60 protein-coding genes (2 of these 60 cut by a window edge) are annotated in these 57671 nt (G+C 47.8%); 43 read left to right on the top strand and 17 right to left on the bottom strand.

What is annotated here, in order from left to right; genetic code table 11:
- Both RF007C_RS17420 and RF007C_RS03650 read left to right on the top strand, forming a co-directional pair.
- Positions 1-2063: the 3' portion of a cellulose-binding protein CttA-related protein gene (locus tag RF007C_RS17420; RefSeq protein ID WP_037297321.1), read on the top strand. It extends 133 nt beyond the left edge of the window; 2063 of the gene's 2196 nt are visible here — the last part of the coding sequence; its start codon lies beyond the left edge, outside the window; it ends in the stop codon at positions 2061-2063.
- Positions 2064-2153: 90 nt separating this feature from the next.
- Positions 2154-3068, top strand: a complete 915-nt coding sequence (locus RF007C_RS03650) for an NPXTG-anchored protein (protein ID WP_037297319.1) — start codon at positions 2154-2156, stop codon at positions 3066-3068.
- A gap of 60 nt (positions 3069-3128) precedes the next feature.
- Here the strand turns inward: RF007C_RS03650 and RF007C_RS03645 are convergent, their stop codons facing one another.
- Positions 3129-3875 (bottom strand): tRNA 2-thiocytidine biosynthesis TtcA family protein, encoded by a 747-nt coding sequence (locus RF007C_RS03645; protein WP_037297316.1) that lies wholly within the window; start codon positions 3873-3875, stop codon positions 3129-3131.
- 248 nt (positions 3876-4123) lie between these two features.
- Between RF007C_RS03645 and RF007C_RS03640 the strand changes: the two genes are divergently transcribed.
- From RF007C_RS03640 to RF007C_RS03615, 6 genes are all read left to right on the top strand, one after another.
- Complete coding sequence (locus tag RF007C_RS03640) at positions 4124-4621, top strand: DUF2500 family protein (RefSeq protein WP_152537137.1); 498 nt, start codon at positions 4124-4126, stop codon at positions 4619-4621.
- A gap of 52 nt (positions 4622-4673) precedes the next feature.
- Positions 4674-5345 (top strand): uracil-DNA glycosylase, encoded by a 672-nt coding sequence (locus tag RF007C_RS03635; RefSeq protein WP_019678987.1) that lies wholly within the window; start codon positions 4674-4676, stop codon positions 5343-5345.
- A gap of 13 nt (positions 5346-5358) precedes the next feature.
- Positions 5359-6219 (top strand): methylenetetrahydrofolate reductase [NAD(P)H], encoded by an 861-nt coding sequence (gene metF / locus RF007C_RS03630; RefSeq protein WP_037297312.1) that lies wholly within the window; start codon positions 5359-5361, stop codon positions 6217-6219.
- Positions 6219-6884 (top strand): vitamin B12 dependent-methionine synthase activation domain-containing protein, encoded by a 666-nt coding sequence (locus RF007C_RS03625; RefSeq protein WP_037297311.1) that lies wholly within the window; start codon positions 6219-6221, stop codon positions 6882-6884. Before metF ends, RF007C_RS03625 begins: the two co-directional genes overlap by 1 nt.
- Before the next feature lie 184 nt (positions 6885-7068).
- Positions 7069-8475 (top strand): ABC transporter substrate-binding protein, encoded by a 1407-nt coding sequence (locus RF007C_RS03620; protein WP_037297309.1) that lies wholly within the window; start codon positions 7069-7071, stop codon positions 8473-8475.
- Positions 8476-8613: 138 nt separating this feature from the next.
- On the top strand, positions 8614-9567 hold the full coding sequence (locus RF007C_RS03615) for an NAD-dependent epimerase/dehydratase family protein (RefSeq protein WP_019678991.1): 954 nt from the start codon (positions 8614-8616) through the stop codon (positions 9565-9567).
- Positions 9568-9621: 54 nt separating this feature from the next.
- On the opposite strand, the gene RF007C_RS03610 is transcribed toward RF007C_RS03615, so the two are convergent.
- The 6 genes from RF007C_RS03610 to RF007C_RS03585 all read right to left on the bottom strand — a co-directional run bounded on the left by RF007C_RS03610 (position 9622) and on the right by RF007C_RS03585 (position 13998).
- The gene (locus tag RF007C_RS03610) at positions 9622-9864 is read right to left on the bottom strand and encodes an RNA-binding S4 domain-containing protein (protein ID WP_019678992.1); all 243 of its coding nucleotides are present in this window, start codon (positions 9862-9864) and stop codon (positions 9622-9624) included.
- 62 nt (positions 9865-9926) lie between these two features.
- A complete protein-coding gene (locus tag RF007C_RS03605; protein WP_019678993.1) occupies positions 9927-10226 on the bottom strand; it encodes an HU family DNA-binding protein in 300 nt (99 codons plus the stop codon).
- Positions 10219-11043 carry a nucleoside triphosphate pyrophosphohydrolase gene (mazG, locus tag RF007C_RS03600; protein ID WP_019678994.1) on the bottom strand — a complete coding sequence of 275 codons (825 nt, stop codon included), beginning with the start codon at positions 11041-11043 and terminating at the stop codon, positions 10219-10221. The genes RF007C_RS03605 and mazG overlap by 8 nt, the downstream gene beginning before the upstream one ends.
- 189 nt (positions 11044-11232) lie before the next feature.
- Positions 11233-12228 (bottom strand): tryptophan--tRNA ligase, encoded by a 996-nt coding sequence (trpS, locus tag RF007C_RS03595; RefSeq protein WP_037297307.1) that lies wholly within the window; start codon positions 12226-12228, stop codon positions 11233-11235.
- 13 nt (positions 12229-12241) lie between these two features.
- Positions 12242-12769, bottom strand: a complete 528-nt coding sequence (locus RF007C_RS03590) for a hypothetical protein (protein ID WP_019678995.1) — start codon at positions 12767-12769, stop codon at positions 12242-12244.
- 35 nt (positions 12770-12804) lie between these two features.
- On the bottom strand, positions 12805-13998 hold the full coding sequence (locus tag RF007C_RS03585) for a PLP-dependent aminotransferase family protein (protein ID WP_037297305.1): 1194 nt from the start codon (positions 13996-13998) through the stop codon (positions 12805-12807).
- A 170-nt stretch (positions 13999-14168) separates the two neighbouring features.
- Between RF007C_RS03585 and RF007C_RS03580 the strand changes: the two genes are divergently transcribed.
- Both RF007C_RS03580 and RF007C_RS03575 read left to right on the top strand, forming a co-directional pair.
- Positions 14169-15794, top strand: coding sequence for a polysaccharide biosynthesis C-terminal domain-containing protein (locus RF007C_RS03580; RefSeq protein WP_275450836.1), 1626 nt, complete (start codon positions 14169-14171; stop codon positions 15792-15794).
- A gap of 85 nt (positions 15795-15879) precedes the next feature.
- On the top strand, positions 15880-16644 hold the full coding sequence (locus RF007C_RS03575) for a dockerin type I domain-containing protein (protein WP_037297301.1): 765 nt from the start codon (positions 15880-15882) through the stop codon (positions 16642-16644).
- Positions 16645-16703: 59 nt separating this feature from the next.
- Here RF007C_RS03575 and RF007C_RS03570 read toward each other — a convergent pair whose 3' ends face one another.
- The gene (locus RF007C_RS03570; RefSeq protein ID WP_037297297.1) at positions 16704-17345 is read right to left on the bottom strand and encodes a DUF4352 domain-containing protein; all 642 of its coding nucleotides are present in this window, start codon (positions 17343-17345) and stop codon (positions 16704-16706) included.
- 262 nt (positions 17346-17607) lie between these two features.
- On the opposite strand from RF007C_RS03570, the gene RF007C_RS03565 reads away from it, so the two are divergent.
- Positions 17608-18042: an RrF2 family transcriptional regulator gene (locus RF007C_RS03565; RefSeq protein ID WP_019679000.1), complete on the top strand. Its 435-nt coding sequence runs from the start codon at positions 17608-17610 to the stop codon at positions 18040-18042.
- Between the two features lie 68 nt (positions 18043-18110).
- Here RF007C_RS03565 and cysK read toward each other — a convergent pair whose 3' ends face one another.
- Positions 18111-19037, bottom strand: coding sequence for a cysteine synthase A (gene cysK, locus RF007C_RS03560; RefSeq protein ID WP_019679001.1), 927 nt, complete (start codon positions 19035-19037; stop codon positions 18111-18113).
- 295 nt (positions 19038-19332) lie between these two features.
- Entirely contained in the window at positions 19333-20226 is an 894-nt protein-coding gene (locus RF007C_RS03555; RefSeq protein WP_019679002.1) for a hypothetical protein, read from the bottom strand.
- 351 nt (positions 20227-20577) lie between these two features.
- On the opposite strand from RF007C_RS03555, the gene RF007C_RS16280 reads away from it, so the two are divergent.
- The 21 genes from RF007C_RS16280 to RF007C_RS17960 all read left to right on the top strand — a co-directional run bounded on the left by RF007C_RS16280 (position 20578) and on the right by RF007C_RS17960 (position 39957).
- On the top strand, positions 20578-22629 hold the full coding sequence (locus tag RF007C_RS16280; RefSeq protein WP_051456500.1) for a cellulase family glycosylhydrolase: 2052 nt from the start codon (positions 20578-20580) through the stop codon (positions 22627-22629).
- A gap of 162 nt (positions 22630-22791) precedes the next feature.
- Positions 22792-24354: a GDSL-type esterase/lipase family protein gene (locus RF007C_RS17970; protein ID WP_161634866.1), complete on the top strand. Its 1563-nt coding sequence runs from the start codon at positions 22792-22794 to the stop codon at positions 24352-24354.
- 55 nt (positions 24355-24409) lie between these two features.
- Positions 24410-25327: a diacylglycerol/lipid kinase family protein gene (locus tag RF007C_RS03535; RefSeq protein ID WP_037297294.1), complete on the top strand. Its 918-nt coding sequence runs from the start codon at positions 24410-24412 to the stop codon at positions 25325-25327.
- Positions 25328-25329: 2 nt separating this feature from the next.
- Positions 25330-26313, top strand: coding sequence for an ATP-binding protein (locus RF007C_RS03530; protein WP_037297291.1), 984 nt, complete (start codon positions 25330-25332; stop codon positions 26311-26313).
- 20 nt (positions 26314-26333) lie between these two features.
- Positions 26334-27200, top strand: a complete 867-nt coding sequence (locus RF007C_RS03525) for a PSP1 domain-containing protein (RefSeq protein ID WP_019679006.1) — start codon at positions 26334-26336, stop codon at positions 27198-27200.
- Positions 27200-27823, top strand: coding sequence for an epoxyqueuosine reductase QueH (locus RF007C_RS03520; protein WP_037297288.1), 624 nt, complete (start codon positions 27200-27202; stop codon positions 27821-27823). Before RF007C_RS03525 ends, RF007C_RS03520 begins: the two co-directional genes overlap by 1 nt.
- Positions 27824-27972: 149 nt before the next feature.
- A complete protein-coding gene (locus tag RF007C_RS03515; protein WP_037297285.1) occupies positions 27973-28536 on the top strand; it encodes a metalloprotease family protein in 564 nt (187 codons plus the stop codon).
- 35 nt (positions 28537-28571) lie between these two features.
- Positions 28572-29048, top strand: a complete 477-nt coding sequence (ybaK, locus tag RF007C_RS03510; protein ID WP_037297282.1) for a Cys-tRNA(Pro) deacylase — start codon at positions 28572-28574, stop codon at positions 29046-29048.
- Between the two features lie 35 nt (positions 29049-29083).
- Complete coding sequence (locus RF007C_RS03505; protein WP_037297279.1) at positions 29084-30868, top strand: sensor domain-containing diguanylate cyclase; 1785 nt, start codon at positions 29084-29086, stop codon at positions 30866-30868.
- A gap of 142 nt (positions 30869-31010) precedes the next feature.
- Positions 31011-31550, top strand: coding sequence for a hypothetical protein (locus RF007C_RS03500; protein WP_037297277.1), 540 nt, complete (start codon positions 31011-31013; stop codon positions 31548-31550).
- 193 nt (positions 31551-31743) lie between these two features.
- Complete coding sequence (locus tag RF007C_RS03495) at positions 31744-32172, top strand: Hsp20/alpha crystallin family protein (protein WP_173907571.1); 429 nt, start codon at positions 31744-31746, stop codon at positions 32170-32172.
- Between the two features lie 218 nt (positions 32173-32390).
- Positions 32391-33230 (top strand): Cof-type HAD-IIB family hydrolase, encoded by an 840-nt coding sequence (locus RF007C_RS03490; protein WP_037297275.1) that lies wholly within the window; start codon positions 32391-32393, stop codon positions 33228-33230.
- Between the two features lie 69 nt (positions 33231-33299).
- Positions 33300-35030 (top strand): indolepyruvate ferredoxin oxidoreductase subunit alpha, encoded by a 1731-nt coding sequence (iorA, locus tag RF007C_RS03485; RefSeq protein WP_037297271.1) that lies wholly within the window; start codon positions 33300-33302, stop codon positions 35028-35030.
- A gap of 92 nt (positions 35031-35122) precedes the next feature.
- Positions 35123-35518 (top strand): hypothetical protein, encoded by a 396-nt coding sequence (locus RF007C_RS03480; protein WP_051456499.1) that lies wholly within the window; start codon positions 35123-35125, stop codon positions 35516-35518.
- A gap of 17 nt (positions 35519-35535) precedes the next feature.
- On the top strand, positions 35536-36624 hold the full coding sequence (locus tag RF007C_RS17685; protein WP_037297267.1) for a hypothetical protein: 1089 nt from the start codon (positions 35536-35538) through the stop codon (positions 36622-36624).
- A gap of 27 nt (positions 36625-36651) precedes the next feature.
- A complete protein-coding gene (locus RF007C_RS03470) occupies positions 36652-37227 on the top strand; it encodes an indolepyruvate oxidoreductase subunit beta (protein ID WP_019679016.1) in 576 nt (191 codons plus the stop codon).
- Between the two features lie 107 nt (positions 37228-37334).
- Complete coding sequence (locus RF007C_RS03465; RefSeq protein WP_037297265.1) at positions 37335-38642, top strand: phenylacetate--CoA ligase family protein; 1308 nt, start codon at positions 37335-37337, stop codon at positions 38640-38642.
- Between the two features lie 58 nt (positions 38643-38700).
- Positions 38701-38925: a hypothetical protein gene (locus tag RF007C_RS03460; protein WP_019679018.1), complete on the top strand. Its 225-nt coding sequence runs from the start codon at positions 38701-38703 to the stop codon at positions 38923-38925.
- Between the two features lie 39 nt (positions 38926-38964).
- Positions 38965-39399, top strand: a complete 435-nt coding sequence (locus RF007C_RS03455) for a hypothetical protein (protein ID WP_019679019.1) — start codon at positions 38965-38967, stop codon at positions 39397-39399.
- A gap of 124 nt (positions 39400-39523) precedes the next feature.
- On the top strand, positions 39524-39754 hold the full coding sequence (locus RF007C_RS17965) for a hypothetical protein (protein ID WP_242836266.1): 231 nt from the start codon (positions 39524-39526) through the stop codon (positions 39752-39754).
- Complete coding sequence (locus RF007C_RS17960; RefSeq protein WP_242836265.1) at positions 39751-39957, top strand: zinc-ribbon domain-containing protein; 207 nt, start codon at positions 39751-39753, stop codon at positions 39955-39957. Before RF007C_RS17965 ends, RF007C_RS17960 begins: the two co-directional genes overlap by 4 nt.
- Here RF007C_RS17960 and RF007C_RS03445 read toward each other — a convergent pair whose 3' ends face one another.
- Positions 39958-40386, bottom strand: a complete 429-nt coding sequence (locus RF007C_RS03445; protein WP_051456498.1) for a putative ABC transporter permease — start codon at positions 40384-40386, stop codon at positions 39958-39960.
- A gap of 73 nt (positions 40387-40459) precedes the next feature.
- Between RF007C_RS03445 and malQ the strand changes: the two genes are divergently transcribed.
- The 10 genes from malQ to RF007C_RS03400 all read left to right on the top strand — a co-directional run bounded on the left by malQ (position 40460) and on the right by RF007C_RS03400 (position 48350).
- Entirely contained in the window at positions 40460-41932 is a 1473-nt protein-coding gene (malQ, locus tag RF007C_RS03440) for a 4-alpha-glucanotransferase (RefSeq protein ID WP_037297262.1), read from the top strand.
- 13 nt (positions 41933-41945) lie between these two features.
- Positions 41946-42941 carry a hypothetical protein gene (locus RF007C_RS03435; RefSeq protein ID WP_037297259.1) on the top strand — a complete coding sequence of 332 codons (996 nt, stop codon included), beginning with the start codon at positions 41946-41948 and terminating at the stop codon, positions 42939-42941.
- A 14-nt stretch (positions 42942-42955) separates the two neighbouring features.
- Positions 42956-45301: a glycogen/starch/alpha-glucan phosphorylase gene (locus tag RF007C_RS03430; protein ID WP_037297257.1), complete on the top strand. Its 2346-nt coding sequence runs from the start codon at positions 42956-42958 to the stop codon at positions 45299-45301.
- A gap of 228 nt (positions 45302-45529) precedes the next feature.
- Complete coding sequence (locus tag RF007C_RS03425) at positions 45530-46039, top strand: hypothetical protein (protein ID WP_019679025.1); 510 nt, start codon at positions 45530-45532, stop codon at positions 46037-46039.
- 12 nt (positions 46040-46051) lie between these two features.
- Entirely contained in the window at positions 46052-46423 is a 372-nt protein-coding gene (locus tag RF007C_RS03420; RefSeq protein ID WP_037297254.1) for a hypothetical protein, read from the top strand.
- A gap of 34 nt (positions 46424-46457) precedes the next feature.
- The gene (locus RF007C_RS03415) at positions 46458-46958 is read left to right on the top strand and encodes a hypothetical protein (RefSeq protein WP_037297253.1); all 501 of its coding nucleotides are present in this window, start codon (positions 46458-46460) and stop codon (positions 46956-46958) included.
- A gap of 168 nt (positions 46959-47126) precedes the next feature.
- On the top strand, positions 47127-47261 hold the full coding sequence (locus tag RF007C_RS18175; RefSeq protein ID WP_275450835.1) for a hypothetical protein: 135 nt from the start codon (positions 47127-47129) through the stop codon (positions 47259-47261).
- Positions 47251-47457 carry a helix-turn-helix transcriptional regulator gene (locus tag RF007C_RS03410; RefSeq protein ID WP_019679029.1) on the top strand — a complete coding sequence of 69 codons (207 nt, stop codon included), beginning with the start codon at positions 47251-47253 and terminating at the stop codon, positions 47455-47457. Before RF007C_RS18175 ends, RF007C_RS03410 begins: the two co-directional genes overlap by 11 nt.
- Before the next feature lie 11 nt (positions 47458-47468).
- Complete coding sequence (locus RF007C_RS03405; RefSeq protein ID WP_019679030.1) at positions 47469-47900, top strand: hypothetical protein; 432 nt, start codon at positions 47469-47471, stop codon at positions 47898-47900.
- 21 nt (positions 47901-47921) lie between these two features.
- The gene (locus RF007C_RS03400; protein ID WP_037297252.1) at positions 47922-48350 is read left to right on the top strand and encodes a hypothetical protein; all 429 of its coding nucleotides are present in this window, start codon (positions 47922-47924) and stop codon (positions 48348-48350) included.
- Positions 48351-48509: 159 nt separating this feature from the next.
- On the opposite strand, the gene nifJ is transcribed toward RF007C_RS03400, so the two are convergent.
- Together nifJ and RF007C_RS03390 are read right to left on the bottom strand one after the other, a co-directional pair.
- A complete protein-coding gene (gene nifJ, locus RF007C_RS03395) occupies positions 48510-52037 on the bottom strand; it encodes a pyruvate:ferredoxin (flavodoxin) oxidoreductase (RefSeq protein WP_037297341.1) in 3528 nt (1175 codons plus the stop codon).
- 553 nt (positions 52038-52590) lie between these two features.
- Positions 52591-53031, bottom strand: coding sequence for a SpoVA/SpoVAEb family sporulation membrane protein (locus tag RF007C_RS03390; protein WP_037297251.1), 441 nt, complete (start codon positions 53029-53031; stop codon positions 52591-52593).
- A 195-nt stretch (positions 53032-53226) separates the two neighbouring features.
- Here RF007C_RS03390 and RF007C_RS03385 point away from each other — a divergent pair, with 195 nt between their 5' ends.
- Positions 53227-53493, top strand: coding sequence for a sporulation transcriptional regulator SpoIIID (locus tag RF007C_RS03385; protein WP_019679034.1), 267 nt, complete (start codon positions 53227-53229; stop codon positions 53491-53493).
- Positions 53494-53548: 55 nt separating this feature from the next.
- Here the strand turns inward: RF007C_RS03385 and RF007C_RS03380 are convergent, their stop codons facing one another.
- The 4 genes in view from RF007C_RS03380 to RF007C_RS03365 are tightly spaced (at most 6 nt apart) and all read right to left on the bottom strand, a layout consistent with a single transcriptional unit that may run on beyond the window.
- The gene (locus RF007C_RS03380; protein WP_037297249.1) at positions 53549-54919 is read right to left on the bottom strand and encodes a DUF4340 domain-containing protein; all 1371 of its coding nucleotides are present in this window, start codon (positions 54917-54919) and stop codon (positions 53549-53551) included.
- Entirely contained in the window at positions 54919-56445 is a 1527-nt protein-coding gene (locus RF007C_RS03375) for a Gldg family protein (protein WP_037297246.1), read from the bottom strand. Before RF007C_RS03375 ends, RF007C_RS03380 begins: the two co-directional genes overlap by 1 nt.
- Positions 56446-56451: 6 nt before the next feature.
- Positions 56452-57186: an ABC transporter permease gene (locus tag RF007C_RS03370; protein ID WP_019679037.1), complete on the bottom strand. Its 735-nt coding sequence runs from the start codon at positions 57184-57186 to the stop codon at positions 56452-56454.
- Position 57187: 1 nt separating this feature from the next.
- Positions 57188-57671 carry the end of an ABC transporter ATP-binding protein gene (locus RF007C_RS03365; protein ID WP_037297338.1) on the bottom strand. It continues 551 nt past the right edge of the window, so the window shows 484 of its 1035 coding nt (coding positions 552-1035); the start codon falls outside the window, past its right edge; it ends in the stop codon at positions 57188-57190.

Genomic DNA, 57671 nt, shown 5'->3' with positions numbered 1-57671 from the left:
GCGAAAGTCTCAAGCTTGAAAATCTGCTTTACATCCCTGCTGAGGAGACAGTTTCAACATGGAACCAGACACTTTCAGCAGCAATTGCAAGCATCGGCGCCGAGGACGGCGAAGTTGATGTTGCAAAGTTCAGAGATGATATCTTAAGCAAGGCCGGCGCTTATAAGGAAGCCGCTGCTTATGCTCTTGATCAGTGCATAATCCCTAATAAGGTTAATTATGAAATAACAGGCGAGAATGATGTTGTTATCACAGGTAAGATCTCAGAGCCTGATCTCAACCTCAAGATCGCTAATACTCCCGCTGATGCACTTCACAGAATTGCTGACAGCTACAATGCTCCCGCTCTTAAGAATGTTGACTACTCAACTGTTAAGATCGGCGGCGACTTTAAGATCACAATCGGTACTTCTGCTCTTGCAAGCGGCAAGAAGGTAGCAGTTACATTTGCGTATACAACAGCTGACGGTACATATGGCATCGGTGAGCTTCCTGCTTACGCAATCAAGAAGATCGAAGAGATCAGAAAGATCGATGAAGCAGCAATCGAAAAGGAAGTTGCCGCTGATAAGGTTGACGAGGCTAAGGCTAAGTACAACGCAAAGATCGACCTCATCATCGACAAGCTCAAGAAGGCTGAGAGAGCTGTAGACAAGACTCTCAAGGCTGACAAGAACGCCACTTATTCAGATGTTTCAGGCCTCATCAGTGATACAAATGGCTGGCTCAAGGCTAACGGCATCAATAGGCAGCTCCCCGGCACAGCTTCAGAGATCGCTGCCAAGGAGTTTATCGTAAAGGCTTACGATACAGCTATCAAGACTATCGATTCAAAGGGCGTCGTTGATATCTCTGCTGCTGACCTCGGCGGATTCGCTGACAGCATCAAGAATGTCACATTCTCACTTGCTAACGGCAAGGCTGAGGGCATCGGTACATTTGACGATGCTGAGCAGGCTGACGTTAAGGCTTGGGTTGAGAAGAATGGTTATGCATTCGTAGACTCTTACAAGAAGATCACTGCTAAGGTTGATTTCAGCGGTATCAAGTCAGTTGACGCAGGTTCAGTTGAAGTCGAGATCGAGAGAATCCTCGTTACCGATACTACAACTACAACACAGGTAACTACTACATCAACTGAAACAACTTCAACAACTTCAACAGAGTCAACTTCAACCACAACTGAAGAGACTACAACAACAGATACAACTTCTACAACAACAGAAACAACTTCTACATCTACAACTTCTGAGACAACTTCTTCAACTTCTGAGACATCTTCTACAACTTCAGAAACAACTTCTACATCTACAGATACAACTTCTACATCTACAGATACAACTTCTACATCTACTGAGACAACTCCTGTTGTAACAACAGTATTCACAAAGGTATATGCTACAGCTAATACCGAGAATGCATTCTATCTCAATACAGAGACAGAGTTCGACAAGGCTCAGCTCAGCAACGTAATCCTCCACACTGTTCGTATCGAAGCAGCAGTTAAGGAAGACGGTACTATTGATGAAACAACAAAGAAGGAAACTGAGATCGAAGCTAAGGATATAACAGCTGATGTTTCGTTCGGTTCAGCTACACCTGCTAATACATACGAGAAGACAAATACTTCATTCAAGTATAAGGTTCCCGTATCTGCAAACGGCAGCGTGCTCAAGGACGTTGACGGCAACGACTTCACAGTTACAGTATTCATCGGCGTTAAGGGTGATATAAACCTTGACAACATGGCTAACTCAGTTGACGCTTCACAGGCACTTGCATTCTACGCTAAGACATCTACACAGGGCAGAGGCGTTTACGATGTTCAGCTCTCAGAGAGCAACCTCGTTCTCACTCCTAAGTCTGTATACGATGAATTCGCAGCATTCCTCGGAGACGTTCACCACGTTTCAGGCGCTGTTGTTGACAGATTTGCTACAAAGGACAAGAGACTCATCGACGCAAACGATGCTTCTAATATCCTTGCATTCTACGCTAAGAGAATGAATTCAGCAAATGACCAGATGACAGATGCTGAGATCTGGGAAGACATACTTGCATAAAAAAGATATATAAAGCATGTTTAACCTGCCGCCATTTAGCGGCGGCAGGTAACATATATAATTAAAACTATCTGAAAGGAAATAATAACAATGAAGAAGAACATCTTTAAGAGCGCTTTCGCAGCACTCGCTGTTTCTGCTGTTGCACTTTCTGCTTCAGCTGTTTCTGCATTTGCAGGCCCCGCTGCTGGTCAGGCTTATGATGCTGGCAACCTTGATGTTGCATCATCACCTGTAAAGCCTACACTTTCAATCACAAAGAAGACACTCACAGCTGCTGAGGCACCTAATGCTAAGGTAACTATGGAGCTTTCTGTTGAGGGCGCTGCTGATAAGTATGCTGCAACAGGTCTCCACATCCAGTTCGATCCTAAGCTCAAGCTCATCCCCGATGAGGACGGCGCACTTGCTACAGCTGGTAGAGCTGCAAGACTTCTTGAATTAAAGAAGGCTGAGGCTGATACAGATAACTCATTCTTTACAGCTACAGGTAGCTCAACAAACAACGGTAAGGATGGCGTTCTTTGGTCATTCGTTCTCCAGGTTCCTGCTGATGCACAGCCTGGTGACAAGTATGATGTTCAGGTTGCTTACCAGTCAAGAACAACAAACGAGGACCTCTTTACAAACGTAAAGAAGGATGAGGAAGGTCTCCTTATGCAGGCTTGGACCTTTACACAGGGTATTGAGCAGGGTTATATCCAGGTTGAGAGTACTACATCTTCTACAACTACAACTACTACAACAACTACTACAACTACAACTACAACAACTACAACATCTACAACATCTACAACTTCAGCTGCTGGTACAACAGCTCGTGCTACATCTGCTGCTGGTACAAACACAGCTAAGCCCGCTGTAACAACAACTAAGGCTAAGGCTACAACAACAACCAAGAAGGGTGATTCACCTAAGACTGGTGTTGCTGGTGCAGGCGTAGCTGTTGCAGGTCTTGCAATCGCTGTAGGTACAGCATTCGCTCTCAGAAAGAAGGAAGACTAATTAATTAGTCATCTTTGATCTAAGAATATTAAAGGCTCTCCTTTTTGGAGAGCCTTTTTTTTAGTCTTTTTTTACCGGAGGAGTAAAGCCGATACCGCCCCAGCCGTCTATATTGGCACGTTTCATGGCACCGAAGATCCTGTCCTTGAAGCCGTGCTCCTTACGCTCCATATCCGCTATGAAATCCTTTGTTTTCTGGCGGTTGGTATGGCCGTCGGCAGGACAGACGGAGGTGACAACGGGAAGAGCGTTTCTTCTTGCGGCTCTGCGGACTTCCTTTTCGGGAGCAAGTACAAGTGGCCTTATAACAGTGACCTTTTTATGGGTAAGGTAGGTGGAGGGGGAATAGCAGCCGATGCGTCCCTCGGTAAACAGGTTCATAATAAAGGTCTCGACCGTGTCGTCGTAATTATGTCCCAGTGCGACCTTGTTGCAGCCGAGGTCGTTTGCGGCGTCATGGAGGGCTCCGCGCCTCATTCTCGCACAGAGACTGCATGGACTGGGTTCATTTCTAACGTCAAATACGATCTCCGCTATCTGAGTCGGTATGATATGATACTCCACTCCGAGGGTCTTGCAGTGCTCTGTGATGGGGGAGAAGTTCATGGTGCCGTTTGTGAAGCCCATATCCAGCGTGACCGCGATGACCTTGTAATCAATGCCGATAAACCTCTGAAGCATTACAAGCCCGTCCAGCAGCACAAGACTGTCCTTGCCGCCGGAAACTCCCACAAGGATACGGTCATTGTCCTGTATCAGACCGTACTGCTGAATGGCTTTTCGCATATAACCGAGTATTTTCTGCATAAGATCCTCCGTTAACTTGTTTTCTTGCACTATGTTTTGACCTTTAGGGCATTAACCGCCTGACGGCGGTTAATGAGTACACATTAATTATAACATATTTTAAAAAAATTTGCAAATACAACTTGCAATATCGAGAAAAATATATTATAATATAAGAGTGAAACTTTTTCAGGTGTCGTCATAAGGGATATGAAACAGATCTGCGACGCTATATTATAGAAAGGAGAGGGCTCAAAGGCCTTTTATCAATGACCGAACAATTGAAAAATCTGCTCATATTACTTGGGGCAATTGTAGTAATACTTATACTTGTAATGCTTTTGTTCAGCGGAAAGAGTTCGTTCAGAAGATTCCTTTCACTGTTCCTTGAAGAGCGCGGCGGCGAAGATGCAGAATATGAAGATGCTCCGAGAGCTCAGGCTCCCGCAAAGCACTTACCTTCGGAAAAAAGAGGCAGAGCTGCGGAGGAGCCTGTTCAGAAGCGTACTTCAGAGCCCATTGTTGAAATGGCAACTCTTGTAAGAAAGAGCGATGATCGTCTGCGTATCATCGAAAGTACAGGACAGGTGAAGCTCGTTGACGAGTATTATGAACTTGTTTTTGTTACCAGAAAGGGACAGAAGCTGAAGATTGAATGTTCTGCCGAGGCATATGACAAGGTACCGTTCAATCAGCAGGGTTCGCTTACATACAGGCGCAACACTCTCGTAAAATTCAAATACTACGAGGATACGGTTTTTAATTGACAGCAGATGAGGGGGCGGCTCAGGTCGTCCCTGTTTTGTATACGGAGGAAATATGGTAAACTTTAACAACGACTGGGACGAGCTACTCAAGGGCGAATTTGATAAGGAATATTACTTGCAGCTCCGTCAGAAGCTCATCAATGAGTACAGAACGCAGCGTATTTACCCGAATATGTATGATATATACAACGCTATGAAGTATACAGCCTATAACGACGTAAAATGCGTTATAATCGGACAGGACCCCTATCACGGGGAGGGACAGGCTCACGGGCTGAGCTTTTCTGTGCGCAGGGGCATAGCTCCGCCGCCGTCTCTTATAAATATATTCAAGGAAATAAGGGACGATGTGGGCATAGACAACCTTGGAAAGCACGGAGAGCTTACCAAATGGGCGCAGGAGGGAGTGCTCCTGCTCAATTCTGTACTTACCGTCCGTGCAGACCAGGCAAGAAGTCACCGCGGACTGGGCTGGGAGTACTTCACTACTGATGTGATACAGCTCCTTAACAAGCGTGAAAAGCCTATGGTGTTCATGCTCTGGGGCGGAGACGCCAAGGCAAAACAGCAGTTCATAACCAATCCCGCGCATCTGATACTGAAGGCGGCGCATCCGAGTCCGCTTTCGGCTTATAACGGATTTTTCGGATGCCGACACTTCTCAAAGGCTAATGAATTCCTTCGCGCTCACGGCATGGGGGAGATAGACTGGTCCATAGACTGAACGGAGGATGCAGATGTATATAAAGGAACTTTTCAAGAATAAAACGGTGTTTTCCTTTGAGGTATTTCCTCCTAAGAAAACAAGTCCCGTTGAAGTTATATATGATACTTTGGAGGAGCTTCAGGGGCTTTCACCTGATTTTATCAGCGTGACCTTCGGTGCCGGCGGCAGCGGCAACAGCCGTTATGCGCTGGAAATTGCTTCAAAGATAAACGAGAGCGGCATAATCCCTATGCTTCATCTGCCGTGCATAAACTTTACAAAGGCAGAGATCGACGCAGCTCTTGATGAGGCAAAATCAAGGGGAATAGAGAATATACTCGCACTGAGAGGCGATATAAATCCCGAGATAGAGCCTGTCAACGATTTCCGTTACGCCAGTGACCTTATCAGCTATATAAAGACAAATGGAGATTTTGATATTGCGGCAGCCTGCTACCCCGAGTGTCATCCCGATGCCGAAAACCTTGTGGAGGATATAACCAATCTCCGGAAAAAGGTCGATGCAGGTGCAGACCACCTTATAACACAGCTTTTCTTCGATAACGATAATTTCTACTCTTTCCGCGAGAAGGCTGCTATAGCGGGTATAAACGTACCCATTGAGGCAGGTATAATGCCTGTTGTAAATAAGAAACAGATCGAGCGCATGGTAACTACCTGCGGAGCAAGTCTTCCCGCAAAGTTCGTGCGCATAATGACAAAGTATGAGCATAATCCCGAAGCTCTCCGCGATGCGGGCATAGCCTATGCCGTAAATCAGATCATAGACCTGGTGGCAAGCGGAGTGGACGGTATCCATCTGTATACCATGAATAACCCGTATGTAGCCCGCAAGATAAGTGAGGCTGTATCGGGCGTAATAGGTGTGTGATGGAGCTCCTGCCTGTATCTAAATCAGAAGCTGCGCGGTATATGGGCGTAAAGGGCAAGCCAGACAGTACCGTTGAAGCGCTTCTTGACAGGGCGGAAAAACAGGTAAGACAGCTTGTGCGTCCGAAATACGTTTATCTCGAGACCTCTGTGGAGTTTACCGATGAGGGTGTAGTCCTTGGCGCTGTGGACGAGCCTTTTACGGGAAATGACATAAGGCGTCACATGAAAGGCTGTACAAGGGCAGTGCTCCTTGCTGCTACGCTTTCTCAGGAGGCGGATAAGCTTATAAGGCAGGCTGCCGTAAATGATATGGCCGGCTCTCTTGCACTGGACTGTATATGCAGTGCGGCAGTAGAGCAGGTCTGTAACAGAGCAGAGGAGGAGATATTCTCATCCCGTCAGGGCATATACCGTACATGGCGGTTCAGTCCCGGATACGGAGATCTTCCCATTTCACTCCAGCAGAGCATACTCCTCGCTCTGAACGCTCAGAGACGCATAGGTCTCACTGTTACCGACAGCTGCTTGCTTATACCGTCAAAGTCTGTTACGGCTGTAATTGGCATTTCTGAGACCCCTGTGGAGCGCGGCGGGCACGGCTGTGCTGTGTGCAGTATGAAAGAGAGCTGTGCATACAGGGCAACAGGAACAAAATGCAGATGAAATATGTGAATTTGTCTGAAATATATCACAGTATTAACACATTATATGGTATAAACTAACTATAAACATAACTGAAATCTATGTAATATTTATATTGACATAAATGCTGACAAAGTGATATAATTAAGGAAAGTGGAAACATATGATATACATGAGAAATGGGCGATATTAAAGGAGTTTGAGGATGAAAAAAACACGAGTTTTTATTTCGGCATTGCTCCTTACGGCAATGTCTATGTCACTTCTCGCCTGCAGCGGCAAAAAGGAAGAGAAGTCCGCATACAGCAGAGAGCTTGACTCTGCTGTAAGAGAAGAGATCCATCAGAACGCTCTGAATTCCGATCTCCTCACAGGCGACAAGCTGGAAAACGGCGTTATCAAATGGCTGTCCGACTGGGACATAAATCCTGACAGCACTGGCAAGAATGTCCCTACCGATCTCGCTGTATTTCAGGAACGCTACGGAGGTACCATAAAGTATTATCCCTGTACCTTCGAAGAGAGATATGACAAGCTTACAGAGTATATCAGCTCGGATGAGGGCATAGACTTCTTCTACGGAGGAAATCTCGATGCCTTTCCGAAAGGTGCCATAAAGAAGATGTTCGTTCCCGTGGACGATTATATCGACTTCGATTCCCCCCTCTGGGAAGATGTCAAGGACGTGAATGACACGTTCACATGGAACGGTAAGCATTATATGGCAGGAGTCCAGGCAACAGGCGATGCCGTGGCAGTAGTGTATAACAGGAAAACAGTTGCCGAGGCGGGTCTTGACGATCCTGCGGTACTGTACGAAAACGGAGAATGGACATGGGATGCCTTCCAGAATATGCTGGAGAGCTATGTGGATGCGGATAACCAGAAGTACGGCATTGACGGCTGGTGGTTCGAATTCGGTCTCATGAATACAACGGGAGTGCCTCCCGTAAGTCTCGAAAACGGCAAGCTGGTAAGCAATCTTGCCGATCCTTCCATGGAGAGAGTACAGAACTGGATCTATGACCTCTATCAGAAGGGGTGTATCGCCATAGGCGTAGGCGATTTCGGCTGGGAGACAAAGCCTGCATATGTGGGCGAGGGCAAAACACTGTTCTATCCTATCGGTCTGTACGACTTCTATACCGAAAAGTCGCAGTGGACCGCAAAATACGGCGAGGACGCATTCTTCGTCCCCATGCCGAAGGATCCCGAGGCAGACGAGTACTATATCCCTACGGGCTTTGAGTCGTATATGTTCGTAAGCGGAGGCTCTAATCCCGAGGGAGTTGCAAAATACCTTGACTGTAAACGCTTTGCGCATATTGATGAGGAAACAAAGGCACTGGCGGATAAGCAGTTTATGGCGGATTACGGCTGGACACAGGAAATGATCGACATGAAGAACAATATGCAGGAGCTCGCTGAGAAGAATCCTGTCATCGACCTTTCAAGAGGCGTTTCCAAGGACTGCGGTGATCTGATAAACGACAGTCTCAGACTGACTGCAAGAGGTACTCCGTGGAACGAGACCTATGAGTCTGTATCTGCGGCTGTGGATAAATACCTTGACAAAATAAATTCCGATCCTGAATCGGCTGACATTGACTGAGTCATAATAAAGATAAAAACGTTGCAGCACGTTTACGCGGCAGAATGCTGTTTTATAAGCAAAGGATTATATTATATTTTTAAGATCAGAGGATATACTATTGATATTATTTAAGCTACAAGAAAGGAGGCTATGCTCATGGAGAAGGTGCTTGTTACGGGCGGCTGCGGCCTTATAGGGCAGCATATCTGTTCAGGACTCCTCAAGAAAGGCTATGAAGTCATAGCTGTAGACAGAGAAGAATCAGGATATAATGTTGGAAAGCTCAATTATTCATCAGTTGAATGTGATCCCACAGATAAGAACACTATCGCAGAGCTGTTTGAGAAGAACAAGTTTGATGTAGTCATCCATGCTGCTTGTACTGTTGACAACGACATGGGACCTATCGTCACCGAAAAACAGATGAGCGATTCAGCCTCAATCGATAAATTCATTTTCAGATATGCAATGACCGAAGAAGTAAAGAAATTCATCATGCTCAGCACAGAGCAGGTTTACCAGTTCCCGAAGACACGTGAGCCTATCCGTGAGGACAGCGATCTGAAGCCTTCTACAAACTATGCTGTTTTGAAGTATTCTTCGGAAAAGGCGCTTGTAAGCGAGTTACAGCATCATAAGGAAGTTATTTGCTGTATTATCCGCTATTCACCTGTATATACGCTCAATTTTACCGATAACCTGGTCGCAAAGATAACCGATCCCAAGGACGGATCGCTCTTTGTATACGGTCAGGGACAGTACGGTTTTCAGTTCTGCTGTGTACACAATCTTGTTGATTTTATACTCTGCTATGTCAAGAACGCAGACAAAACAAGTCTTTCAGGGGTATATAACGTAGGCGACAAGCTGCTTACGACGGCTGCTGATATTATCACTTTTATGAGGGAAAATCACCGTCTGGGTGCTGTACTTCAGAAAACTCCCGCAGGTGCCATAAGCAAGCTCAAGGGCATCTTCGGCGGCAGCAAGGAAGAAAAGACCAATTACCGCTACCTTGATCTTTCCAAGGTGGAAAACAACAATATGCTGGATAAGACCAAAGCTTCGAAGTTCACCAACTTCCGCTGGGACATCCACAATACAAAATAATAAAAAGGACGGATATGTATCCGTCCTTTTTCATTTATGGCAATGGTTGATGTATTATTCTATCACGGTATAATTATCTGCGGCATTCTCTTTTGTAGCGTGCTCTGTGACGCTGAGGACCTTGACTTTGAGGGGGCGTGTACCCATGTTTATCTCTATGATATCGCCTACCTTGACATCGTAGGAGGCTCTTGCGGCCTTGCCGTTGACAACTATCTTTTCTGCGTCGCAGGCTTCGTTAGCCACTGTGCGGCGCTTTATAAGTCTTGTTACCTTCAGGTATTTGTCCAGTCTCATAATATCTCCCTTTCCTGTTCCTGCAATAAAATCGGGGGACAGTGAACTGTCCCCCTTTTTGATTACTTCTTCTTGCTCTTCTTCTTAGGAGCGTTAACAGCTTCCTTGAGACCTCTGCCAGCCTTGAAAGCGGGAGCCTTGCAAGGAGGGCAAACCATCTTAGCCTTTGTCTTGGGGTTGATGCAGGTCTTTTCGCCTCTCTCACGAACCTCGAATGTACCGAAGCCTGTGATAGAAACCTTTTCGCCGCTTTCGAGAGTTTCCTGAATAGCTGTCAGTGTAGCCTCGAGAGCTGCAGATGCGTCCTTCTTTGTGCAATTAGCCTTGTCAGCAATAGAATTGATAAGCTCTGTCTTAGTCATTTTTTCGTTCCTCCGTTTTACAAATAATTGTTTTTGCCTTGGCCCAATAAATGTCAAGCTCTTCAATAGGAAGTTCTTTCATATCGAGTTCATCGGCTGAAACGAGATTCTCCGTAACAGAAAACCGTTCAATGAATTTTTCGGTGGCTGCTTTCAGTGCCAACTCAGCGTCAACACCTAAATGGCGTGCTGCGTTAACGCAGGAAAACAGGAGATCACCGATCTCTTCCTCGATATTGGCCTTATCGTTATTAGCGATAGCGGCGTCCAGCTCAGCTTTTTCGTTTCCGATACAAGCCACGGCATCCTCAGCGCAGCGGAAATCCATACCTGCGCGCATTGCTCTTTTGCCGACCTTCTGCGCTCTCATAAGAGCGGGAAGGGACTTGGCAACGCTTGTGAGTGTGTCCGTATACCTTTCCTGACCCTTGGTCTCCATCTTTATGGCGTCCCAGTTCTTTAATACCTGTTCGGTATTATTGGCTGTAACGTCGCCGAAAACATGGGGGTGGCGGATAATAAGCTTTTTGCAGATCTCGTCGCACACGTCATCGAAGGTAAACGATCCCGTTTCCTCCTCGATCCTGCAATGGAAAACGACCTGAAGCAGTACATCGCCCAGTTCTTCCCTGAGGAGATCTGTATCCTCGAGGTCAATGGCCTCGATAACTTCACAGGTCTCTTCAATGAAGTCGCTTTTTATTGACTTGTGGGTTTGTTCTCTGTCCCACGGGCAACCGCCCTCGCCTCTCAGAAGTTTTACTATATCGACCAGATCACTGATGCGATAATATTCCTTCTGCTGATATTCAACCATAGGAAAACACTCCCTTTAAGACGGGCTATGTAATATAATACCCTAATTTTCGAGAAAATGCAACTGTTTTTTGACAATTTTGTTAATAACGTAGAATATAAAGATTACAAAGCTCACCATTTGTATATTTTTGCTATAGAATTACTATCCGTTATAGCTTTTTAAGCTGAAACGGAGTCTAAATTGGTACTACCTATCAACGAAACCGACCTTATGAAAGGCTTTTGAAACTATCCTTCCGGAGTACCTGAGAGCCTTCTGAGCACCCTCTGTATAACACTCCTTCAGGTAAGCCTTGTCTCCGCTGAGTCTTGCAAACTCAGTGCGGACAGGTTCCAGGTGGTCTGCAACGGCCTCGCCGACTGCCAGTTTGAAGTCGCCGTAGCCCTTGCCTGCGAATTCGGACTCGATAGCCTTGAAATCCTTTCCTGTAACGCAGGAATATATGGTCATAAGGTTGTTTATACCGTCCTTGCCCTCGCGGTAGCATATCTCAGCCTCGCTGTCTGTTACAGCTCTCTTGAACTTGCGGATGATAGTATCCTTATCGTCGAGGATGAGTATGCAGGCGTTGGGGTTATCGTCTGACTTTGACATCTTCTTTGTGGGCTCCTGGAGGGACATGATCTTTGCACCTACCTCCGGTATATAGGGCTCGGGTAGGGTGAAGAACTCACCGTAGCGCTGGTTGAAGCGCTGAGCGATATTTCTTGCCAGCTCGAGATGCTGCTTCTGATCTACTCCCACGGGTACCAGATCAGCGTTGTATGCGAGAATATCCGCAGCCATAAGGGTGGGATATGTGAAAAGTCCTGCATTTATATCGTCGGGGTGCTTCTGGCTCTTGTCCTTGAACTGAGTCATACGTGAAAGCTCGCCGAACTGTGTATTGCAGCCCAGTATCCAGTTGAGCTCTGCGTGTGTAGGAGCATGGCTCTGTATAAAGAGTATGGATTTCTGGGGATCAACTCCGCAGGCCATAAGGAGCGCATAGGAATTGAGGGTATTCTGTCGGAGCTTTGCTGGCTCCTGCTTTACTGTGATAGCGTGCATATCCACAACGCAGTATATGCAGTTGTACTGATCCTGGAGCGCGCCCCAGTTTCTTACAGCGCCTATATAGTTTCCGAGGGTAAATGTACCCGTAGGCTGTATACCGCTGAAGATAAGCTTTTTATCGTCCATCTGGGTATTCTCCTTACTTAGCAGCTTCGTTTCTTCTGTCGGCAGCGTCCTTGAGCTGGCAGGTTCTTATCTCGCTGAGAACGCGCTGATAGAGCACGTAGAAGCTTCTGAGCTCCTGCTCTTCTTCAGGGATGAAGCCGGCTTCGATCTGAGTCTTGAATACTCCGTTCCTTGTGAGGAGGAAGATATTATTTGTTCTGCCCTTGGGGAGATCGTAGCTCTTGGTCTTTTCGCACTTGGAAAGAAGTGCTCCTGCATTTGCAACGAGGGTATGTGTAGCCTGTACAAGGTTTCTGTACTTCTGAGAAGCGCCTGTGTACTCGCCGCCGTTGTTGAAGTAAACGTTTGCGGCGCCGTTGATGAAGCAAACCATAGTTGTAAGAACGTCAGCGGACATGGGGATGTCTATAACAACGCCGAAAACGTCGTTCTTTTTCTTGATATAGTTTGAAAAATACTGGGCAGGGAAGTTGATAGCCTGTCCTCTTGTCATGAGATATTTCTGTGTGACATTATATCTGTCAGTCATTCTGTTTGGCATAATGGATTATCCTTTCAGTGTAATTTTTCTTTTTATCAATCGAGCATTTCTCTTGTCATGCGGGCAAGTATATCCATGCCCTTCTTTATCTGCTCGTTTGTGGGTGTTGAGTAATTGAGGCGGAATGAGTGGCTTACCTCGCCGTCCTCGATGCTGAATGAGTTGCCGGGTACTACAGCGACCTTGTACTGCTGTACGGCCTGGCGGCAGAACTCGTTCATATCACAGCTCTCGGGAAGGTCGCACCATACGAAGAGACCACCCTGGGGCTTTGTGTATCTGATCTTTTTGGAGAATTCATTGTCGATATATCCGCACATAAGGTCGCATTTCTCCTTGTATATAGCGCGAAGCTTCTTGAAATGAGCTTCTCTGTCAACTGTTGACATGAATCTGTGGGAAACTACCTGTGCCCACATATTTGAATGTACATCAGCGACCTGCTTGCAGACTACCATTTTCTGTATGATCGGAGCAGGAGCCGAGCAGTAGCCTGTTCTGAAGCCCGAGGAGATGATCTTTGAGAATGTGCTTGAATAGATTACTCTGCCTTCGGTATCCAGGCTCTTGATATTGGGAACGTTTTCGCCCTCGAAGCGGAGCTCGCCGTAGGGATCGTCCTCGAGGATTATGAAATCGTACTTGCAGGCAAGCTCATATACTGCCTTGCGCTTTGCGAAGGACATTGTCTTGCCCGTAGGGTTCTGGAAGTTGGGGATAACGTAGAGGAGCTTTATGTTCTTCTCTGTTTTCAGAGCGTTTTCAAGCTTTTCAATGTTGATGCCGTCGTCCTCCATCTCAATGCCCTTGAGGTGTACGTTATATGAGCGGAATGCATTCAGTGAGCCTATGAAGCTGGGAGACTCGACAAGAAGGGTATCACCCTCGTTGAGAAGCACCTTACAGGCAAGCTCGTTAGCCTGCTGACCGCCCGATGTTATTATGAGTTCGTCGAATTCCTTATGGAAACAGCCCTTTTCTGTCATCCAGTCCTTGAGTAGGTCGCGGAGGGGAGTATATCCCTCGGTAACGCTGTACTGGAGCGCAAGAATGGGATCGTCTCTGAGAAGCTCAGCGGAGATCTCTGCGATCCTCTCCTTCGGAAAAGCCTCGGGAGCAGGGTTGCCTGCCGCAAAGGATATTACCTCGGGATCAGAAGTGAACTTCAGTATCTCTCTGATAGCAGAAGCCTGGAGCTTGCTGACCTTGTCTGAGAATTTATAATCCATGATAAAAACCAGCCTTTCATCTGTTTGAAAAATTGTGCTTTTTGCAGTCCTGAAAAGGATTTCTCCCCTCGGACCATTCAGAGCATATAATCAGTCTATCTTATATTATAACACATAATTCTGATTTCTGCAACATATATTTTTGTGAAAAACTTATTTTTCCATACACTTTGTCAGATAAACGGAGGCGGTCGGGACTGAAAAAGCAGACTTTCATAAAGGGTTCCATAATACTTATGGTCTCGGCAGCGGCGTCAAAGCTGCTGGGTGCGGTGTTCAAGATACCGCTGACAAATATCCTGGGCGGAGTGGGCATGAGCTATTTCAGCTGTGCATACAGTCTTTTCATGCCTGTGTATTCTCTTACGGCGACGGGACTGAGCTCCGCTGTGGCGCGTATGACAGCTCAGAGTGCGGCTCTCGGTATGTACGGGAATATCCGCAGGATAAGACGGACGGCGCTGCTGCTTTTTTCCGGGGCAGGACTGGCAGGCAGTCTTCTTATATACCTGCTTGCGAAGCCCTTCAGCTACTATGTTATGGGAAGCTGTGAGGCTTCCGCTGCTGTGGCGATGATAGCTCCTGCGGTGCTTTTCGGCTGTATAACCGCAGCTGAGCGCGGCTATTACGAGGGCATGAGCAATATGTACCCCACCGCCTTTTCACAGGCTGCCGAGGGAGTTGTCAAGGCATTTGCGGGACTGTTCCTGTGCGCCTATGTCACAGCTTCTCCGCATATAGTATTCCGTATCTTTCCGTGTGTTACCGAGGTAAGGGGAGCAGCTGCGGCGGCGGGTATTACGGGAGTGACTCTTTCCATGGCGGGGGCAGCCTTATTCCTGCTTGTGACAGGCGTGTTTTTCAGGTGCCCGTCCCACGGGGAGAAGCATCTTATGAGCCGCAGGAGCATTGCAAAGGAACTGACGACTACGGCTCTGCCTGTAGGGGCGGGAGCGGTAGCCACCAATCTCACCTCCCTGATAGATATGTGGACCGTTATATGGTGCATATCACGCAGCGCAGGCTCTTTCGTGAGCATCAGCGGTGTATCCCGAAGTGAGCTTCCGGGCTTTGTGTACGGTTCCTTTGCGGGCATAGCCCTTACGGTGTTCAATCTGGTGCCATCGGTCACGAATATGCTTGGAAAGGGCGCTCTTACCTGCATAACTGCCGCCTATGAAAACGGCGACCGCAGGGAGCTTGAACGCAGCAGCTCCCAGGCTCTGCTCACATCGGCTGTCATAGCGGTGCCTGCGGCTGTGGGACTGGGACTGTTTGCTCCCGAGCTGCTGGCTATGCTGTATCCGCGGCAGTCCGACGAGGCGGAGCTGTGTACGGGGGCGCTGAGATGGCTGATGACGGGGATGGTATGTCTGTGCGCGTCATATCCTCTTTTCAGTATGCTTCAGGCGGTGGGGAGACCTTCCGTTCCGCTGAAGATAATGCTTGCCGGCTCTGCCGTGAAGCTTTGCGGAAATCTTCTGCTAATACCGTTTATGGGCATAAACGGAGCTGCACTTTCCACTTCCTTGTGCTATGTGCTCATATTTGCTGCCGCTGCAGCGGCTTACAGAAGAGTCTCGGGAGTACGCATAGACGCAGCACCGTTTGCAAAGGTGATATACGCAGGCGCCATGTGCGGAGGAGCTGCCATTCTTGCGTCTTCTGCCGCATACAGACAGGGAGCGTCATCTGCGGCTGTACTGTTCATTTCGGCTGCGGCAGGAGGAACGGTATATGTCCTGCTTGTATGGAGACTTTTAAAAAAGCTTCGCCGTAAGGCCGACAGGAGCTGAAAGAATGCAGATCGTGTTTGCTTTTTTCTGCCGGAGGTGCTATAATAGCAGTATAATATTTTCAGAAAAGGACGTGACATAAATTATGATAAAGCGATTCAAAAAGATCATATCACTTTCACTGACCGCAGCAATGCTTGCTCTGGCGCCTTTGACACAGGTCTGTGCAGCGGAGGATAAGGACAGCGTATCTCCTTCCTCTGTTTCCGAAACAAGTGCCCCTGTGCTTATCGTTCCCATGCTTTCACTGGTGTATAACGGACAATTCGACATAATTGACCTTGATATCAGCGCAATGAATGCAGAAGGGCAGTATTCCGATGTGGAGCTGGAGATCGAGATAGATCCCAGACTGGAATTTTCAGCTGATGAAGACGGGGAATACTGCACATTGGGAAGAGCATTGCGCATTATGAGTTGCGAAAGCCGACTCATATCCGCCAATAAGCTGAGATTCAAGGCAGGCGGAGAAATGAAGGGAAAAAACGGTACCATATTCAGTATCGCTGTAAAGCTTCCTTCTGAGCCTGAAGCAGGACGGTATTATATCCGCCTGACTCCTCTGGGGGAGAATAGTGTCTTCAAAGAGGCAAAAGAAGGATATATAGATCTTTATCATGTCTGCGTTGATAATTTCAAAACAGGAGACATCAATCAGGATCATTTTGTGGACGCTGCCGATGCTTCGCAGGTGCTTGCCATGTATGTCGAGGCGTCAACTCAGGGCAGAGCTTTCAGTTCAACTGAGATCAGCCTTGCCGATATGAACAGGGACAATAAGATAGATTCCGCAGATGCTTCCATGATACTTGCGGAGTATGTGAACAGCTCCACGGATTATAGCGGCTGACAGTAAAAACGAGCCCGAAGGCGGCATATATACCGCTTTCGGGCTTAACTTTTGTATTATTACTTGAGAAGTGCAGAATCGGGAGCCTTCAGATCGTCGGCAGTGATCTTGTAAAGCACAACTGTCTCCTTTGCATGGGAGTCGCTGCCTGTGGGATAGAAGCCCAGTGTGAACTCGTTCACGTCCTCGCCGATGGTGAAGCCGCCGATGGTTCCGCTGAACTGACCGTTTGAAGGAATGTCAAAAGGATCGAGGAAGTATTTGTCTGCACTGAAATTGCTCTGTGCATAGAGCTGTGTACGGACATCGGAATATACCTCCTGACCGTCGGGCAGTATGATATAGAAGTTATTGAGAGTGCTTATGTTGTAAGCGGCGTCAGTGTAGTTTCTGAGGGTAATGTCGAGGTATACGAATTTCTGTCCGCCCTCGCGTATCTCGGGAACGATCACTGAATGAAGGGTGAAGCCCATATCGTTTTCCTTGATCTCCTTGTCAAATTCACCGTCGATCTTGTTCTGTCCTATATCTCCGTGTGAAGTGTTGTCTGTACGGGGAGTAAGAGCTTCTCCGTTTGTAGCGTTTGTGGATATAACAGGCTCGTCTACAGAGACGCTTGTCTTTTTATCGAGGCATCCTGCCGAAACAGATGCGGTAAGCACGGCTGTGAGCAGGAGTGCGGAAAGCTTTGAAGTTTTCATTTTGTATCCTCCGAATTTTATGCCTTGCGGCAGGTATTTATTTAAAGCAATAATAGTATAGCACAACTGAACATAAAATGTCAAGGAAAAACGGACACTGCCCGCAGTTCTGAAATGGAAAAGAATTTTTGCGGGACATTAATTATCACTTATGATCGCGTTTTTTATCTTTTCGGTTTATTGGTTTGAAAAAAAGGCTTGCAAAACATACTAAACCTATGGTATAATGATACTATGCCTCTGAAAGGAAGGACGTGAACGGATGAAAATATCCACTAAAGGCAGATACGCACTGAGAATGCTTTACGATCTTGCAATACACCATGAGGAAGGCTATGTATCCCTTAAGGATATTGCAGAGCGTCAGAATATCTCAAAGAAATATCTTGAGCAGATAGTTCCTCTGCTGAACAAAACAGGTCTTTTAAGGACCAACAGAGGAAACAAGGGCGGCTATATGCTTGCCGGAAGGGCAGACGAGGTAACGGTGGGCGATGTACTGAGAGCTACCGAGGGAAGTCTTGCACCTGTGACCTGTCTCGAGTTTGAGCCGAATGAATGTCCGAGAATGAAAGACTGCTCTACTCTTTTTGTCTGGGAGGGACTGTTCAGGACCATGACCGATTATCTTGACAGTATTTCACTTCAGGACATCATAGACAAGAACATCAGTGACGGCGGCGATTATTGTATCTGAAAATGAAACGGACACAGCCTCTGCTTTGCGGCAGAGGCTGTGTTGTTGTATATGGCATATAATGAGGTTTACTCAAACATGGGGGTAGAGAGGTAGCGCTCGCCTGTATCGGGGAGAAGTGCTACGATAGTCTTGCCCTTGTTCTCGGGACGCTTTGCAAGCTGTATAGCGGCCCATACGGAAGCACCTGAGGATATACCCACAAGTACGCCCTCGTTTCTTACGATGGCCTTGCCTGTTTCAAAGGCGTCCTCATTTGAGACTGTGATTATCTCGTCATAGATATTGGTATTGAGAGTATCGGGTACGAAGCCGGCTCCTATACCCTGAATCTTATGAGGACCTGCTGTGCCCTCGGAGAGTACAGGTGAGCTCTTGGGCTCAACTGCAACTATCTTTACATTGGGATTCTGTGATTTGAGGTAAGCACCGGTACCGCTGACAGTACCGCCTGTACCTACGCCCGCAACGAAAATATCTACCTTTCCGTCTGTATCGTTCCATATCTCAACGCCTGTGGTCTTTTCGTGTATAGCGGGGTTTGCGGGATTGGTGAACTGTGATGGGATGAAGCTGCCTGCTATCTCGTGAGCCAGCTCCTCAGCCTTGGCAATAGCGCCCTTCATGCCCTTTGAGCCCTCTGTGAGTACAAGCTCTGCACCGTATGCCTTCATAAGGTTGCGGCGCTCGATGCTCATGGTCTCGGGCATTGTGATGATAAGGCGATAACCTCTTGCTGCTGCGACGGAAGCGAGGCCGATGCCTGTATTTCCACTGGTAGGCTCTATGATAACGCTGCCCTTTTTCAGTATTCCCTTAGCCTCGGCGTCGTCTATCATAGCCTTGGCTACTCTGTCCTTGACGCTGCCTGCGGGGTTGAAGTATTCCAGCTTTGCGAGAACTTTTGCGTTGAGCTCCAGCTTTTCTTCCAGGTTTGAGAGTTCAAGAAGAGGGGTATTTCCGATAAGGTCTGTGATTTTCTTATAAACTGCCATAATATGATCTCCTTTACGTTTTTATTGAGATAAAATATTTTTCGTAATGATAATTATATATGCTGCAAAAAACTGCAACATCGCTTATTTACCGAGTTGTACATAGATATGCCTCACATTCTACTATATCACCTATATGTTTGGTATGATTATATTATAACAGCTGTGTTTACATTTGTCAAGCATTTTTTGAAATTTTTTCGCAGTTCCGCTCCGCATTGCGAAAATCTGCCTGTTTATGCGGGATATACATAAAAAAGGTGCCATCGCAGGATGACACCTTATTATTAATTATTCAGTTTTTAGAACCTGTCTGTGTTTTCTTGGCGATCTCGGCAAACTGTCCTGTAGGCTCGATCTCCTCAACATCCATAGCGTTTGAATCGTAGTAGATCCATACGAGCATTCCTGCGAGACCGGGGTTGTTCTTGAGGTTGATGTAGTAATCAACTGTATCGCCGGCCTTGGCGGAAACATTGTCGCCGTATGCTACGAAACCGCTCTCGGAAGAAACGTCCTGAGCATTTACGGAGCCGCCTACCTTGATGCAGCCCTGAACGATCTTATCGGGAGTAACAGTTCTGCCTGCAATGCTTGAAAGATCGGGATTGAAGCGTACTGCGTACTCCTTCTCGGGGATATTGTCCTTGAGCTTGAATGTTACTTTGATGAACTGATCGTTGAAGATATAGTCTGAATCCTTTGAGATATCTATCCAGAAGCAGTATCTTGCGTCCATCTTGCTCTTGTAATCGGAAGCCGGATCAACGGGCTTTGTAACTATCTGAGTAACGGTCTTTCCGTTTTCGTCGGTAGCCTTCTCACCGTTTGCCTCGGTAACCTCTACGACCTCTGTAGCAGGCTCCTTCTTGGTGGTGGGATCGTCAGCGTTCAGATCAATGTCAGCATCGGGAGGTGTGATTCCGATGTCGGCAGGAGTACCGAACTGGAAAGGAGTGATGACAACGTTGCCCTCATTGTTTGAGATATTGTCGATAGTGGGAGTATCTTCACCGTTGGCATTGGTTGCCTTATCAGCGTTTGTGGCCTTGGGATCTGCGCTGTCGGTAGTACTGTTGCCGTCGGTAGTGGTTCCCTTGTCTTTCTTATCGAGACAAGAAACAGCAGATGTGAATGCAACACATATTACAGAAGCCAGAGCAATGGCCTTTTTTGTAAAGTTATTCATAGTTTTGCGTCCTTTCATCATATAGGATTATCATGTTTTACAATGCGAAGCAGTGCTCTTCGCTCAACTTATATTAATTATACACAAGGAGAAATGTTTTGTCAAGCAGAAGAGAAAATTGTAATCATTTCTTTGGAAAAGGCACACAGTTTCACCATTTTATTTCACAGTTCTGTCATTTTCGGAGAGAAAAACTGTTATAGTTATATTATAAATAATATACATAGGGCAGGGTGCATATTAGTAAAAATCATGTATTGCAATAAAAGGCGAGAAGTGATATAATTATAAATAGTGTTCTGAAATAATTTATTTGATCTTCGGACCATCAATGAGGAAAGGAAATAAAAAATGAATAAAAATGCGATGGCGCTGTTAACAGCCGCGGCAATGCTGCTCACAGGTGTATCATGCGCAAAGAAAGGCGGCTCAGCAACAGTGTCGGAGAAAGAAACAGATGCCAAGACACAGAGCGCAACTACCGCCAAAACCGAGGAGGAAACTAAAGAGATGGCGACCGAGCATATAAGCCCAGTTGAGACCGTTTCGGCGACTCTTGGCACCCAGCTTACCGTTAACAGGACAATTGGAAGAGCTACAGGGAGCAATACTATAAAATTCCCGCTTGCCGACCTTATTGAGGAAGGAGATAAGATCAGATCCTTTACGTTCATAATATACGGTGACGGAGGGAATATAGGTGAATTCAAAGGCGGATTCGGAATATCCGTAGCGGACGATTGCCCTGCAAAGACCAATGATTACTGGTACCAGTCACCTGATATGACAGCTCCCACACAGGGCGGCTACGGCGAGATCACATGGAACGTGCCCGCCGAGCTCACTGACTACATCAGCAATAACGGAGAGGTGCTCTTCGGTTATTGGTGGGGCGACTGCGAAAAGATCAGGATAGAGAACGTTATATGCAATTTTGACAGAACAAGGAACATACCCGTGGACGGTATGTATGTGGAAGACGTGGGAAAGAGCGTCAGCTATTCCGACGAGGACAACGCCGTGCATATACCGCTGGAAATGCTCCCTGCGGGCAATGTCCCCGAGGTAGTGACCTTCAATATAAGCTCTTCGGGAGGCTTCAAAAAGTATACGGGAGCCTTTGGACTGAGCTCGTCGGCAGGCGAATACAAATCCGTTGATACGGCAGTGATGACGGACAGCTCAGAGCTTGAGCTCACATGGTTCGTCCCCGATGAAGCCAAGAACTACATTGCTGACGATAACGAGTTGCTTCTTCATTACTGGTGGAGCGAGCAGCCTTCCGTAACTCTCAATAATATAACCGTGAAGTACAGCCAGAGGATAGGCTATGTACCGCCTCCGACACAGGCTGCAACAGAAGCTGCCACCGAAGCGGCCACAAAGGCAACAGCCGCAGCCGGCTTCCGTACAGCTTCCGAGATCGTCTCCGACATAAAGATCGGCTGGAACCTCGGAAACAGTCTGGATTCCTACAATACAGGAAAATCGGGACTTGATACCGAGACAGGCTGGGGCAATCCGAAGGTTACTGCGGATACCATAAAGACTGTAAAGAACGCGGGCTTCAATGCCGTAAGAATACCTGTAACATGGGCCGAACATATGGACGAGACAACCATTCAGAGCGATTGGCTGGACAGAGTTCAGCAGGTAGTTGATTACGCCTATAATGAGGGTATGTTCGTAATAATCGATATGCACCACGATGATTACATCTGGTTTGAACCTCAGGAGAGCTCATACAACGGCGACAGTGCCCGTCTGAAGGCAATCTGGGAACAGATCGCGGGACGCTTCAGGGATTACGGCGACCGCCTTATCTTTGAGGGCATGAACGAGCCCAGAACAGTAGGTTCTTCCATGGAATGGATGGGAGGCACCAAGGAGGAGCGCGGAGTAATAAACCGCTACGTCAAGGATTTCGTGAATACAGTACGTTCAACAGGCGGAAACAACGCCTTCAGATCGCTGATAGTCACATCCTATGCAGCCTCTGCCGACAGCGTTGCGATAAACGAGATGCAGCTCCCGTCGGACAAGAACATCATATTCTCCGTGCATTACTATGCTCCGTGGAAATTCTCGGAGGGAAGCGAGACCACCTTTACCGAAAGCGGCAAGGGAGAGGTCACAGCCAAGTTCGAGGAGCTCAAGCGTAAGTTCATCGACAAGGGAACCCCCGTCATCATTGACGAGTTCGGCTGTGTGAACTATGCTTCCGAGCAGGAGAGAACGGCATATTATCAGTTCTATGTGAGCAATGCAAAGCTCAACGGCATAAAGTGCTTTGTATGGGATAACGGAAAGTCCCATGGCGAATCGAGCTTCGGAGTGCTTGACAGAAACTCTCTCAAGTGGAACGATGCTCTGCTCAAGGCTATGATGGAAGGCGTTAAATAATGATGGGGAATGTCCCTTCTGCGGGAATATCCCGCAGGGACATACATCATGCAGATCGCAGTATTTGATACTATAACTGACGAACATAATTTACTGCTTGACATAACAAACGAAATATTATATATTACAAGTGACTGTTCACAAGTCAGAAGGAGGAAGATTATGAAAAAGTTTATTTCTGCTGTCCTTTCGGCAGTCCTGGGCGTATCGGTGCTTTCAGCAGCTCAGCCCGCAGGTGTCAGCAAGGAGGCTTCGGCCGCATCGGGCAAGGGAATTGTGCTTCTGGGCGACAGCATCGCTTCCGGCGATCTCCGCACAGGCAAGGTAGCACATAACTACGGTGAGATCTGCGGCGATTATCTCGGCTGCAGCGTTGCTAACTATGCAGTATCGGGCTACGATACCGAGGACGTTCTCAAGACCATCGAAGGCTTTACAGCCGAACAGAAAAAGACAGTTTCAGACGCCGATGTCGTAGTTATTTCCGTAGGCGGAAATGATATATCACATTATCTTGCAAAGTATCTCCTTGATTACGCAGCAGGAAAGACCTCTCAGAAGTTCCTCAATGAGGGCTATACAGCTGCTGATATCCCCGCAAAGCCGGGACTCAGCGACCTTACTGCCATCCTCAACGTAAAGGGCGAGGGCGGAATGCTGGAATATATGCAGAACGGCGGCTGGAACGCAAAGACCGAGATCAACGGCAAGATAGGAACAGCCTTTGGCAACTTCCTGTCCACCGATTCAAAGAAGGGCTACATAGAAGAAAGCATTATTCCCAATATACAGAAGGCAGCAGATGAGATAAAGGTTGTATCTCCAAATGCAAGGATACTGGTACAGAATATCTACCAGCCTCTTCAGCTCACGCCCGAGTATGTGAATGCAGCTTATGGCAGCCAGTCGGATTATGCAACTCTTATCAGCCTTCTCAGAGCAAAGTGCGAGTCAACGATGACAGAGTTCGACAAGCAGCTCAGAACGGTAAAGGGCATAGAGGTAGTAGACGTAAAGAGCGTTTTCACATCTCTTGATACTGCTCCCAAGACAAGCAATCCCGGAAATGCTTCCTACTTCATAGATGTACAGACAGGTTCGCTGAGCACAGCCGATGTTCATCCCAATCAGAAGGGACACGTTGCCATTGCAACAGCAGTCCTCGATCAGATAGGCAAGCTCCACTATGATAACAACGGACTTCTCACAAGGACCTTCAATGGTATCTCCGACAAGGAAAAGTATCCTCAGATCGCTCTTGAGACCTACAAGAAGGTAGCAGGAGAGGCTCCCAAGACAACCACAACTACCACAACTTCGACTACAACAACGACCAAGAAGACAACAACTACCACAACCACTACCACAACTACTACAACTTCAACTACAACAACCACCAAGAAGACAACAACCACTACTACTTCAACTACTTCAACCACCTCGACCACCACTCAGCCCGAGAAGAAGGTAAAGCTCGGCGACATAAACAGCGACGGACTTGTTGATGCAGTTGACGCTTCGGGAGTTCTTGCAGAGTATGCAAAATTATCCAGCAAGAACGGCAAGGGTGATTTCACTGCCGATCAGCGCAAAGCAGCCGACGTTGACAAGAACGATAAGGTAGATTCCGTTGACGCTTCTAAGATACTTGCGTATTACGCATACCTTTCAAAGTCCACCACAGGCGCAAAGATGTCCATTGAGGATTTCGTAAAAACATTGTAAGACATATACAGCGGACAGCTCAGACTGTCCGCTGAGTCATATAAGGAGTGATAGTATGAAAAAGCTGTATTTTGTCGTTAATCTTGTTGCGGGAAAAGCAGTTATCAGCAAAAAGCTGGGCAGGATAATAGATGAATTCGTAAAAGAGGGCTATGAGGTTACAGTTCATACCACCCAGAGCGGCGAGGACGCCGTGGAGCAGGCTGTATACGCCAATGAGAACGGCTATGACCTGCTTGTAGTGGCAGGCGGAGACGGTACTCTCAGTCAGTGCTTACAGGGGGCTATGGGCTGCGAAAAGAAGATACCTATAGGCTATGTGCCCGCAGGCTCTACCAATGATTTTGCCAAGAGCCTTGGAATACCCTCGGATCAGTTCAAGGCAGCAAAGGTAATAACTCACGGCAGGCCGGTGCTCTGCGACGTGGGAGGCTTCAACGGCAATTACTTCTCCTATGTTGCAGCCTTCGGAGCTTTTACAAATATTACCTATGAGACTTCACAGAAGGTAAAGAATATATTCGGCCATGCAGCTTATATCGCAGGCGGTGCAGCTCATCTCGGCAGCATAAAGGCCAAGCCCATGCGCATCGAATACGAGGATAAGACAATCGAGGGAGATTTTGTATACGGTATGGTCACAAATACCGCTTCCGTGGCAGGCATGATAACCATGAAGAACTTCCTGCTGGATGACGGCATCTTTGAGGTGACTCTCATAAGAAAGCCGAAGAATCCGGCAGAGCTGGGCAAAACGGCTTTGGCTCTCCTGAAGAATGATATGACTGACAAGAATATCGTTTTCTTCAGAACAAATGAGGTCACCATAACCAATCTGTCGGATAAGCCCTTCTCATGGACAAGGGACGGCGAGTACGGCGGCGAGGAGATAGTTAACCGTATCTGCTGCTATAAGAAGGCGATGCCTTTCATGGTGCGCGGCAAGAGCAGGCTCCCCTTTGAGAAAGACTGAGCATGAAGAAGATATACGGAAACAGACAGCTCCTTGACACACTTACGGGCATGGCGGAAGGCGGCAGGACAGCTCATTCGCTGATAATAAGCGGTGAAAAGGGCAGCGGCAGGAAGCTCATGGCGAAGTATTATACCCAGGCGCTTATGTGTGAGTCTCCCTTTGAGGGAATGCCCTGCGGTGTGTGCAGCACCTGCAAAAACATTGAAAAGGACATACACCCGGACGTCATATACCCCGAAAAGACGGGGAAGCTGGGGAATTACAGCGTTGCCACCACAAGGGATGTCATAGCCGATGCCTATATCAAGCCCAATAACAGCAGCGGCTGTAAGGTGTATATCTTTGCGGACTGCCATAATGTGGACGCAAGAACACAGAATGCCCTGCTGAAGCTCATAGAGGAACCTCCCGAGTACGCTTATTTTATATTCACTTGCGGCTCGAAGTCGGAGTTCCTTGCAACTATAATATCCCGCTGCGTCTGCTTCTCCACCTCGCCCTGCACGGAAGAAGAGGCTGAGGAGGCTCTTGCGGAGGAGGGCTTTGACGGCGCGGATATACGGGCTGCCGTGGACTGCTTCCATGGCAATATAGGTATGTGCAGAGCATATATCACCGATGATGAGCTGAGAAAGCGTGTGGATTTGACAAAAGCCATCGCTGATAGTATAATAAATAAGGATGAATATGCACTGAGTGCGGAGCTTTTCTCTGTCGGAAAGGAAAGAGAGGACGTCCGCCAGGTGCTCTCGATGCTCGATAAGCTTGCCCGCGATACCGCTGTACTTTCCAAGGACAGCAATGCAGGCGCCATCGGCTGTTCACGGGCAAAGGCGCAGGAGCTTTCACAGCGCCTGACCGCTTATCAGTCCGCGAAGCTCCATAGCTGCATAGAAAAGGCGTGGGGAGCAGTGGAGAGCAATGTCGGCATACCGCTGGTGCTTACGGCGCTGGGAGCCGAGATAATGGATATAGTCGGATAGACTTTAAGATAGGAGCTTTTATGAAGGAAATAGTCGGAGTACGCTTCAAGAGCGTAGGAAAAATATACTACTTCTCACCGGGAGATATCAAAGCACAGGTGGGGGATCATGCCATAGTCGAGACAGTACGCGGAGTTGAATGCGGCGAGGTAGTAATCGCCAACCGCGAGATAGACGACGAGGCGGTATCATCGCCCCTCAAGCCCATAATCAGGCTTGCGGACGAGAATGATATGAAGATCGTTGAAAAGAACAAGCAGCGCGAAAAGGACGCCTTCAAGATATGCGAGGAGAAGATTGCTTTCCGCAAGCTGGATATGAAGCTGGTGGACGTTGAGTGTACCTTTGACAACAACAAGCTGCTCTTCTACTTCATAGCAGAGAACCGCGTTGACTTCCGCGAGCTGGTAAAGGATCTTGCAGCCGTGTTCAGAACAAGGATAGAGCTGCGCCAGATAGGTGTCCGCGACGAGGCAAAGATACTCGGCGGACTCGGCATATGCGGCAGGGAGTTCTGCTGTAAGGCTTATATGGGCGACTTCCAGCCCGTTTCCATAAAAATGGCCAAGGAGCAGGGACTTTCGCTTAATCCCACAAAGATCTCGGGTACCTGCGGCAGACTTATGTGCTGCCTCAAGAACGAGCAGAACGCCTATGAGGCTCTGCTGAAGATCACTCCCAAGATGGGCGCTATCGTAGTAACTCCCGAGGGCGACAAGGGCCGCGTGGAGGACGTTAACCTCATCACAGGAAAGCTCCGTGTAAAGACCGATAAATCAGAGGTGCCCGTAACTCTTGACAGGAGCGAGGTAAAGCTCCTGAAGGACGCCGAGATAAAGATAAACCGCGAAGAGCTGAAGGCTCTGAAGAATCTTGAGGACAAGTAATGGCTCAGCAGACTAAGGTCAATTACGGGCTGCTGCTGGACAGGAAGCTCATGGAACTTGAAAAAAACGGTGAAAGGCCGTCGCTCCTGCTCCATGCCTGCTGTGCACCGTGCAGCAGCCATACTCTTACGGTGCTGGACAGGTATTTCCGCATAACGCTTTATTTCTGCAACCCCAACATAGCTCCCGAGGAGGAGTTCGCATTCCGCCTTGCCGAGCTTAAAAGGCTGGTAAAGGAAATGGGGCTGGCTATACCCGTTGTCGAGGAGGAGTACGATCCGCAGCCTTTCTATGAGCTGGCAAAGGGACTTGAAGACCTTCCCGAAAGGGGAGAGCGGTGCAGAAAGTGCATAGAGTATCGCCTGAGAATGGCGGGAAATAAGGCAAAGGAGCTGGGCTGTGATTTGTTCACCACCACCCTGACCATAAGTCCCCACAAGGACTGCACCTTCATCAACGAATGCGGCGGCAGACTTCAGGACGAAGTGGGAGTTCCCTATCTTTTTTCCGATTTCAAGAAGCATGAAGGATATAAACATTCCATAGAGCTGTCAAGGCAGTACAATCTGTACAGGCAGAACTACTGCGGCTGTGTCTACAGCAAAAGAGCTGTTAGCCGTTAGCCATATAGGGGTGCTCACTGTGCACCCGCATATAATTGAACTGTAGGGGCTGCCTTTGGCAGCCCGTATTTTACTAACAAACAAATTTAGAACATTATAGTAGCGGATATGATCCGCCCTGAGTTTTATTCGGAAAAAGGTGATACGCTATGAAAATAAAATTCATGGGGAAATACAATAATGATCCGCGTTCGCTGCCAAAGGGAGAAATGGTAGCGGGAGCCCGCAGGATAAAGAAGATAGACAGTCTTGTCATGATAAACGTAGTTATGACGATCTTTTCCTGTATTCTGGGATATATCTTCCTGATACTTCTTTTCAATGTGTTCGGGAAAGAGCTTCTCAGCATTGCGGGAGTTGTGGCTGCAATGCTTGCATTTGTGTTTATGATCCCCCATGAATACATCCATGCTGTATGCTTCAAAGAGGAAGCCTATATATACGTAGGCTGCGGTCTGCTTTTTGCAATGTCTCCCGAGCATATGAGCAAAAAGAGGTATCTTTTTATGTTGATGCTGCCGTTTTTGCTGCTGGGAGCGCTGCCGCTGGGCGCCGGTCTGATTTTTCACTGGTCTCCGCCTGCGATCTTCGGAGCTCTGAGCATAATTACCTGTACAGGTGACGTTTATTTTGCGCTGAATGCGCTGATACAGGTACCGTCAGGTGGAAAGATATATCTTTACGATCTGGTCAATTACTGGTACAAAGACTGAAAAAGCAGACAATAAGTATTCAAGGGAGAAAAACAATGGGCAAGGAACTTAAAACAAACGCAATGCGTTTTCTTGATAAAAGCAATATAGAGTACACCGTGCAGACCTACGAGTGTGATGAGTTCATCGACGGCATACACACCGCCGAAAAGCTTGGACAGCCTCTTGAGGAGACCTTCAAGACTCTGGTAGCCCGCGGAAAGAGCGGCAGCTATTACTGCTTTCTGCTGCCCGTCGCTCTGGAGCTTGACCTTAAAAAGGCAGCAAAGAGTGTAGGAGAGAAGTCGGTGGAGCTGCTCCACGTAAAGGATATTACAGCTGTAACTGGCTATGTCCGCGGCGGCTGTACTCCAATAGGTATGAAGAAACAGTTTATGACGGTGATACACAACACTGCCGAGATCATGCCCCTTTTCTATATAAGCGGCGGACGCATCGGCACACAGATAAGACTTTCGCCGCAGGAGCTTGTAAAGGCCATACGCGGCAGATTTGAGGATATAATACTCTGACGGCGCAAGGCAGGGATGCGGAAGGAGGAAGGCGTATGGGCAGAGAGATACTCAGCGAAAAGCTTTACAGTGCCGGCCATGCGGTGGTGGACAGGAGTTTTCACACCCAGCGGGGCGACGAAGCTTTTTTCACATTCTTCGGCAACGATGTGACCTACTCCATAAGGAGGACTATCTGCGACGAGGACTATCCGCGGATGCTGGAATGTGTGGAAAAGGCTGCGGCAGGAGAGTTCCACAGGACAGTGATACGCATGAAGAGCGTCAGCGGAGAATACCACTGGATACTGGCATCTGTCAGGCTCCTTATATCGGAGGGCGCAGAGCCTCTTTACAGTATGACCTTCAGCCACATTCTCTCCCTTGAAGCACTGGCATATACCCGTGAAAACAGGCTTTCCGAGTACCGCCATGTGCTCAGCCTCATGTCCGACCTTGCCTTTGAGTACAGCTTTGAGACAAAGCACATACGCATTTATATGTTTGACTGCTTCCGCGAGATAGTGCTTGTGGACGAGGAACTGGAGGTATGGCGGAAAAACACCATAGAATCAGGCTGCGTTATGACCAGATACACCGAGATGTTCAATTCTCTGTGCAGGGATATCCGCAGCGGAGTATACCGCTTCGACTATGAGTTCGAGACTTCGGTGCTTACAGGGGGCAAGACCAGGGAGATGTGTCTTTTCCGCGGCATTACACGCTATTATGCTCCCGAGGTGCGCAAGGTCAGCGGTATAATATCCGTGGTGAATTCACGGAGCAAGACCAAGGATATCAACCTTGCCATTGAGGCGAACAGGGATCAGCTCTCGGGACTTCTCAGCAAGAGGGCGGTCACAGCCTTTGCAAAGGAGCTCCTTTCCAGGGGCTCGGGCAGCATTGTGAATCTTGTGCTGCTGGATATAGACAACTTTACTGATATAAACAACAGCTACGGTCATCTCTTCGGCGACGAGGTGATATATACCGTGGCGCGCATAATCAAGGCAGAGATAGGCAGCCGCGGTATTGCGGGAAGGATAAGCGGCAGCGGCTTTCTTATCATACTGGAGGATACCCGCGACGAGGAGGATCTCCGCGGCATACTCAGAGCCATAAGGACCAATACGGAGTTTGCCTTTGCGGACAGATTCCGGAATTTCCGTCTGACCTGCTCTATGGGCGTTTCCACGTATCCCGTGGACAGCAGGAGCTATGACGAGCTTTTCATGCAGGCCGACAAGGCGCTGTACATCGCCCGCGAAAAGGGAAAGAACAGGTATGTTATATACGACATCGAAAAGCACGGTCCCGTGGAAAAGGACATAGAGAACAAGATAGTTTTCCTTAGCAGCAAGGGTAAAGCCTCGGAAAAGCTGAGCTTTGTCAGCGGACTTGCCGAAAACCTCGTAATGGGAAAGATACCTGATATTTCCGTGCTGCTGGAGCAGGTGCGCTCTCAGTTCGGGATAGATGATATATGCGTTTTCGCAGGCGGAGATATGGGACTTCTTCTCAGCTGCGGCAATGCGGCCTCGAAGAACGCCTCCTACCTCTTTGAAAACGGCTATACCAACAGATTTTCCGGGGACGGACTCTTCGTCATAGACAATGTTAACGAGCTGGAGGGACGGGATGATAATGCCTTTGCACAGCTGACCTCCCAGAATATAGGCGGAGCGGTGCAGTACCTTATGACCGAGGACAGCATGATAAAGGGAGTCATCTCCTTCTGCTATATAGGCCGTTTCAATAAGTGGTCCGTGTCGGATATAAACTATTATGCTGTAATAGGCAGGATAATCACAGCCCTTCTGAAGAAGCAGGCATACATATGAACTCAAAGCGCTGATGGTGCATTGTGCACTAAATCAGCGCTTTATTATTGTGCACTCATACAAAGTTGAAAATAAAATGCAACAAAACAGCCCTTACATGACACTTATATAGTAGAAACACTTTTTTTCAGGGGGGGATATTATGGAAAGAACACTGGCTGCCTTTTCGGCTGTGATACTGCTTATCGGCTGCTTTACGGGGTGCGGCAGCGGAGAAAAGCCTTCAGATCGTCGTTTGCCTGCTGTGATTTTCATTTATTCACTTTATGGACAAGGAAGTGCTGAGCGGCGGTTCTGCGACAGCGAAGGAAATTATTACCTTGTGCTCAAAGAGGAACTATGCTATCTGAGCTTTGCAGAGCTTGCCGACAAATATTCTTCGGGAGACATCGACAGCGATATAAAACTCCTGCGCATCTGCAATAAGGGCGGGCTGGAGAAAATTTACCAGAAGCTGCTGAGGGCTTCCGCGGCAAAGGACAAAGGGCTTGAAATGCCCGAGGAATTACCTGCCGTTGACGCTCCGTATAAAAGGTGGAGCGGCATCTGCTATGATGATAAGGGAGAGTTAACGGAAGTGCTGCTTCACGAAAATAGGTGCATGACCGATCTGAACTCGTATAATAGGGACATCAATGATATATACGGATGGTTAGGGGAAAACCTTCATATGAAGGGATGAAAACAGAGGATTAGCACTCTCGATGCGAGAGTGCTAATTTTCATTATACTGTCACAGAACCTTGATATTCCTTTCAAAAAGCGGCTGTATCATATAGACAATGAAACGAAAGGAAGCGATACCGATGGAAAGTGTATATTATAGGAAAAACTGCATAGGATAAATATGAAAATATCAATTGGAGGTATGACTTATGATGTATGGACTTACACCCTTCGGAAGAACAGGCTTTGACCTGTGGAACGCATTCAATGACTTTGACAAGAATTACTTCGGCGACAGTATGCCGACAAACTCTTGCCGTACCGATATCCGCGACGACGGAGAGAAGTATGTGATGGAATCGGAGCTTCCGGGCTTCGAAAAGGAGGACATCAGACTCGATATAAACGGTTCTCAGCTCACTATCGCTGCCGAGCACAGCACAAACAACGACGAGAAGGACGATAAAGGCAATTATATCCGCCGTGAGCGTACCTTCGGCTCGTACAGGAGGAGCTTCGACATCTCTGATGTCAATACGGAAGCTATAAGTGCCGAATACAAAAACGGCATCCTCACACTGGAGCTCCCTAAAAAGAAACCCGAGGAGCCCGTATCAAAAAGACTCGAGATCAAGTAAAATTCATATAGACGCGCCCCCTCGCCCCGCCCTTCAAGGACGGGGCTTTTTTTGCTTTCGGCGAAATATTATGCAGGATTAACATTAAGGCTGTTCCAATTCCGTCGGAATAAACAAAATAAATCATATGTTAAAATTAAATCTTCACTTTTTCTGCGAAATATGTTATAATGCTATTATGAGTATCTATGTATTGTTCCGGAGGTGACCGACGAAAATTGAAAAGGCTCTATATAACAGACCTTGACGGGACACTTCTCAGCTCTGAGGGTGAAGTATCGGCAAAAACCGCGGATATACTCAACAGTCTTGCGGCACAGGGAGTTGATTTCACGTTTGCCACCGCAAGATCGGTCTATTCGGCAAAGCCCATGACCTCGGCACTTCAGATAAGCGTTCCGTGCATACTCATGAACGGAGTCAGCATCTATGACCTCAGGTCGGACAGGTATATCGCCAATCAGTACATACCGGTGAGCGCCTCGGGGCAGATCACGGAGGCCTTCAGAAGGGCGGACGCAGAGTGCTTCATGTACCGCTTCAACGAGGGTGCACTGACCTGCTACTATACGGAGATAACCAACCGCGTCATGCGCAGCTTTGCGGAGGTGCGGAAATACAAGTACCATAAGCCGTTCATACGGTGCAGCGATTTTATGGACGCTGCCGATGATATGACGGTGTACTTCACATCTCTGGAGGAACACGACAAGCTTCTGCCCGTAAAACAGACTGTGGACAGCACAGACGGCGTGGACTGCGCCTTCTATGAGGACACGTATACGGGGAAATGGCTGCTGGAGGTCTTTTCCGCAAAGGCTTCAAAGGCCAATGGGATACGTTTTCTCCGTGAAAGGTACGGTTTTGATGAGGTGGTGGCTTTCGGAGACAATCTCAACGACCTGCCCATGTTCGCACAGGCTGATGTAAAAATAGCTGTTGGCAACGCAAGGGACGAGGTAAAGGCTGCCGCAGACCATGTTATCGGCACTAACGATGAAGACGGTGTGGCACAGTGGCTGCGTGATGAACTGAAAAAGAGCAAATCTGAATTTTGATCTATAATGCAGGATCAGGAATCATGAATTAATATCAGGTAATTTTTAACATGAAAGGAAATACATAAAATGAAGAAATTAATGCTGGGAAACGAAGCCTTCGCAAGAGGCTTATATGAGGCAGGATGCAGGGTAGTATCAAGCTATCCGGGAACTCCCTCTACCGAGATCACAGAGGAAGTTGCAAAGTACGACGAGGTCTACGCAGAGTGGGCTCCCAACGAGAAGGTGGCTATGGAGACAGCTCTCGGAGCTTCCATCGCAGGCGCAAGAAGCTTCTGCGGAATGAAGCACGTTGGTCTCAATGTTGCAGCCGATCCTCTCTATACAGCAGGATACACAGGCGTAAATGCAGGTATGGTAATAGCAGTTGCCGACGATCAGGGTATGCATTCCTCTCAGAACGAGCAGGACAGCCGCCATCACGCAATCGCCTCAAAGGTGCCCATGCTGGAGCCTTCGGATTCCACGGAATGTAAGGAGTTCGTCAAGCTTGCTTTCGAGCTTTCGGAGAAGTTTGACGCTCCCTTCATAGTAAGAATGTCCACAAGAGTTGCTCATTCACAGAGCATAGTTGAAATGCAGGATCGTCAGGATCTTCCTCTCAAGGACTATGAAAAGACTCCCAGCAAGTTCGTTATGATGCCTGCTTACGCAAAGGGCAGACACGTATTCGTTGAGGAGCGCACAAAGAAGCTCACAGAGTATGCCGAGACAACTCCTCTCAACAGAGTTGAGATATCCGACAAGGCTGAGTTCGGCGTTATCACCAACGGCGCTGCATACCAGTACGTAAAGGAAGCTCTGGGCGACAAGGCTTCTGTACTGAAGCTGGGGATGGTAAATCCTCTCCCTGTAAAGCTCATTCAGGACTTTGCTGCCAAGTATCAGCAGGTATACGTTATCGAGGAGCTTGACGGCATCATCGAAGAGCACTGCCGCAACATCGGCGTTAACAACGTAAAGGGCAAGGAGATATTCGGTTATATCGGCGAGCTTCCCCAGTCCGTCATTGCAGAGAAGCTTCTCGGCGAGAAGAAGGACTTTGTTGCTCTCGAAGATGATATCCCTGTACGTCCTCCCGTTATGTGCGCAGGATGTCCCCACAGAGGACTGTTCTACTGCCTTAAGAAGCTGGGCGTAACAGTATCGGGTGATATCGGATGCTATACTCTCGGAGCAGCAGCTCCGCTCAACGCTATTGATACAACCATATGTATGGGTGCTTCCATTTCGGGACTCCACGGCTTCAACAAAGCAAGAGGCGCAGAGTCCGAGCACAAGAGCGTTGCTGTTATCGGCGATTCCACATTCATGCACAGCGGCATGACAGGCCTTGTGAATATCGCTTACAATAATTCAAATTCAACAGTTATCATTCTCGATAACTCTATCACAGGCATGACAGGTCATCAGCAGAACCCAACCACAGGCAAGAACCTCAAGGGCGATCCTGCTGCGGCTGTTAACCTTGAAGAGCTTTGCAAGGCTATCGGCATCAAGCGAGTCCGCGTTACCGATCCGTACAAGCTTGCCGAGACAGAGGCTGCTATCAAGGAGGAGCTTGCTGCGGACGAGGCTTCGGTAATTATATCACGCCGTCCCTGCGCACTTCTCAAGTACGTTAAGCACAATCCGCCTCTCAAGGTAAATACTGACAAGTGTGTAGGCTGCAAGATGTGTATGAAGCTGGGCTGTCCCGCTATATCAATGCGCGACGGCAAGGCAGTAGTTGACCACACTCTCTGCGTAGGCTGCGGCATTTGTCAGGAGCAGTGCAAGGTCGGCGCTATAGAGTAATCAGAGCTAAGAACTAAGCAGGGGCGGCGTTCCGCCGCCCGTGAAAAAACTGTCGGGGACGGTGTCCCCGACGTCCCGAAAAGGAAAAGATCATGTTACAGATAAATATATATGAGGAGTTCGCTCACTGGCTGGACGGACTGCTTGAAAATAATGATATGCCCGAGGAAACTCAGGCGTTCTGCTTCAACCTCTATGAGGAGTCCGACGAGGATCATATCTACGGCATACAGATAGTTGCGGCAGGTGACTTTGATCCCGAAGACAAGGAAGGTGACTGGGCCTGCGAAGAGGTATGGAGCAGCGGTGAGGACATATTTACCGTTGATACTTCCGATGAAGATGACACAGGCTGGGCTCACGCTCAGGACCTGTTCAGGGAAATGGCTGAGGAATACCTCAGAAACGGAAAGTACGCAAATATACTCAAAGACAGCAGAGGAGTGGCTATAGGCTTCGTTGACGGAGAGCTTGTTATTATAAAATAAAACAGGGGGAGATCAGAATGGATGATCTTATGACAGGCATCGGCGGTGCAGCGGAATCTGACGGTGAGGGTACCGTTACACATCCCCTTTCATCTGTTGAAGGCACTTATGATCCGTATGCAGCGCCTGCTGCGGACAGAGGAGCAGGCGATATTCAGAGTGCTCTGGATCAGATGAACAATGCCTTCGGGAACCTTGGCGGTCAGAAGGCCTCACCTGACGTGAGCAGCGTGCCTGACAGGATGAACGCGCCTCAGCCTCAGCAGAATGAGCCTCCGAAGCTCAATGATCTGGGATTCAGCAGCGACGATTACAATTACGATCCCCGACACATGAATTATGGCCAGAGGGCGGATGTGGACGTCGGACGCAGCTACGGCAGCGGACAAAACGGCTACGGACAGCAGCCTCAGGGTTACGGCAATGGGCAGAGCGGCTACGGACAGCAGCCTCAGGGTTACGGCAATGGGCAGAGCGGCTACGGACAGCCGTCTCAGGGCTACGGCAGCAGCGATTACAGATACGATCCCTACAAGACCTATAATTCCGCCGATTCCATGACCTTCGGATACCCTGCCAATAAGGATACAGACTTTATTGCTGTGGTAAAGGCAGTGGCGGGAGCTCTTATCGGTGCTATACCGGGTATGCTCCTGATGATAATGGTGGCGAGATTCGGCATCATTGCTTCTCTCTGCGGAATGGCAATGGCTTTCTGTATATTCTGCGGCTACAAGGTGGCAACGGGAAAAAACAGGCTCAGCACTGCTACGGGACTGATAATCTGCGGTGCGGTAATGGTCATAGCGGTTTACTTTTCCGTAAAGATCTCGTGGACCTTCGCTCTGAAGGACGCTATACGTGAAACTGCATCAATGATGAATACTATCCTCGGCGGAGACAGCGGCGATTTCACAGATTCCTTTATAAAGGGACTTGTGGGCAGCACGGGCGAGATCTCCTTCGGTAACTGCTGGAATCATTTCGGACAGATCATGGATGACGTTGGCATGAAGGGAGCATTTCTGGCTTCCCTTGGCGAGAATTACCTTTTTGCGGCTCTCGGTGCCTTCGGAACATTTATGAAATTCGGCAGAAATAACTGACAATAAACTTTTAAGGAGTAATATAAAATGGAAACAAGATCAATAATGATAGTCGGAGTAGGCGGACAGGGTTCGCTGCTCGCTTCAAGACTTCTGGGAAATGTGCTTCTCGCACAGGGCTATGATGTTAAGGTCAGCGAGGTACACGGTATGTCGCAGAGAGGCGGCTCTGTTGTTACCTACGTAAAGTACGGCGAGAAGGTATATTCACCGGTCATCGAAAAGGGCGAAGCTGACGCTGTTATCTCCTTCGAGCTTCTGGAGGCTGCAAGATGTCTTCCTTACCTCAAGAAGGGCGGCAAGCTCATAACCTCCACTCAGCAGATAGATCCTATGCCGGTCATCACAGGAGCTGCAAAGTATCCCGAGAACCTCGTTGAGAAGCTCAGGGCAGCAGGCGTTGAGCTGGTAGCAGTTGACGCTCTGGCACTGGCAGAGCAGGCAGGCACCGCAAAGGCTTCAAACGTAGTACTCATGGGCGTTCTCGCTTCACGTATGGACTATCCCGACGAGCTCTGGCAGAAGGCTCTTGAGCAGTGCGTACCGCCAAAGTTCCTTGAGCTCAACAAGAAGGCTTTCGAGCTGGGAAAGGCCGCTGAATAAGAACAGATATCTTAGAGCTTAGAACTAAGTATAATAACATAAGTATCAAATATCAAATTTGAGATCTGAGATCTAAGCTCTTGGATCTGAAAAGGAGTAGAAGTCCAATGGAAAAATATTGGAACAAAGAGATTGAATGTGCATCGCGGGCAAAAATGAAGAAGCTCCAGGACGAGCGCCTTGTGGCACAGGTAAAGCACGTTTATGAGAATGTGAAGTATTACCGTGATCTCATGGACAAAAAAGGCGTAAAACCCGAGGACATCAAGGGAACCGAAGATCTGCACAAGCTGCCTTTCCTCAGCAAGGCCGATCTGAGAGAGGCATATCCCTACGGACTGCTTGCAAAGCCACTCAGCGAATGTGTAAGGATACATTCCACCAGCGGTACTACCGGCAAGAGAGTTGTTGCTTTCTATACCCAGAACGACGTTGATATGTGGGACGAATGCTGTGCAAGAGCTATCACTGCCGCAGGCGGTACCGAAGACGACGTGGTGCAGGTGGCATACGGCTACGGCCTTTTCACTGGCGGTATGGGACTCCACGGCGGATCTCACAAGGTAGGCTGTCTCACTCTCCCCATGAGCTCGGGAAATACAGAGAGACAGATCCAGTTCATGCAGGATCTGGAAGCTACCATACTCTGCTGTACACCTTCATATGCGGCATACATCGGAGAGACCATTCACGATATGGGATTATCTCCCGATGACCTCAAGCTCAAGGCAGGTATCTTCGGAGCCGAGCCCTGGACCGAGGAAATGCGCCGCAGTATCGAAAAGTCACTGGGTATAAAGGCTTTCGATATCTACGGACTTACAGAATCAAGCGGCCCCGGCGTTGCTTTTGAATGTTCCGAGCAGAGCGGTATGCATATCAACGAGGACAACTTTATCCCCGAGATAATCGATCCCGATACGGGAGAGGTCCTTCCAGAGGGCGAGGTAGGCGAGTTGGTATTCACAAGCATCACAAAGGAAGCTTTCCCCCTCCTTCGCTATCGTACACGTGATCTCTGCGTGCTCAGCAGGAAGAAGTGCTCATGCGGACGTACTCTCATAAAGATGGCTAAGCCTATGGGCAGAAGCGATGATATGATGATTATCCGCGGAGTAAATGTATTCCCGTCACAGATCGAGACTGTTCTTATCGAGCAGGGTTATTCTCCCAACTACCTCATCGAGGTTGACCGTGTAAACAATACTGATACCCTTGACATCAGCGTCGAGATGAATCCCGACAAGTTCTCCGACAAGGTCAAGGACGTACAGAAAGAGGAGAGAGCTCTTGCAGGCGCTATGAAGGATATGCTTGGCATCAATCCCAAGGTACACCTTGTATCGCCCAAGTCCATCGCAAGAAGCGAGGGCAAGGCGGTAAGAGTCATCGATCGACGCAAGCTTCACGATTAAGGTACTTTTGCAAAATAGGTTTTAGGGGATAAAACACATATTTACAGGAGGTACATTTATGAAGATCAAATTATTTTCCACAAATTATATGCCCGAACAGGAGAAATACCAGAGGTTCGCTGCTTTTGAAAATGAACTCAATCAGTTCATTGCGGGGGTAGATGTCATCGACATCAAGTTCAGCACCTCTTCGGGCCTCTGCCACGACGCCCAGACTCATGTAAACGAGTACATCGACGAGCTTTCCGTACTTGTTATGTACAATGAGAAGTCCAAGGGCTGATGGGGCAGCTGTATCACAGGCATAAAGGAGGAATATCGTATGTCAAATGTAAGACAGATCTCAGTATTTGTTGATAATAAACCAAATCAGCTTGCAGGCGTAATGAAGATGATAAAGGAATGCAAAATCAATGTCCGCGCTCTCAGCCTGGCTGATACAAGTGATTTCGGCATCGTAAGAATGATAGTTAATGATACCGATAAGGCAGTAGAAAAACTGAAGGCAGCGTCCTATGCTGTAACAGTAACAGAGGTAGTCGCAATATCTATTCCCGATACTCCCGGACAGCTCAGCCGCGTTCTGGATATACTGGGAAACAGGAACGTAAATCTTGAATATCTCTATACCTTCCTCGGTAAATCGGACAGATCGGTCTCTTTTGTAATAAGAGTGGACGATATTGAAAATGCTTCTGTGGCACTCAACGACGGAGGAATTATTCAGCTTACCGAAAATGACATCGCTGAAATGTGAGTATTGCACAAAAATACAACCATTTTTTAAAAATATTTTTAAAACGCTTGACATATTTCAAGTGCGTGTTGTATAATAGAAGTGTAATATTTAACGAGAAAATATTCGACAGGAGTGATGAAAGATGGGTATTCTCGATAAATTCAATGATGCGAGCAGGGGTGTATCAGAAAAAGCAAAAAGCATTTCCGAGGCTAATAACCTCAAAAGGAAGATCCTTTATGAGGAGGAAAGAATCGTAGAGATTTTTACCGATCTCGGAAAGAAATATTATAAAAATCAGATGAGGATCCCGCGGCTCTTAAGGTCCTTTGTGATGATATCGATACCAGACGCAGAAGGATCAAGAAAATGAGATATGAGCTCAACGGTATCAGAGGCTATAAGATATGTCCTAAATGTGATGCAGAAGTAAACGAGCGTTTCCAGTTCTGCGGACGCTGCGGTGCAAGACTTCCGGACATTGAGGATGAAGACTTTATGTCACTGGAACCCAACGATTATTATACAGAAAGCAGTAATAATTTCTTTGACGCGGATCCCAACAAGAACTATTGATCATAAAGGCTGTTCTGAGGCTATCGGAACAGCCTTTTTATACTTCACTGTGCGGCCGAGACGCCTGTCCATGTGCCTGCACAGCAGCCTTGCGGGTATGCACAGCAGGAACCAGAAACAGGAAAAGGGAATACATATCTGACCCAGAAGATTCAGCGGCATATCCGAGTAATCCCATACGTTCCAGTGCATAATCATATTATCGAATACCCCTACGGCAAACTCTATGGCGGTTATGAGAAGCGTGCCTACAGCGCAGCTTCTGATAAGCGTCATGGTCCGGCACCGGTTGACTGCGTAGAGTACGGCAAGCACAAGACCGCCCGTAAGTGACATGGTCCAGTGGGTATAGCCCCTCATTACTATCTCGATGAGGCTGTAACAGAAATAGCCCATGAGAAACGAAAAAATAAACTGTGAAAGCTTCATGGCAAGCACCTCCGATCATATTATCGGCGGTTTTACAGTGATTATACAGTAATATTGAAACGGAGATGAGAAAATGCGAAAAAGCTGTATATTGATGCACATATCCAGCCTGCCGTCTGAATACGGTATAGGCAAGATGGGAAGAGCTGCCTTTGAGTTCGTGGACTTCCTGAAGTCCGCAGAGGTAAAATGCTGGCAGATACTGCCCCTTTCTCCCACAAGCTACGGGGATTCGCCCTATCAGTCCTTTTCGGTCAAGGCGGGAAATCCCTACTTCATAGATTTTGAGGTGCTGGAGGCGGACGGTCTTCTCGAACACCATGAGTTTGCTGCCTTCGACTGGGAAAGCGCTGCGGATAAGGTGGATTACAGTCTCCTCTATGACCATTGCTTCGATGTGCTGCGTATCGCCTATGCACGCTTCAAGCCTGCCAGATTCCCCGAGTACAAGAAGTTCTGCGACGAGAACAAGAGCTGGCTGGAGGATTACGCTCTCTTTATGGCTCTGAAATTCCGTTATGACGGCAAGCCCTGGTATGAATGGGACGAGGATATCTCCATGCACCGTACAAAGGCTGTGGCAGCTGCGAAAAAGGAGCTGAAAAAGGACATCGGCTTCAATAAATTCGTTCAGTACGAGTTCAGCAGACAGTGGAAGGAACTGAAAAAATATGCCAATGACAGCGGCATAGAGATAATAGGCGATATTCCCATATACTGTGCCCTTGACAGCGTTGAGGCATGGGCTTCGCCGAAGCTTTTCCAGTTTGACAGGAAGCGGCGTCCAATAGCTGTGGCAGGCTGTCCTCCCGATGATTTTTCGCCTCTGGGACAGCTCTGGGGCAATCCGCTATATAACTGGGACTACCATAAAAAGACAGGCTTTGAATGGTGGATAGACCGCATAAAAGCTGCTTCGGAGCTTTACGATATAGTACGCATAGACCACTTCCGCGGCTTTGAGAGCTATTACTCTATCCCCTTCGGCAACAAGGACGCTACGGTTGGAGAGTGGAAGAAGGGACCGAATTACGAGCTTTTCAGGCTTGCCGAGGAAAAGCTGGGCAGGCTGGATATAATCGCCGAGGATCTGGGCTTCATCACTCCCGAGGTGAGGGAAATGCTGGATAAGTGCGGATACCCGGGCATGAAGGTGCTTCAGTTCGGCTTCTCCGACGGCAAGAACGAGTACCTGCCCCATAACTACAGCAGTACCAATTATTACGCATACACAGGTACTCACGATAACGAGACACTGAACGGCTGGGGTGGGACTCTTGACAAGAAGTCGCTGAAATTTGCTATGAAGTACCTCAGCGTCAGGAAGAAAAAGGATATACCCTCAGCAATGATCCGCTCGGCATGGGGAAGCGTGGCTATGGTGGCAGTAGCACAGATACAGGACTTCCTCGACAGTCCGAAAGAGGACAGGATGAATACACCGTCCACACTGGGCGGCAACTGGCAGTTCCGCACCCAGAAGACGGACTTCACAGCCGAGCTGGCAAAGAAGATACGCAGGCTGAACAGGATGTACAACAGATAAGTGAGGTATAAAAATGAAAAAAAGACTTATTATAGCAATGACGTCAGCAATTATGCTTACAGGCTGCGGTGCTTCAGAAAAGACTTCAAAAGAAAACGCCGCAGTTGAAGCAAGCGATGTGACTGCAAGTACAGCAGAGACGACTGCCGAAACAACAACTGCGAAAACAACTGCTTCAAAAACTACTGCAAAAACTACTGCAAAGACCACTGCTTCCAAAACCACTGCTGCAACGACAAAAGCTGCTTCAACAACGAAGGCTTCAGCAACGAAGGCTTCAACGGACAAGCCGGCTGCAACAGAGGCTGCTGCACCTGCTCCCGTAAAGCATTACACGGTTGATGGTCCCGGGGGCGCTGAGGAGATACCCGAGGCTGAGTGGAACGGACTTGAGAAGCTGAGAGGGAAATACGGCAGGGATTTTGAAGTCTTTGCCAGAAACCTCTGCTGGGAGTCATGGCCTAAGACTATACTTAACGATGACGGTACGAGAACTACTATCCCGGTCAAACGCGATCCCAACGAGCCCCTTGATGTGGTCTATACCTTAAAGGGCAGTGACGGCATTTACTTTGAGGCGCGTATCAAAGAAAACACAGATAATATAACCCATGACACCTATTTATATACCCATTACTGGGATCAGCTCAAAAATGAAGCAGCAGGCTCGCTGCAAAAGCTTGTTCCCGGCGGAAAGGTTTTTATAGAGGCAAGAGCGGGCTGTGGTGAACTGCCCTTTGAAAGTCCTGCCGATATGACATATGAAGAGTTCCGACAGGCTCTGGCGGATAACAAGGGATATGTGTTCTGCTGGCTGCTTGTCGCGGAAGGAATGGAGGTCTCCGATGATATGAGGGCTTACAGCCCCCGCAGAGGCGACGGTTATCCCGGAGAGTACGGGTATATCCTGCAGGTTCATGTGGAGCAGGTATCACAGGAGGATTACGATCGCCTTGATGATATCATTGAGGGATATCCCCAAGGAATAACTTCAAAATTAATAAATTAAAGGAGCAGGGGGAAATGGATAAGAAATCGTTTGTTGAGAAATTCACGGGGAGACTTCCAAGGGATATAAAGAGCGCAACGCCTCAGCAGCTTCACGACGCACTTGGAAAGACAGTCATGGAGATGTTCGCGGAGCATTGGAGCAATGCCCGTCAGGAGCATCTTTCAAAGCGCCGCGGGGCATATCTTTCCATGGAGTTCCTTGTGGGAAGAGCGGTATACAATAACCTGCTGGTCCTCGGTATATACGACGAGGTGGACGCAGCTTTCAAAGAGCTTGGACTTGACCTTGCAGACCTTGAGGAGATAGAGGACGCTGCTCTCGGAAACGGCGGCCTTGGCAGACTTGCTGCCTGCTTCCTTGACAGTGCCGCAACTTTAGGACTTCCACTTGACGGTTACGGCATACGCTACAAGTACGGACTTTTCAAGCAGTCAATAGTTGACGGCTTCCAGCGCGAGGACATCGACGACTGGACAAAATACGGCGATCCGTGGTCGGTGCGCTGCGACGAGGACACTGTCCTCATTGAGTACAGCGGTCAGACCGTTAAGGCTGTGCCCTACGATATGCCTGTATTCGGCTTCCGTACCGAGAACGTGGGAACGCTCCGTCTATGGCAGGCCGAGCCTGTTAAGGAGTTCGACTTCGATGTGTTCAACAAGCAGGACTACCTTGAAGCTTCAAAGGAAAAGATATTCGCTGAGGATATCTCCCGCGTGCTCTATCCCAACGACGACACCGATGAGGGCAAGAAGCTGCGTCTGAAGCAGCAGTACTTCTTCAGCTGCGCTTCACTGACGGATATAATAAGAAAGCACAAGGCGAGATACGGTACTCTCGATAATTTAGCGGACTATATCTCGGTTCAGCTCAACGATACTCATCCCGTTATCTCTATCCCCGAGCTCATAAGGCAGCTGGTGGACAATGAGGGCTACACCTTCGAGAAAGCCCTTGAAATGGCAAAGAGGATATTCAACTATACCAATCACACCGTTATGCAGGAGGCTCTGGAAAAGTGGCGCACAGACCTTGTGGAGGAGCTTCTCCCGAGGATCTATGCTATAATCATACAGATAAATGAAGCGCTTATGGCGGATATGTATTCTGCAAACGTTCCCAGAGAAAAGACAGACCGCATAAAGATAATCAAGGGCGATCTTATCCATATGGCAGATATGGCCTGCTATGCTTCAAGCCACATCAACGGTGTTGCGGAGATACACACTCAGATACTCAAGGACACTGTTCTTTCCGACTGGTTCAGCCTTTATCCCCAGCGCTTCCGCAACGAGACCAACGGCATTACCCAGCGCCGCTGGATAGCACTCTGCAACAGGGAGCTGTCTGCGTATATCACGGAGCTTCTCGGGGATGATAACTGGATAAACGACCTTGACAGGCTGAAGGAGCTTGCAAAGTACGCCGACGATGAGAATGTGCTCCGCCGCTTCATTGATATCAAGCAGGCTAAAAAGCAGCAGCTGGCTGACTTCATCAAGGCTCACGACGGCATTGACATCGACGCGGAGTCTGTTTTCGATATACAGATAAAGCGCCTTCATGAGTATAAGAGACAGCTTCTCAATGCCTTCTCTATACTGTGGATATACTACGGCATCAAGGACGGCAGTATAAAGGATTTCAAGTCGACTACCTTCATTTTCGGAGCTAAATCCGCTCCCGGATACCGCCGTGCCAAGGCTATAATCAAGTTCATCAACGAGGTGGGCAGGGTAGTCTCGGAAGATCCCGATACCCGTGATCTTATCAAGGTTGTGTTCGTGCAGAACTACAATGTATCATATGCCGAAAAGCTTGTGGCGGCTGCTGATATCTCGGAGCAGATATCCACAGCAGGTACTGAAGCAAGCGGTACCGGCAATATGAAGCTGATGCTCAACGGCGCTGTGACTCTCGGAACCTATGACGGTGCTAATATCGAGATAGTTCAGGAGGCAGGCGAGGAGAACAATTACATCTTCGGCGCCCGTGTTGAGGAGCTGGAGAAGATAGTTCCCGAATACGACAGCAGAAGTGTATTTGCAGGCGACGATATGATACGCAGGGTAGTATCCTCCCTTATCGACGGAATTGTTTCCGACGGCGGCAGCGGCGATTTCCGCGAGCTGTATATGGCTCTCCTTGACGGTGCCAGCTGGCACGCTCCAGATCATTATTACCTCCTTGGAGATATAAGGGACTACGTTGAGACCAAGCTCCGCTGCATAGGCGACTACAGCGCGGACAGAATTGCTTTTGCACGCAGGCAGTGGCTGAATATGTGCAATGCAGGTAAGTTCAGCTCTGACAGGACTATTGCGGACTATGCCGAGAATATCTGGGGTATAAGATAAGCACTTCATAAGTGAGGCAAAAAAAGCGTTTTTTCAACGGAAAATCATTGAAATTCAGAAAAAATATTTTTTGTTTCTGCTTTTTATACAAATTACAGCACCCGTATTTGTGGATAATCACAGGTACGGGTGCTTTTTAGTGACAGATGTCACTGTGAAAGTGACAACCGACATCTACTAATATCACGGTATATAGTGTATTATTAAGATAACAAAGGAGGCGGTACTATGAAAAAGGCTGAAAAGATCACCCTTTATATCTCGGCAGCAGGTATAATGACATACATAATCAGAAGTATGGTAAATGCGTTTATGGACGGCTTTCGTTCACCTTTGCCTGATTATTTCGGATTAGCATATATTACACCCTTCGGTGTGATACTTCTGCTCAGCATTTTCTGTCAGATAGCGGTGCTTATGATAAATGTTTTCCGCAAGCGCAAGCTTAAAGGCAAGAAGGAAGTCTCCGGATTGTACAGGATCTCGTTTTACTGTTCCTTTATACCGTTCCTGCTTCTGCTGGGCTATTGCATCTATTGCAGCGAATACGGATTCCGTTTCCTGTGGGGCGTTTATTACGGCTGGAGCGGCTTCAGCGGCGCATTTGTTATCATGGGACTGATCTTCTGTATCATACCTGTGTTCCCGTTCTGCATCTTCTGGCAGGTTTTTTATATCACAAAATGGATAATCGGAAGAAAAAAGGCAAAGGCAGCTGCTTCGGCAGAGCTGTCCTGAGGAGGAGATATTATGAATAACAATACGATACCGAAATGGCTGAAAGGTACTTTTATTGCAGGTATAATAATCGTTTCGCTGTACGCTGTGCTGTTTGTCCTTTCGCTGCCTGTGATGTTTCCGAAGGAGGAAACAGGAAGCGGCTTTGATAAGTTCATGGATACCGCAGGTGCAGTGGTCGTCAGGGTGTTGTTCTTCAATCCTATCGTTCTCTATCCCGTGATGATGGGCGCTGACGCCATCGCTGCAAGACTGCTGTATGCTCCTCTTACTGCAAAGGCAGGAGCTTACAGAGTAGACAGTGCATTGCCGCTGGTGACCTTCCTGTGTCCCATAGTGCAGAGCATCGGCCTTTGCGGTGTGCTTCTGATCTATTGGCTGTAAAATAACAACTTATATTTATAGGGGGGGGAGGATTATGAAAAAATATGAAAAGATCCTGCTGATACTGTTCAGCGTTATGACCGTTATATTCGCAGCCGATGTATTGTACAGGTGGAAGAAACTGGACATAGAGCTCGACTATCATATGTTCGATAGTCTTACTACGGTGCTGGCATTGCTGTTCATTGTTTCCTTTTTCGGGATAATGGCGATACTTGTCTCATGGTGGCTGAGAAAACGTATCGAAGCAGGAAAGAAGCCCATATCAAAGCTTTATAAGTGGAGCTTCATACTGTCATTCATACCCTTTGCAATGCTGACAGCAGCTTCCGCAGCCAGTATGTCGGAAGGCTTTACTTTCATGCTTTCTACGAGTTACGGCATAGATGCTTTCGTCAGCACGTTTGTGTGGTACGGTTTTATTCTGTTAAGTGTCATTATTCCTGTATTCCCTGTGATCATTTTCTGGCAGCTGCTCTATATAATAAAGAGGAGAAAATACAGGAAACAGATGAAAGAGTGCGCTGATAACTGATGATGACGGAGTTTTTCGCAAATACAAGCCTCTCTGACTTGATGTCAGGGAGGCTTTGTTTGTTAAAATATAAAAATATGTAAAGCGAGCTTGACAAAAAATGTAAAGCGTGCTATACTATAGTTGCAGGATAAGTAAAGCGCACTTTACATTGAAGGAGGTAATTTAATGTTTGGGGTAATAAATGATTTTAAGGTCTTTTTTGATGCGGCACTGCCGTGGGTCGCAGTCAGTGTTGTGCTTGCATTTGTTATGGCTTATAGTGATATTGGCAAGGATAAGGAGAAAGATCATGAAAAATAAAATTCAGGAGCTGCGAAAGGCCCGAAAGGTCACACAGCAGGAGCTGGCGGACGCTCTGGCAGTCACGCGGCAGACTATTATATCACTTGAAAACGGAAAATACAACGCTTCCCTCACGCTGGCCCATAAGGCAGCACAGTTCTTCGGCGTTACTATCGAGGAGCTGTTCATTTTCGAGGGCGAGGAGAATTTATAAGGAGAATTATTATGGAAAATTTCAAGAAAAAAATTCAGAGAAGATTTTATTTATGTCTTATGTTCTGCGGCTCGGGTTCGGTAATATACTGGGGACTTAAACAGCTTATCAAAGATGTTCCCGACTATTCACGGGGCATGATAACGGGTATTTATACTGGTATAGTAGCAGTTGCGGCAATTCTGATGATAAAGTATCTGATACTGCTCCGCAATGAAGATAAGCTGAAGGCTGAGTACATAAAGTCTACTGATGAGCGCAATATAGAGATCTCCAAAGAGACTATGCGTACATCATCTGTCATCTGTCTTGCGGCTACGGGACTTGCTGTTTTGGTAACAGGTTTTTTCAGTAAGACAGTGAGCACTGCTCTGTTTATTGAAATGACTGCAAGTACTATCATAACTGTTCTCGTAAACGCTTATTACAGAAAGAAAATGTAAAGGGAGCAAAGGAGGATAATTATGGAAAATTGCAGAAAAAAACTCAAAACTAAGATCGTTATATACTGGATACTGGCTGCGTTACTGCTGATCGCACTGGTCGTTCTTCAGGTGCTTGAGGGGCAGGGCGTGCTCAAGGGAGAGACAAATTTCGGCTTTTTTGTGGGCGGTATAACCGTGCTTATAATGAATATACTGACAATGAGAAAAGCCGTTAAGGACGATACAGCCCTGAAGCAATGGTATGTACGCAATACCGACGAAAGAACCATCGCCGTCCAGCGGAAGGCAGGGAACTTTACCTCGCTGTTCACTTTATTCGTTCTCGGTGTATCCACTATTGCCGCGTCATACATAAATACCACTGTCTACTGGACTCTTGGTGCTGCTATGGGTGTATATATCATAATTTACCTCGGTTCACTTGTGTATTTCAATAAAAAGATGTAAAACAAAAACTCCCCGATACCTGTTCGTATCGGGGAGTTTTATTATATTCGTATGTGCATGATTCACGTTAAACCACTGTAAGCGAAAGCAGACTATCCGTTTTGCAGAGAGTGAGCGAGTTTACGAGCGTCAACGTGGACGAGTGCAGCGTCACGCTGCTTACTTCTCAGCGAGCTTTGTGAGGTACTCGTAACGATTAGCAGCAGTCTTCTCTGCCTTAGCAAACAGATCCTTAGCACGATCGGGGAACGAACGTGTGAGTGCGCTGTAACGAGCCTCATTCATGATGAAGTCCTGATAAGACTCTGTAGGAGCCTTGGAATCGAGCTGGAAGGGGTTCTTGCCCTCAGCAGCCAGACGAGGATCATAACGGAAGTTGTTCCAGTAGCCGCACTTAACAGCCTTCTCCATCTCAGCCTGACAGTTAGTCATACCGCCCTTGATGGAGTGCATCTCACAAGGTGCATAGCCGATGATGAGTGAAGGTCCGGGATAAGACTCAGCTTCCTTGATTGCCTTGAGTGTCTGGTTCATGTCAGCACCCATAGCGATCTGTGCAACATAGATGTAGCCGTAGCTCATAGCGATATCAGCAAGACGCTTCTTTGCGATTGCCTTACCTGCTGCTGCGAACTGTGCTACCTGACCGATGTTAGAGGACTTGGAAGCCTGTCCGCCTGTATTTGAGTAAACCTCGGTATCGAATACCATGATGTTTACATCTTCGCCTGTAGCGAGAACGTGGTCAAGACCGCCGAAGCCGATATCATAAGCCCAGCCGTCGCCGCCGAAGATCCATACAGACTTCTTGGAGAGGTAGTTCTTGTTTGCAACGATATCTGCGCAAGCATCGCACTTGTCAGCGCACTTCTCGAGCTCAGCAACGAGTGCAGCTGTTGCAGCTGTATTCTTTGCACCGTCGTTAACGGTTGCGAGGTATTCATCAGCAGCAGCCTTTACCTCTGCAGATGCCTTGTCGCTTGCAGCAATTTCCTTGACTTCCTCAATGAGTCTTTCACGGATTGCCTTCTGACCGAGATACATACCGAGACCGTGCTCAGCGTTGTCCTCGAACAGTGAGTTTGCCCATGCAGGACCGTGGCCGTTTGCATCAACAGTGTAAGGTGAAGTTGCAGCAGGACCGCCCCAGATTGAAGAACATCCTGTTGCGTTGGAGATATACATTCTTGAACCGAAGAGCTGAGTGATGAGTCTTGCATATGAAGTCTCAGCACAGCCTGCGCATGAACCTGAGAATTCAAGGAGAGGCTTCTTGTACTGGCTGGAGATAACAGTAGCGTCTGTTGCAACGTCTGTCTTCTCTGCAACCTTTGCAACACAGTAATCAAATACTGCCTGCTGTGACTCCTGTGACTCTCTGGAAACCATCTTGAGAGAATTTGTGGGGCAGACACCGATACATACGCCGCAGCCCATGCAGTCCATAGCGGAAACAGCAAGAGTGTACTTATAATCGCTCTTTACGATAGGCTTGGGAGCGATCTTGATGTTCTCGGGAGCAGCAGCAGCCTCAGCTTCTGTCAGAGCGAAAGGACGGATAGTTGCGTGAGGACAAACAAATGCACACTTGTTACACTTTGCGCAGGTCTCAGGATTCCACTCAGGAACCATAACTGCAACTCCGCGCTTCTCGTATGCAGCAGCACCCTGCTCGAATGTACCGTCAACGTGATCTGTGAATGCAGAAACAGGAAGTGTATCGCCGAGCATCTTGCCAACGGGGTTCATGATGCCGTCAACCATCTTGACGAGCTTCTCTGCACCCTCAAGCTTAGCAGGTGCGGAATTATCAACAGCGTTTGCCCACTCAGCGGGAACATCTACCTTGACATAAGCATTTGCGCCTGCGTCGATAGCCTTCTCGTTCATCTGAACGATCTCGATACCCTTCTTCATGAACTTCTGAGCCTTCTCCTTCATGTAGCCGATTGCCTCAGCCTCAGGGAGAACCTTTGAAAGTGAGAAGAATGCAGACTGGAGAATGGTGTTTGTACGCTTGCCAAGACCGATCTCCTGAGCAAGGTCTATTGCGTTAACCAGATAGAGCTGGATATTGTTCTTTGCGATATACTGCTTTGTGTCAGCTGTGAGGTGCTGATCGAGCTCCTCGGGCTTCCACTGGCAGTTGATAAGGAATACACCGCCGGGCTTTACGTCGTTGACCATCTTGTAGCCCTTGAGTATGTAGGACGGGTTATGACAGGCAACAAAGTCAGCCTTGTTGATGTAGTAAGGGCTCTTGATAGGCTTATCACCGAAACGCAGGTGGGAAATAGTGATACCGCCTGTCTTCTTGGAGTCATACTGGAAGTATGCCTGAACGTACTTGTCAGTGTGGTCACCGATGATCTTGATTGAGTCCTTGTTTGCGCCAACGGTACCGTCGCCGCCGAGACCCCAGAACTTGCACTCGATAGTGCCCTCTGCTGCTGTGTTGGGAGCGTCTTCCTCAGCCAGTGAGAGATTTGTAACATCGTCAACGATACCCAGTGTGAACTGAGGCTTGGGATCAGCCTTTGCCAGCTCTGCATATACAGCAAATACAGATGCAGGAGGAGTATCCTTGGAACCGAGACCGTAACGGCCGCCGATAACCTTGATACCGTTTCTGCCTGTAGCATTAAGAGCTGCTACTACATCGAGGTAGAGAGGCTCACCGAGAGAGCCGGGCTCCTTGGTTCTGTCGAGGACAGCGATAGTCTTTGTGGATGCAGGGATAGCCTCAACGAGCTTTTCAGCTGAGAAAGGACGGAACAGACGGACCTTAACGATACCGACCTTCTCACCCTTCTTGTTCAGGTAGTCGATAACTTCCTCAGCAACGTCGCAGATAGAACCCATTGCAACGATAACGCGCTCTGCATCGGGAGCACCGTAGTAATTGAAGAGCTTATAGTCAGTGCCGAGCTTAGCATTTACCTTGCCCATGTACTCCTCAACGATTGCGGGAACAGCATCGTAGTAGGAGTTGCAGGCCTCACGGTGCTGGAAGAAGATATCTCCGTTCTCGTGAGAACCACGCATTGTCGGATTTTCAGGATTAAGAGCACGGTCACGGAATGCCTTTACAGCATCCATATCGCACATTTCCTTCAGATCCTCGTAATCCCATGTCTCGATCTTCTGGATCTCGTGGGATGTACGGAAACCGTCGAAGAAGTTGATGAAAGGAACGCGGCTCTTGATAGTAGCAAGATGAGCAACAGCAGCAAGATCCATTACTTCCTGCGGGTTGGTCTCAGCGAGCATTGCAAAACCGGTCTGACGGCAAGCATAAACGTCGGAGTGGTCACCGAAAATGTTCAGTGCGTGAGAAGCAACGCAGCGTGCAGAAACATGGAATACGCAGGGAAGCAGCTCACCGGCGATCTTGTACATATTCGGGATCATGAGGAGCAGACCCTGAGAAGCAGTATAGGTTGTGGTCAGAGCACCAGCGTTCAGAGAACCGTGAACAGTACCGGCTGCACCAGCCTCAGACTGCATCTCCTCAACCTTAACGGTTGTGCCGAAAATGTTCTTGACACCCTGAGCAGACCACTGATCAACATAGTCTGCCATCGGGCTGGAAGGTGTGATCGGATAGATACCGGCAACTTCCGTGAAGGCGTAGGAAACATATGCGGCGGCGTTATTACCGTCCATTGTTTTCATTTTTCTTTTGATTGCCATAGGAATATACCTCCTGAAAGATTTATAATGGGTTATAGAAATGCTTAACGGGATAAGCGTTAACCATATATAACTACTGAGAATAATTATACCATAAATCTGTTTTTTTGTAAACACTTTTTTTGCTGCATTGTTACGAATTTATCAGGCGTTTTTTTGGCAATTTGCCTATATAGCAGATGATCTGAAGCATTTTGCGTATATTGCTGTACCAAATTTATACACTTGTCAGTATTTTGAAAGAGTATGTTATGAAAAATGCTGTAGTATTTCGTGCTAAACTTGTGCAATTTTACAAAAGTGCGTGAATTTGCTTGACGTAAAGGCTTAAATACTGTATAATAACTATAGTGTTAAATAATTCTTAATTATTAACACTCGTTTTGTTGTCTCCTTTCTTTTGTTCTACACATATTTATTTTCATCTGTTTATCTAAGACGAGCAGGGCATATGCCCTGCTTATTTTTTTGCAGCGTGATGCTGCACATTGTCATTCGTAATCTGCCGGCGTAAGCCGATACAATTGATTACGCATTATAATAGCGTTCAACGACTGAAAAACCAGTATATCATTCCGTAAACTGCAGCGGCAGAGCAGCCGTAGAGTATCACCGGTCCCGCTATGGTGAATATCTTTGCGCCTACGCCGAGCACAGGTCCCTCGGAACGGGCTTCGATGGCAGAGGAGCTTATGGCGTTGGAAAAGCCTGTTATAGGCACAAGAGTGCCTGCTCCTGCCAGCTTTGCCAGCTTCTGGTACCAGCCAAGGCCTGTGCAGATCGAGCTTATCCCCACAAGTATTATGGATGTCCATGTGCCTGCCTCTGTGCGTTCAAGTCCGTATGCTTCAAGTACTGAGAGTATTATCTGTCCGAGGGCGCATATGGCTCCGCCTGTAAGAAATGCAGCTGTCAGATTGGTTCTGTGGTCGGACTTCGGGGAAGTCTGCCGTGTCATATCGCTGTATAATTCCGGTGTGATCTTCATTGCATCAGCTCCTTTTAAAGTATTATGTGCGGATACTGCTGCGTTATACGAAAGATCATGATCTGAAATATGAAGGGCGCCTGATGTATTCGGGCGCTGCATAACTTCGGTAAAGGCTGATTTGTTATCCGCCGTATCATCTATTTCCGTTTCTTTACATATATATTAATAAATGCTATGTAAAGAGGTGATAGAATGAAGGAGCAGCCTGAGGGACGGGCGGTCATGCTCGGCAGGTTTATAGCTGAGAACCGCGCTACTGTCCGCGGTGCAGCAAAAAAATTCGGCATTTCCAAAAGTACGGTGCATAAGGATGTAAGCGAAAAGCTCCGCGGCGAGGATCCCGAGCTTTTTCGCAGAGTCAAGGATATTCTTGAGATAAACAAGCAGGAACGCCATATCCGCGGCGGACTTGCTACAAAAATGAAATATGCGGAGATCGCCTGCCGGCGCAGAAAATAACAGGGCATGAATAAAGCCCGGAAGCAGCACATTACTGCCTCCGGGCTTTGCTTTTTTACAGGTCTGCCAGCTTCTTGAACTTTATGTAGAATTCGCTTATGGAATTTCTTCCTGTCAGCACTGTTTCGTCAACATAGCCGCCGTTGTACTTTCCGTCAAGGAATACGTAACAGCGTCCGTCGTCGCCCTTGACAAGGTCAAGCTTCTTTGTGCCGTCTTCCTTTGTCTCGAATTCTGCCGACAATACGGGATCCTTCAGCCGGGGAGCTGCGTTGATGTCGGTTCCCGAATATTCCAGAATGGATATGGAGTTGAAGAAGTTGTTGAATGCCGAATATATTTCGACTGAGGCAATGTCTGCCTTCTTGCCGTTGTATACGCATTTTGAATTCGCAAGATCGAGTTCGCAGGTGTCTTCGTTGCCGTTGAACTTTACGCTGAACTTATTGGTATCCTGATAAGCTGCAACGATCTTGTTCTTGATTATGTAGTTGAAGGGCTCCTTGTCTACTATGTCCAGATCAGATCTGTAATAGCGCTCTACCTGACCGTCGTCCATGAGAGCCAGACAGTAGGTGGGCTCGTCTTCATTCACGGCAATGGTGATATGTCTTTCGGAATTGTCGATGCCCTTTACGTCTATTTCGGCATAGGGCTTGTCAAATCCGTACTTTGAAAGATCAGTGAGATTCTCGTCCAGCATCTCGTCTGCCTCCAGGCGGACAAAAGTGCTGATAACAGCTGAAACACGGGTATTATCAGTGCCCAGCATATCATATTCTTCGGGGAGCGACCACTTGTCGGCGTCCTTGTCATAGCTGAGATGACAAACCGTCTTGCCTTCCTTGGTGATGGTGAGCTCCTTGATGTCGTGTGCGGAATAGGGGACAAGCATCTTGTTCTTGAGCAGGAGCCTGTCTATCCTGAGTACGCTTCCCTTCATGGATTCGATGGCGTAGATGTTTTCCTTGCCTTCTACTGTGGCGTAGTAATAGTCTCCCATAGGGCTGAGGTCGCCTATATTGATGGTGTGTGTGCCCGAGGGAGCTGTTACGCTGATGGTATCGGGATCGTCAAGTCCGTACATCTTCAGCTTTTCATCGGTGATGGGACCGTAATTCGTCTCTGCTTTAAGGTCTGAAAGATACACGCAGATGAGCTTGCAGTAATCCTGGTCTACAGGGAATTCACCGCTGCTGAGAGTCCATGTCTCGCCGTCGGTCTGAGCGATGTATTTTTCATTTTTGTTGCTGAACTCTATCTGTGTGGGGCTGTAAGGATCAAAGCTGAACAGCACATTGTCTGCCAGCTGCTCCTTTACCTGCTGTTTTTCCTTGTCCTTGTTGTGCTTTACTGCCACATAGGCTCCCACAGAGCCGCCTGCGGCAATGATCATGGCAACAAGTGCGATTATTGCTTTTTTCATCAGGAATGTCTCCTTTTAAGCCATACTGCTACGCCTATGCCTGCAATGATAAGCGGTATCACATAGACTACTGCCATGACTGTCTTTGCTTCGCCTGCGTCCCTGAAGGTCATCTTGTCGTAGGAATTGAATTTGTTTTCAACACCGAACTGTACGTCGGCGTCGTAGAGCCATGTGTTGCTGAAAAGTGTAAGAGTCTGTGTACCGGAGACGTCTACGTTCAGAAGATCGTTGTCTATAGGTGCCGAGGTTCCGAGTACGAACATCTTTGCGTTGGATTCCTTGTTGTAGGAATAATAGCCGAAGTCCAGCGCCATTCCCGTGAGATAATCATCAGCCTGCTGAGCTGTTACTTCGTCGCCGCCCATGGACTTGCTGGCGGTGGTATAGCCTGTCTCACCCGTCTCTGCGTTAGTGGTGGAGATGTTCTTTATTATGGACGAGCGCTCTGTATAAGCTGCTCCGGGGAAGCTGTCCTCCGGGATCTCGGTAAGGCTTCTGGGATATGCTATACCTGCAACATAATCGCCCTTTGAGATAAGATAATTGAGGTCTGAGGTGAGATCCTGTGTGAACTCACTGTTGTACTGGCTTCCTGCGGGATATTCAACGCGGAAGTAGTTCTCGTTCTGTGTGTATTCTCTGTCATCGAGCATATTCGCGCGGGAAGTCTCGGTAACGATGTTATAATCGAGGATAAGTCCGAAGTATTCCATTACGGCTTCTATATTGTAGAAGCGTCCCTCTGTTTCGCAGGGATCAAGAAGAAATGAGATCGCTCCGCCGTTCTCGGCGTAGTCCAGGATGATGTCCTTTTCCTTTTCAGTCAGATCCTTCTGGGGAGCTACAAGGTAAATGATCTTTGCATTGGCGGGGATGCTGCCTTCCTTTTCAAGATCGAGCTCCTGCACGTCGTAGTCCTTGGCCTTGAGCTGTAATGCGAATGACGAGAGATTTCCATCGATGGACTTTTCGCCGTGGCCTGTCAGGAAGTATATAGCAGGAAGTGAACCGCTGGCGCAGGTAGCGATAGCGGAGTCGATAAGAGCTTCGCCTGCGAATTCGCGGACGCCTGACTGATTCTCCTGGAAGAACTTGCCATGAGCAATCTTCTTGCTTACGTTGTTGCACTTTACTACAAGATCACCGGCTTCAAGGGAGAGGATATTGTTGGGATCCAGTTCCTTCGTGAGAGCTGCGTTCTCATTGGGGTTGAAGCAGGTGAGATTAATATTGTCGAATTCGTCAAGCTGTGTGAGTGTGTGATAAAGGGGGAGAAGCTCTGAAGCCTCTGCCTTCTTGAATTTCTCCAGCTTGTAAAGGAAGTAAAGGTCTATCTCCTTGTCGGAGTTGTCGTTTATGAGCTTTACTGTCTTATCGTTGAGAGTGTACTTCTTTGAAGGAGTCATATCAAAGCCCTTGTCGTAGTAGCTTACGATAAGGTTTATCGGTACGAATATGAGAAGCACGAGGACAGCGAGTATAAAGGCGAATGCACCCGAAAGATTGAGTTTTTTCTTTTTCATATCAGCTTACCCCCTGTTCCAGCGTCTTTTCTCTATGGTTATGTAGGTCCATACGAGAAGAACGATTATAGCCGAGGCAAAGAACACCAGATCCGAAAGACGTATGAAGCCCTCCGAGAAGTAAGCAAATCTTGGCTGTGCGGCAAATGCGTAGATAACAGACTGAAGCTTCGGGTACTGTGAGATGAATGGAGTATTCGCAAGGTCGTCCACGAAGAGCAGTCCGAACATGATGACCTCGCCTACGATAGCGGCGATAACGGGTGTTTCCATAAAGGAGGAGATGAGCATACCCAGTGCGATATACATTGCTCCCCAGCAGAAGATGCCTATGTATGCGCATATGAGCTGGCTGACAACTACCTCGCCCTTCATGGAGGTGATTATGGGGAATACCACAGTGCCTGCCAGCATGAAGAGGTATACGGTTATGTTGGCAAGGAACTTTGCGATAACTATCTTGGCTGTGCTTACGGGAGAGGTCATGAGCAGTACCTCTGTGCCGTTCTTGCGCTCATCCGCAAATGTTCTCATGGTGAGGATAGGAATGAGGAAGATAAAGTAAAGGATTACGGAATAGAACATTTCCGTGAAGGAGAATGCCCAGGTATTGGTTTCCTCGATCTGTGCGATACCTGTCGAGAAGCTCAGCGAGAACAGCAGCATGAAGAGAGCTGCCATTGCATAGGCAAAGGGAGTATAAAAGAAGGATTGCAGCTCCTTTTTGTAAATAGGGAACATATTACTCTTCCTCCTTTTCTTCTTCGCCCTGGTCTTCGGCATCAGCCTCGGACTCATCGGGAGTTTCGTCAAGGAGCTCCTGAAGTCCCGACTTCTTTACTGGACGGTTTATGAGCTCGATGAATACGTTTTCGAGATTGGGCTTGTCCGTGAATATCTCAATGATGCTTACGTGGTTTTTGAGGCAGTCGTCCATGATACTGTCTCTGATGGCATCGGCATCGCCTTCCAGCTGTACTGTAAAGGAATAGATATCATTGCCTTCGTCATCGATGGAGGTGATCTCCTTTACGCCCTTTGTGGTCTCTATGATAGAGGCTGTCTTTGACTTGCTGCCCTTGACCTTGAGATGGAGCACAAGAGAATTCACAAAGGATCTTTCAAGATTCTCGATGGTATCTATGGCGCGGATATCGCCCTTGTTGATGATGACTACCCTGTCGCAGATAGCGCTTACCTCACTGAGAATATGTGAGCTGAATATT

The organism is Ruminococcus flavefaciens 007c, from assembly GCF_000571935.1.
Lineage (GTDB): Bacteria > Bacillota > Clostridia > Oscillospirales > Ruminococcaceae > Ruminococcus > Ruminococcus flavefaciens_F.
The sequence above is the reverse complement of the archived record's forward strand: the minus strand, read 5'-3'. Positions and strand labels throughout refer to the sequence as shown.

Coding starts and splice junctions, on each gene's coding strand:
- RF007C_RS03650 (WP_037297319.1), top strand. CDS start 2,154: ATGAAGAAGAACATCTTTAAGAGCGCTTTCGCAGCACTCGCTGTTTCT.
- RF007C_RS03645 (WP_037297316.1), bottom strand. CDS start 3,875: ATGCAGAAAATACTCGGTTATATGCGAAAAGCCATTCAGCAGTACGGT.
- RF007C_RS03640 (WP_152537137.1), top strand. CDS start 4,124: ATGACCGAACAATTGAAAAATCTGCTCATATTACTTGGGGCAATTGTA.
- RF007C_RS03635 (WP_019678987.1), top strand. CDS start 4,674: ATGGTAAACTTTAACAACGACTGGGACGAGCTACTCAAGGGCGAATTT.
- metF (WP_037297312.1), top strand. CDS start 5,359: ATGTATATAAAGGAACTTTTCAAGAATAAAACGGTGTTTTCCTTTGAG.
- RF007C_RS03625 (WP_037297311.1), top strand. CDS start 6,219: ATGGAGCTCCTGCCTGTATCTAAATCAGAAGCTGCGCGGTATATGGGC.
- RF007C_RS03620 (WP_037297309.1), top strand. CDS start 7,069: ATGAAAAAAACACGAGTTTTTATTTCGGCATTGCTCCTTACGGCAATG.
- RF007C_RS03615 (WP_019678991.1), top strand. CDS start 8,614: ATGGAGAAGGTGCTTGTTACGGGCGGCTGCGGCCTTATAGGGCAGCAT.
- RF007C_RS03610 (WP_019678992.1), bottom strand. CDS start 9,864: ATGAGACTGGACAAATACCTGAAGGTAACAAGACTTATAAAGCGCCGC.
- RF007C_RS03605 (WP_019678993.1), bottom strand. CDS start 10,226: ATGACTAAGACAGAGCTTATCAATTCTATTGCTGACAAGGCTAATTGC.
- mazG (WP_019678994.1), bottom strand. CDS start 11,043: ATGGTTGAATATCAGCAGAAGGAATATTATCGCATCAGTGATCTGGTC.
- trpS (WP_037297307.1), bottom strand. CDS start 12,228: ATGGACGATAAAAAGCTTATCTTCAGCGGTATACAGCCTACGGGTACA.
- RF007C_RS03590 (WP_019678995.1), bottom strand. CDS start 12,769: ATGCCAAACAGAATGACTGACAGATATAATGTCACACAGAAATATCTC.
- RF007C_RS03585 (WP_037297305.1), bottom strand. CDS start 13,998: ATGGATTATAAATTCTCAGACAAGGTCAGCAAGCTCCAGGCTTCTGCT.
- RF007C_RS03575 (WP_037297301.1), top strand. CDS start 15,880: ATGATAAAGCGATTCAAAAAGATCATATCACTTTCACTGACCGCAGCA.
- RF007C_RS03570 (WP_037297297.1), bottom strand. CDS start 17,345: ATGAAAACTTCAAAGCTTTCCGCACTCCTGCTCACAGCCGTGCTTACC.
- RF007C_RS03565 (WP_019679000.1), top strand. CDS start 17,608: ATGAAAATATCCACTAAAGGCAGATACGCACTGAGAATGCTTTACGAT.
- cysK (WP_019679001.1), bottom strand. CDS start 19,037: ATGGCAGTTTATAAGAAAATCACAGACCTTATCGGAAATACCCCTCTT.
- RF007C_RS03555 (WP_019679002.1), bottom strand. CDS start 20,226: ATGAATAACTTTACAAAAAAGGCCATTGCTCTGGCTTCTGTAATATGT.
- RF007C_RS16280 (WP_051456500.1), top strand. CDS start 20,578: ATGAATAAAAATGCGATGGCGCTGTTAACAGCCGCGGCAATGCTGCTC.
- RF007C_RS17970 (WP_161634866.1), top strand. CDS start 22,792: ATGAAAAAGTTTATTTCTGCTGTCCTTTCGGCAGTCCTGGGCGTATCG.
- RF007C_RS03535 (WP_037297294.1), top strand. CDS start 24,410: ATGAAAAAGCTGTATTTTGTCGTTAATCTTGTTGCGGGAAAAGCAGTT.
- RF007C_RS03530 (WP_037297291.1), top strand. CDS start 25,330: ATGAAGAAGATATACGGAAACAGACAGCTCCTTGACACACTTACGGGC.
- RF007C_RS03525 (WP_019679006.1), top strand. CDS start 26,334: ATGAAGGAAATAGTCGGAGTACGCTTCAAGAGCGTAGGAAAAATATAC.
- RF007C_RS03520 (WP_037297288.1), top strand. CDS start 27,200: ATGGCTCAGCAGACTAAGGTCAATTACGGGCTGCTGCTGGACAGGAAG.
- RF007C_RS03515 (WP_037297285.1), top strand. CDS start 27,973: ATGAAAATAAAATTCATGGGGAAATACAATAATGATCCGCGTTCGCTG.
- ybaK (WP_037297282.1), top strand. CDS start 28,572: ATGGGCAAGGAACTTAAAACAAACGCAATGCGTTTTCTTGATAAAAGC.
- RF007C_RS03505 (WP_037297279.1), top strand. CDS start 29,084: ATGGGCAGAGAGATACTCAGCGAAAAGCTTTACAGTGCCGGCCATGCG.
- RF007C_RS03500 (WP_037297277.1), top strand. CDS start 31,011: ATGGAAAGAACACTGGCTGCCTTTTCGGCTGTGATACTGCTTATCGGC.
- RF007C_RS03495 (WP_173907571.1), top strand. CDS start 31,744: ATGATGTATGGACTTACACCCTTCGGAAGAACAGGCTTTGACCTGTGG.
- iorA (WP_037297271.1), top strand. CDS start 33,300: ATGAAGAAATTAATGCTGGGAAACGAAGCCTTCGCAAGAGGCTTATAT.
- RF007C_RS03480 (WP_051456499.1), top strand. CDS start 35,123: ATGTTACAGATAAATATATATGAGGAGTTCGCTCACTGGCTGGACGGA.
- RF007C_RS17685 (WP_037297267.1), top strand. CDS start 35,536: ATGGATGATCTTATGACAGGCATCGGCGGTGCAGCGGAATCTGACGGT.
- RF007C_RS03470 (WP_019679016.1), top strand. CDS start 36,652: ATGGAAACAAGATCAATAATGATAGTCGGAGTAGGCGGACAGGGTTCG.
- RF007C_RS03465 (WP_037297265.1), top strand. CDS start 37,335: ATGGAAAAATATTGGAACAAAGAGATTGAATGTGCATCGCGGGCAAAA.
- RF007C_RS03460 (WP_019679018.1), top strand. CDS start 38,701: ATGAAGATCAAATTATTTTCCACAAATTATATGCCCGAACAGGAGAAA.
- RF007C_RS03455 (WP_019679019.1), top strand. CDS start 38,965: ATGTCAAATGTAAGACAGATCTCAGTATTTGTTGATAATAAACCAAAT.
- RF007C_RS17965 (WP_242836266.1), top strand. CDS start 39,524: ATGGGTATTCTCGATAAATTCAATGATGCGAGCAGGGGTGTATCAGAA.
- RF007C_RS17960 (WP_242836265.1), top strand. CDS start 39,751: ATGAGATATGAGCTCAACGGTATCAGAGGCTATAAGATATGTCCTAAA.
- RF007C_RS03445 (WP_051456498.1), bottom strand. CDS start 40,386: ATGAAGCTTTCACAGTTTATTTTTTCGTTTCTCATGGGCTATTTCTGT.
- malQ (WP_037297262.1), top strand. CDS start 40,460: ATGCGAAAAAGCTGTATATTGATGCACATATCCAGCCTGCCGTCTGAA.
- RF007C_RS03435 (WP_037297259.1), top strand. CDS start 41,946: ATGAAAAAAAGACTTATTATAGCAATGACGTCAGCAATTATGCTTACA.
- RF007C_RS03430 (WP_037297257.1), top strand. CDS start 42,956: ATGGATAAGAAATCGTTTGTTGAGAAATTCACGGGGAGACTTCCAAGG.
- RF007C_RS03425 (WP_019679025.1), top strand. CDS start 45,530: ATGAAAAAGGCTGAAAAGATCACCCTTTATATCTCGGCAGCAGGTATA.
- RF007C_RS03420 (WP_037297254.1), top strand. CDS start 46,052: ATGAATAACAATACGATACCGAAATGGCTGAAAGGTACTTTTATTGCA.
- RF007C_RS03415 (WP_037297253.1), top strand. CDS start 46,458: ATGAAAAAATATGAAAAGATCCTGCTGATACTGTTCAGCGTTATGACC.
- RF007C_RS18175 (WP_275450835.1), top strand. CDS start 47,127: ATGTTTGGGGTAATAAATGATTTTAAGGTCTTTTTTGATGCGGCACTG.
- RF007C_RS03410 (WP_019679029.1), top strand. CDS start 47,251: ATGAAAAATAAAATTCAGGAGCTGCGAAAGGCCCGAAAGGTCACACAG.
- RF007C_RS03405 (WP_019679030.1), top strand. CDS start 47,469: ATGGAAAATTTCAAGAAAAAAATTCAGAGAAGATTTTATTTATGTCTT.
- RF007C_RS03400 (WP_037297252.1), top strand. CDS start 47,922: ATGGAAAATTGCAGAAAAAAACTCAAAACTAAGATCGTTATATACTGG.
- RF007C_RS03390 (WP_037297251.1), bottom strand. CDS start 53,031: ATGAAGATCACACCGGAATTATACAGCGATATGACACGGCAGACTTCC.
- RF007C_RS03385 (WP_019679034.1), top strand. CDS start 53,227: ATGAAGGAGCAGCCTGAGGGACGGGCGGTCATGCTCGGCAGGTTTATA.
- RF007C_RS03380 (WP_037297249.1), bottom strand. CDS start 54,919: ATGAAAAAAGCAATAATCGCACTTGTTGCCATGATCATTGCCGCAGGC.
- RF007C_RS03375 (WP_037297246.1), bottom strand. CDS start 56,445: ATGAAAAAGAAAAAACTCAATCTTTCGGGTGCATTCGCCTTTATACTC.
- RF007C_RS03370 (WP_019679037.1), bottom strand. CDS start 57,186: ATGTTCCCTATTTACAAAAAGGAGCTGCAATCCTTCTTTTATACTCCC.